39 protein-coding genes and 1 tRNA gene (1 of these 40 only partly in view) are annotated in these 57,671 nt (G+C 40.5%); 21 read left to right on the top strand and 19 right to left on the bottom strand.

All coding sequences use genetic code 11. The features are described 5' to 3' along the window. Positions 1–481 precede the first annotated feature (481 nt). Positions 482–3,010: an AAA-type ATPase lid domain-containing protein gene (locus H6G08_RS13795; protein WP_190543212.1), complete on the bottom strand. Its 2,529-nt coding sequence runs from the start codon at positions 3,008–3,010 to the stop codon at positions 482–484. A gap of 140 nt (positions 3,011–3,150) precedes the next feature. Continuing rightward, on the bottom strand, positions 3,151–4,797 hold the full coding sequence (gene dndC / locus H6G08_RS13790; RefSeq protein ID WP_190543209.1) for a DNA phosphorothioation system sulfurtransferase DndC: 1,647 nt from the start codon (positions 4,795–4,797) through the stop codon (positions 3,151–3,153). A 163-nt stretch (positions 4,798–4,960) separates the two neighbouring features. On the opposite strand from dndC, the gene H6G08_RS13785 reads away from it, so the two are divergent. Beyond that, the gene (locus H6G08_RS13785) at positions 4,961–6,559 is read left to right on the top strand and encodes a DGQHR domain-containing protein (protein ID WP_190543205.1); all 1,599 of its coding nucleotides are present in this window, start codon (positions 4,961–4,963) and stop codon (positions 6,557–6,559) included. Between the two features lie 34 nt (positions 6,560–6,593). Here H6G08_RS13785 and H6G08_RS13780 read toward each other — a convergent pair whose 3' ends face one another. From H6G08_RS13780 to argF, 9 genes are all read right to left on the bottom strand, one after another. Further along, positions 6,594–7,067, bottom strand: coding sequence for a DNA phosphorothioation-associated protein 4 (locus H6G08_RS13780; protein ID WP_190543202.1), 474 nt, complete (start codon positions 7,065–7,067; stop codon positions 6,594–6,596). A 121-nt stretch (positions 7,068–7,188) separates the two neighbouring features. Then, positions 7,189–7,728 carry a Uma2 family endonuclease gene (locus H6G08_RS13775; protein ID WP_190543200.1) on the bottom strand — a complete coding sequence of 180 codons (540 nt, stop codon included), beginning with the start codon at positions 7,726–7,728 and terminating at the stop codon, positions 7,189–7,191. Between the two features lie 113 nt (positions 7,729–7,841). Further along, positions 7,842–9,740, bottom strand: coding sequence for a DUF3370 family protein (locus H6G08_RS13770; RefSeq protein ID WP_190543197.1), 1,899 nt, complete (start codon positions 9,738–9,740; stop codon positions 7,842–7,844). Positions 9,741–9,801: 61 nt separating this feature from the next. After that, entirely contained in the window at positions 9,802–10,611 is an 810-nt protein-coding gene (locus tag H6G08_RS13765; RefSeq protein ID WP_190543194.1) for an Npun_F0296 family exosortase-dependent surface protein, read from the bottom strand. A 266-nt stretch (positions 10,612–10,877) separates the two neighbouring features. After that, positions 10,878–12,962, bottom strand: a complete 2,085-nt coding sequence (locus tag H6G08_RS13760; protein WP_190543191.1) for an AAA family ATPase — start codon at positions 12,960–12,962, stop codon at positions 10,878–10,880. Next, entirely contained in the window at positions 12,959–13,132 is a 174-nt protein-coding gene (locus tag H6G08_RS13755) for a hypothetical protein (RefSeq protein ID WP_190543188.1), read from the bottom strand. The genes H6G08_RS13760 and H6G08_RS13755 overlap by 4 nt, the downstream gene beginning before the upstream one ends. Before the next feature lie 267 nt (positions 13,133–13,399). After that, positions 13,400–14,881 carry a DNA phosphorothioation system restriction enzyme gene (locus tag H6G08_RS13750; protein WP_190543184.1) on the bottom strand — a complete coding sequence of 494 codons (1,482 nt, stop codon included), beginning with the start codon at positions 14,879–14,881 and terminating at the stop codon, positions 13,400–13,402. Between the two features lie 85 nt (positions 14,882–14,966). Then, complete coding sequence (gene lexA, locus H6G08_RS13745; RefSeq protein ID WP_096645157.1) at positions 14,967–15,572, bottom strand: transcriptional repressor LexA; 606 nt, start codon at positions 15,570–15,572, stop codon at positions 14,967–14,969. Positions 15,573–15,940: 368 nt separating this feature from the next. After that, positions 15,941–16,861: an ornithine carbamoyltransferase gene (argF, locus tag H6G08_RS13740; protein WP_190543181.1), complete on the bottom strand. Its 921-nt coding sequence runs from the start codon at positions 16,859–16,861 to the stop codon at positions 15,941–15,943. Between the two features lie 55 nt (positions 16,862–16,916). On the opposite strand from argF, the gene H6G08_RS38180 reads away from it, so the two are divergent. From H6G08_RS38180 to H6G08_RS13720, 5 genes are all read left to right on the top strand, one after another. Next, a complete protein-coding gene (locus H6G08_RS38180) occupies positions 16,917–17,042 on the top strand; it encodes a hypothetical protein (RefSeq protein WP_277877828.1) in 126 nt (41 codons plus the stop codon). A gap of 56 nt (positions 17,043–17,098) precedes the next feature. Next, a tRNA-Thr gene (locus tag H6G08_RS13735) sits at positions 17,099–17,170 on the top strand. Between the two features lie 680 nt (positions 17,171–17,850). Continuing rightward, complete coding sequence (locus tag H6G08_RS13730) at positions 17,851–18,054, top strand: ATP-binding protein (RefSeq protein WP_190543178.1); 204 nt, start codon at positions 17,851–17,853, stop codon at positions 18,052–18,054. Positions 18,055–18,179: 125 nt separating this feature from the next. Next, entirely contained in the window at positions 18,180–20,111 is a 1,932-nt protein-coding gene (locus H6G08_RS13725; protein WP_190543175.1) for a response regulator, read from the top strand. Between the two features lie 268 nt (positions 20,112–20,379). Continuing rightward, positions 20,380–21,111, top strand: coding sequence for a phycocyanobilin:ferredoxin oxidoreductase (locus tag H6G08_RS13720; protein WP_190543171.1), 732 nt, complete (start codon positions 20,380–20,382; stop codon positions 21,109–21,111). Positions 21,112–21,136: 25 nt separating this feature from the next. Here the strand turns inward: H6G08_RS13720 and H6G08_RS13715 are convergent, their stop codons facing one another. Then, positions 21,137–24,682, bottom strand: a complete 3,546-nt coding sequence (locus tag H6G08_RS13715; RefSeq protein WP_242046152.1) for a WD40 domain-containing protein — start codon at positions 24,680–24,682, stop codon at positions 21,137–21,139. Positions 24,683–25,729: 1,047 nt separating this feature from the next. Here H6G08_RS13715 and H6G08_RS13710 point away from each other — a divergent pair. Next, positions 25,730–31,726: a trifunctional serine/threonine-protein kinase/ATP-binding protein/sensor histidine kinase gene (locus H6G08_RS13710; RefSeq protein ID WP_190543165.1), complete on the top strand. Its 5,997-nt coding sequence runs from the start codon at positions 25,730–25,732 to the stop codon at positions 31,724–31,726. A 272-nt stretch (positions 31,727–31,998) separates the two neighbouring features. Beyond that, the gene (locus H6G08_RS13705) at positions 31,999–33,153 is read left to right on the top strand and encodes a CapA family protein (RefSeq protein WP_190543162.1); all 1,155 of its coding nucleotides are present in this window, start codon (positions 31,999–32,001) and stop codon (positions 33,151–33,153) included. A 270-nt stretch (positions 33,154–33,423) separates the two neighbouring features. Here the strand turns inward: H6G08_RS13705 and H6G08_RS13700 are convergent, their stop codons facing one another. Further along, positions 33,424–33,846 (bottom strand): NUDIX hydrolase, encoded by a 423-nt coding sequence (locus H6G08_RS13700; RefSeq protein WP_190543159.1) that lies wholly within the window; start codon positions 33,844–33,846, stop codon positions 33,424–33,426. 563 nt (positions 33,847–34,409) lie between these two features. Between H6G08_RS13700 and H6G08_RS13695 the strand changes: the two genes are divergently transcribed. The 3 genes from H6G08_RS13695 (at position 34,410) to H6G08_RS13685 (ending at position 38,981) form a co-directional block, all read left to right on the top strand. Continuing rightward, positions 34,410–36,266, top strand: a complete 1,857-nt coding sequence (locus H6G08_RS13695; RefSeq protein ID WP_190543156.1) for an aspartate kinase — start codon at positions 34,410–34,412, stop codon at positions 36,264–36,266. A gap of 160 nt (positions 36,267–36,426) precedes the next feature. After that, complete coding sequence (locus H6G08_RS13690) at positions 36,427–36,570, top strand: hypothetical protein (protein ID WP_190543154.1); 144 nt, start codon at positions 36,427–36,429, stop codon at positions 36,568–36,570. Positions 36,571–36,962: 392 nt separating this feature from the next. Next, the gene (locus H6G08_RS13685) at positions 36,963–38,981 is read left to right on the top strand and encodes a tetratricopeptide repeat protein (protein ID WP_190543151.1); all 2,019 of its coding nucleotides are present in this window, start codon (positions 36,963–36,965) and stop codon (positions 38,979–38,981) included. Positions 38,982–39,078: 97 nt separating this feature from the next. Here the strand turns inward: H6G08_RS13685 and H6G08_RS13680 are convergent, their stop codons facing one another. Both H6G08_RS13680 and H6G08_RS13675 read right to left on the bottom strand, forming a co-directional pair. After that, on the bottom strand, positions 39,079–40,569 hold the full coding sequence (locus tag H6G08_RS13680) for a bifunctional metallophosphatase/5'-nucleotidase (RefSeq protein WP_190543148.1): 1,491 nt from the start codon (positions 40,567–40,569) through the stop codon (positions 39,079–39,081). 181 nt (positions 40,570–40,750) lie between these two features. Beyond that, positions 40,751–42,316, bottom strand: a complete 1,566-nt coding sequence (locus H6G08_RS13675) for an HlyD family secretion protein (RefSeq protein WP_190543146.1) — start codon at positions 42,314–42,316, stop codon at positions 40,751–40,753. 250 nt (positions 42,317–42,566) lie between these two features. On the opposite strand from H6G08_RS13675, the gene H6G08_RS13670 reads away from it, so the two are divergent. Next, positions 42,567–42,800, top strand: a complete 234-nt coding sequence (locus H6G08_RS13670; RefSeq protein WP_190543143.1) for a hypothetical protein — start codon at positions 42,567–42,569, stop codon at positions 42,798–42,800. Between the two features lie 274 nt (positions 42,801–43,074). Beyond that, the gene (locus tag H6G08_RS13665) at positions 43,075–45,219 is read left to right on the top strand and encodes a peptidase domain-containing ABC transporter (RefSeq protein ID WP_190543141.1); all 2,145 of its coding nucleotides are present in this window, start codon (positions 43,075–43,077) and stop codon (positions 45,217–45,219) included. Between the two features lie 247 nt (positions 45,220–45,466). Here the strand turns inward: H6G08_RS13665 and H6G08_RS13660 are convergent, their stop codons facing one another. Next, on the bottom strand, positions 45,467–46,996 hold the full coding sequence (locus H6G08_RS13660; protein WP_190543139.1) for a glycoside hydrolase family 10-like protein: 1,530 nt from the start codon (positions 46,994–46,996) through the stop codon (positions 45,467–45,469). 297 nt (positions 46,997–47,293) lie between these two features. Between H6G08_RS13660 and H6G08_RS13655 the strand changes: the two genes are divergently transcribed. Then, positions 47,294–48,439 carry an acyltransferase family protein gene (locus H6G08_RS13655; RefSeq protein ID WP_277877827.1) on the top strand — a complete coding sequence of 382 codons (1,146 nt, stop codon included), beginning with the start codon at positions 47,294–47,296 and terminating at the stop codon, positions 48,437–48,439. Between the two features lie 95 nt (positions 48,440–48,534). On the opposite strand, the gene H6G08_RS13650 is transcribed toward H6G08_RS13655, so the two are convergent. The 3 genes from H6G08_RS13650 to H6G08_RS13640 form a co-directional block, all read right to left on the bottom strand. Beyond that, positions 48,535–48,750 (bottom strand): hypothetical protein, encoded by a 216-nt coding sequence (locus H6G08_RS13650; RefSeq protein WP_190543135.1) that lies wholly within the window; start codon positions 48,748–48,750, stop codon positions 48,535–48,537. A gap of 409 nt (positions 48,751–49,159) precedes the next feature. Beyond that, the gene (locus tag H6G08_RS13645) at positions 49,160–51,436 is read right to left on the bottom strand and encodes a COG1470 family protein (protein WP_190543133.1); all 2,277 of its coding nucleotides are present in this window, start codon (positions 51,434–51,436) and stop codon (positions 49,160–49,162) included. A 17-nt stretch (positions 51,437–51,453) separates the two neighbouring features. Then, positions 51,454–53,691: a WD40 repeat domain-containing protein gene (locus tag H6G08_RS13640; protein ID WP_190543130.1), complete on the bottom strand. Its 2,238-nt coding sequence runs from the start codon at positions 53,689–53,691 to the stop codon at positions 51,454–51,456. 415 nt (positions 53,692–54,106) lie between these two features. Here H6G08_RS13640 and H6G08_RS13635 point away from each other — a divergent pair, with 415 nt between their 5' ends. The 7 genes from H6G08_RS13635 to H6G08_RS13605 all read left to right on the top strand — a co-directional run. Further along, positions 54,107–54,442: a cation:proton antiporter subunit C gene (locus H6G08_RS13635; protein WP_190543127.1), complete on the top strand. Its 336-nt coding sequence runs from the start codon at positions 54,107–54,109 to the stop codon at positions 54,440–54,442. Beyond that, a complete protein-coding gene (locus H6G08_RS13630) occupies positions 54,439–55,878 on the top strand; it encodes a cation:proton antiporter (protein WP_190543124.1) in 1,440 nt (479 codons plus the stop codon). Before H6G08_RS13635 ends, H6G08_RS13630 begins: the two co-directional genes overlap by 4 nt. Beyond that, a complete protein-coding gene (locus tag H6G08_RS13625; RefSeq protein ID WP_190543121.1) occupies positions 55,863–56,288 on the top strand; it encodes a Na+/H+ antiporter subunit E in 426 nt (141 codons plus the stop codon). Before H6G08_RS13630 ends, H6G08_RS13625 begins: the two co-directional genes overlap by 16 nt. Positions 56,289–56,446: 158 nt before the next feature. Then, positions 56,447–56,710, top strand: a complete 264-nt coding sequence (locus H6G08_RS13620; protein WP_190543118.1) for a hypothetical protein — start codon at positions 56,447–56,449, stop codon at positions 56,708–56,710. A 14-nt stretch (positions 56,711–56,724) separates the two neighbouring features. Further along, positions 56,725–57,003: a monovalent cation/H(+) antiporter subunit G gene (locus H6G08_RS13615; RefSeq protein ID WP_190543115.1), complete on the top strand. Its 279-nt coding sequence runs from the start codon at positions 56,725–56,727 to the stop codon at positions 57,001–57,003. Beyond that, positions 56,996–57,607: a DUF4040 domain-containing protein gene (locus H6G08_RS13610; RefSeq protein ID WP_190543244.1), complete on the top strand. Its 612-nt coding sequence runs from the start codon at positions 56,996–56,998 to the stop codon at positions 57,605–57,607. The genes H6G08_RS13615 and H6G08_RS13610 overlap by 8 nt, the downstream gene beginning before the upstream one ends. After that, on the top strand, positions 57,604–57,671 hold the 5' portion of the coding sequence (locus H6G08_RS13605; protein ID WP_190543112.1) for a Na(+)/H(+) antiporter subunit B. It continues 595 nt past the right edge of the window; the window shows 68 of its 663 coding nt (coding positions 1–68); the start codon lies at positions 57,604–57,606; the stop codon falls past the right edge of the window. Before H6G08_RS13610 ends, H6G08_RS13605 begins: the two co-directional genes overlap by 4 nt.

Here is a 57,671-nt window from a genome sequence, read left to right as displayed (position 1 = left end):
CATTAGTCGTTTGTAAGAGACGCGATTCATCGCGTCTGTATAAGCGTCATTGGTCATTTGTTATTGGTTGAGAATTTATTTACCAATGCCCTATGCCCCATGCCCATATTCAATAATTTATAAAATTAACCCTTGGGTTGAATTTTATTTCAATCCAAGGGTTAATTTTGCTTTGTCCTTTACTTAACATTTGTAAGTTTAGGCTATTTATTATTACATATTAGCCAAGCTTACTTATAGCTGGTAAATGCACTTAGCTGATATTCTGTCTCCCCACACATGACACACGCTTTTAATTAGACCACGGGCAACAAGCAAACAACTTTATTGTGATGAAGCTTTTATTTCCATCATGTAGTTTTACATTAGCTGTTATGTGGTGATAATTTATCAATCTTTAGATGTAAAACACGCTTTCTTTTATCAGTCTTTAGATGTAAATACAAAATTCAGGTTATTGCTTAAGGAATTTAGCAACAAACTATGCAACAATAATCACCCACATACTACCTGCTAAGGCAATAGTCGCTAAGTGTTGCCAAATCAAGGTGATTATTGGTTGTCTTGCTATTTTTTGTGTTAGCAGTATCGACAATAACACAGCAAAAATTAGGGTTGTACCTTGTAAAAAGTCAATTACTGCTGGATGGGCTACTAATGTCGGTAATTGCTCGTTATTTAACCCAAAAGTTGCAACAGTGATGGGTAAAATCCGTCCGCCTTCTGCCAAGCCTAAATGGAGATAATGGGCTAGGTTACCTCCTAATACTAATGGTAAATAGCCATAGGCTAACTCAATAAATGTCTTAGGTTTGCGACCAAAATTAAATAGTTTGGTTAAACCATAAGCGGCTAAAGGAATTGTAATAGGAACGAGTAAAGTTATGAGAGATAATTCTGTGTGCTGCCAAAAAACAGTTAAATCAAAGTTTAGCCCTAACCAAGCTTGTATTTCTGGTAAGCGATGCAGATATATACCACCTAATAATAAAAATAACAGTGCAACTTCGTAACTGCGCGGTACATGAGTTGTCCAAAGTTCAATTCCTGGGGGACGTAAGTTAAATTCTACGGAACGATGGGGACAGGCTTTTAAGCAAGTCATGCATAATACGCAATCTCTGTTATCTTCCAATTGGGCGGGGTGAGAGTATAAAGGACAACCATCGGTTTCCATTCCCTCGCCTTTTTGCGGCCCGCCTTTGTAACATTGATAAGTGGTACAAGTTGCCGAACAAATACCTTGTTGCGCTCTAAGTTCTGTCATTGATAGCTTGGCGAATAAACCGTTCATTCCGCCAATAGGACAAAGATAGCGACACCAAAATCGCCGTTCAAATATTGCAGAGCAAATCATTGCACCGGCGGTGATTAAGAGTAGCAAGCAAGCGGAGAGATAAGCGGTGTTTTCTAAATCCCAGAGTTCCTCCCAGAGAAAAATTAAGGTAAATAGCCCAAATAAAAACCATCCACCCCATTTTTCAGCTTGTTCTCGCGGCCAGCGTTTGAGTTGTCTGGGAAACAACCAGAGTGATAGTTTTTGCGTAATTTCACCGTAGATCATGAAGGGACATACGGCACACCAAATCCTTCCTAAAAAGGGAAAGAGGAAGAGAAAGACAGGCCACCACCAAGCCCAAAATAAGATTAAACCGAAATTGCGATCGCGTGTTTGCGGCCCGATAAATAATACACCAACCAAAAAAGCAAACGCCGCAACAGTAAAACCATAGTTAATGCGATCTGGCCACCAATCACTGCGTAAAAACTTGCGCAACCCTGGATACATATTTAACAAGTTGACGCGAAATTGCTTTTTCTTCGGTTCTGCTGACCAAAATATTTCTTCTGTTAATTCTTTCCCTTCGCCAACTTGAACGATCGCTCTTTCGACTAAATTTTTTAATTCTTTGAGATTACCGGGGAAATCGTAAGCTTGCAAGCGGCGTAACGCTTCTGGGGTGACATGGGGTTTAGTTAAACCTCGCGCCCGACTGTAGAGGCTGGTGTAATATTCTACTTGCGCTTTAATATCGGCTTTACGTACCCGCAACGGTGGGACTTTAATGACATGACCTACTTGACGTTCGATGATTGATTGGGCTTTTTCGGAGACAATTAAAATCTTAACTTTACTGGTACGGGGTTCGGCTTTTGGTTCTCCCGGACGACTCACCGGATTATATGTATTTGTTTGCAGTAATTGGGCGACAGCTGGTAATAATTCTGGGGGTAATTCTTGAATATTATTGAGAATTAAACTACCTTCCCCCAACAATTCTAAAAGTCCAGGTTTACCACCAGCACGACCAAATAAATCTACACCACTAGTTTGGAGAATGCTGCAATTAATTTTAATAATCGGTTCGCGGCGTCGGGGTGAACTAAAATGAATTAAGGCGGCGATATTATCTTTTTCTAAACCCGGTTCGCCAAAGATATCTACAGATAAGCGATCGCCCGCAGCAGCGCGAATTTGCTCCCGCAAGCGCACAGCATAACGGCTTGTACCGACAATTCCCCGTTGTGCTTTGGTGACTAAATATGGACGTAATGCGATCGCCCGTTCTTGTTCGTAGCTTAAAGCAGATGTCACTTCCGCTAATTCTTGCACTAATAAGCGCGAAAAAGCTTGATTTATCTCTGGATATTGACTAGCTAAACCGCGAAATTTATCAGCCGGGATTGTCCACAAATGACATTCATTCAGGGTAATAATTGTGAATGGGGCGAATTCGTCTAAGAGTAATTCCTGTAGGTTAATAACTTCACCAGGAAGAAAACCACGGGCTAAAGCTGAGTAATTTTGATTACTAGTTTCACACTCTAAATGTCCGTCTTGCACGATGTAAAGTGCTTCTGGCGGAGTATCTGCGGTGACTAAGGTTTTACCTTCAGGTATAACTTGTAACTCCATCGCTTGTGCGATCGCCTCTAACACCTTAGGTGAGAAAATTCCTAAAGGCGTGCGTTCTTGTAGCCAAATCACTGTATCACCAGATGCAAGCATAGATTCCCCGTGTCGGCTGTATTATTCAAATGATAATGGGGCATTGGGCATTGGGCATTGGGCATGGGGTAGAGAAACAATTTTGAATTTTGAATTTTGAATTTTGAATTGTTTGTCCCCCTCCATCAAGACTTGACTCTTTATTGAGAATCACTATCTGGCGTTGTTTCTTTGTTTTTAAATTTCATATTTCCCCAAGTTTTGGATTTACTAGCGGGTAATTCATTGGTTTCTTCCGCAGTTGCTTTTGCTGATGTAAAATCTCCTAAAGTTAACTGCTTAACCCGTGCCACATCACCTTGATCAACTGCTGTTTTCAAATCCCGTTTTAAATGAGCATTTCTTACTGCTTCTTCTTTAGAACGGGAACTGGTTGTAAAGCATTTTTCTAACGTTTCATATATCCCAACACGCCGCGCCATTTTACGAAACTGGCGTTCTGTATCCAATAATTTTGCCATCAATTCTAAGTGCATACCGTCATCTGCACAAATTTCTTCTAGTACCGCCCATTCATCACTACCCAGTAAACTATTATCAGCCCCAGGACGAGGATCGCGGAAAATTTCACCTGTTTCTTCTTGATAAATACGGGGTAAACTATCATCAAATTCGTGTTTTTCTTCTAGCCAAATGCGGCGAATCTCGCTCATTTCTTCAACAGTAATTAAAGTTATATCGCGCATATTTTCTGGTGCTGTGCGGCGGATTTGAGTTTGCGCTGCTAATAATTTCCTTAGCCAATATTCACGCCAATATTTAGTATATGGGCCAGGTATTGGTTCTACAGAAATGTCCCCATCTTTATTGCGCTCAAATAATTGCACTTCACCCCAAATGCGGCGAAAGTCTCTTTTCTCGCGATCGTCTTTAATATCTAATTCATTGCGAATATCTAATAAAGGCTGCATCCATTCTTTTTCTTCATCATTTTGGATCATCGCCTCCATTGATTTATCCTGATTTACTAAGGTACAAACCCAACAACCAAAGCGAGAATCACCACAACTAGGTGTGGAAGTATCAACTACAAGGGGACATTCGTTATCTGCTGTCGCCCCGCGATACATGCTAAATAATTCTTTATTGCTGTTTCCCCAAGGATTGTCATATTGATTGAGATAAATCCAGACATCATTATTACTCCAGTCTTCAATGGGCGTATAAATTACAGAGTTAGGTAAACTGGCATTGGGGCTGAGGCGATCGCGTATTCTGCCCATTTGATGCTTTTCCATTGTCGCTGCACGTTTTGTGCTTTCGGCTTTGCGAGTACCCAAAACTACGATAGTTTCACCGTTGGCACGCACCATCTCACGGATAAAGTGGTTGGCTGGATTAATTTTCAATCTTTGGGTACACCAACGGAATTGATTACGCGGTGCTGGGTAACCTTTACCAATCAGGTTGACCCAAAATGTGTCTTGAACAACTGGTTGCAGCAAATGCGGTTCTACGGGCATTCCTTGTGCTTGTGCTGCAGACTTTAGCTGTTGTAAACATTTGCGTACCCAAGCAGAGACGATAGGATTTTCTACCTGAGTATCTGTAGTAATTACATGGATTTTTTTAGTTCGTTTTTCTTGGGGAAGAAGAGCGATCGCATTCCAGACTAACTGTAGCGTTGTACTAGAATCTTTCCCCCAAGAGACTCCTAGCACCCAAGGTATTTGATCTGAGCAATATAAATCTTGGATTTCTTTGGTAAGATTCTCTATGTCTTCTACTAAATCTGCAACGGTACGCGATCGCTGGCTTTTATTTTCTGGCTGTTGTGCTGTAGCCATAGCTCCTTTCCTATCTAGACATGGGTTTTAGTCACCCCTGTTATCTGTACTGCAAGAGCAACCCTTGTATTGTAAAGCGTAAAGTTTTTAAAAACTTTTATATATTAACTGAATTTCATAGAAAATTAGTTGGTAGCAAATTCTGCAATTTTTTAAAATTAACATGAAAGACAGTAAATCCGATCCAACTGCTGACATCGCTAGAGAATACCAAGAACGGGAAACCAAGGATAAACAGGTACTTGCTTTACTTTTAGAGAAGTTTTTGGAGAAAAAGGATCGGATTTTAGTACAGAAAACCGAGATGGGTGGAACGGAAGCTTATGTTGGTTCTGTCAGTCTGGAATGGTTCGCAGGTAGGGTTCACTTCGCTTCTGGTTTACCTCTGTTTCAGAATAAGTATAATTCTGAAACTGATAACATCGAAATTGACGCAGATAGTATTGATGAAATTCAGCAACGCCCCTTAGATTGGTCTCGTCAAGCACCTTTGGTACAGTATTTATCAGCAAGAAAAAATCATAAGTTTCCCCCGGTATTGGTGGTAATTAATCAATCTTGGGTGGACGATCCCAAAGCTGCTGAGTGGAATAGTGAGGGAATCGCAACTAAATCAACTACCGATTTTACGCCTTTGGATAAAGACGGTAAAGTAGGTTTACTGAATATTTCTGAAGATGATGTCACTATTTATGCATTAGATGGTCAACATCGATTGATGGGTGTACAAGGTTTAATGGAGTTAATTAAAACAGGAAAACTTCAGCGTTATAAAAAAGATAAAATTGCTGATGATAGTTTCATTAAAATAGATGATTTGATTGAGCAATATCAAGTAGATCCTGCTTATTTACAAAGCTTATCTAAAGAAAAAATTGGGATCGAATTTATTTGTGCGGTTGCGTCTGGAGAAACTCGCACTCAAGCCAGACGCAGAGTGAGATCGATTTTTGTCCATGTTAACCTAATGGCTGCACCTTTAACTAAAGGTCAATTAGTACAGTTAAATGAAGATGATGGTTTTGCAATTGTCGCCCGAAAAATTGCCACAAATCATCCGCTTTTAGCACAACAGCCAGAACGCAAACCTCGTGTTAATTGGAATAGTGCAACAGTTGCAGCAAATTCCACAGTGTTAACAACTTTGCAAGCTATTCAAGATATGTCAGAGAGATATTTAGGGCAAAAATTTCCTCATTGGAAACCTGTAGAAAAAGGTTTAATTCCTATGCGCCCAGAAGATAATGAAATTGAAGAAGGAATTAATGAATTTAGAAAACTATTTGATGCTTTAGCCAGCCTTCCCAGTTATAAAATTCTGGAACATGAAGATACACCGCAATTACGACGCTTCAGTTTTGAAAAAGATGGAGGGGAAGGAAATATGCTTTTCCGCCCTATTGCTCAAGTGGCATTAGCTCAAGCTTTGGGAATCTTGGTTTTTAAAAAAGGTTTTTCCCTGACAGATATTTTTAAGAAATTACGCAAATTCGATCAGCAAGGTGGCTTTAGTGGTATGGAGTATCCACAATCTCTTTGGTATGGCGTTTTATACGATCCCAATAAAAAGCGCATACAAGTTGCAGGGCGAGATTTAGCGGCGAAGTTACTAATTTATATCTTAGGTGGAATTAAGGATCGCATGGAATCTGCTGAACTTCGTAAGGCGCTAGCTGATGCTAGAACTATCGAAAACCAAACTATCAGCTTTGATGGTAAGTTTGTTGAACCTCAAGCAGTAGGACTGCCACCAATTTTATAAGAATTAGCGTTAAAAAAATGTTAGGAATTAAAAATCAAGAGAGGAATTTGCTTAAATCAAATTCTTCTTCTTGTTCCTGTTTATTGATGCGTTCATAACTGAGAAATAATAAAATGCGCTCAGAATAATCTACAGCGCCACGCAATTCATTTTGTAAGATTTCTAGCCCACCATTAGCATACTCTTCAAAAATATGATTGCGTTGAGTTTCATATTCTTCTTCATAAGTAGATAAAATATTAATGTCCTGGGTTTCAGCAATTCCCAGTAACTTAATTACCACATCATTTCCCACCGAAGCAAAAGATTCTAGCCGAATTGGTGAAGGTTCCCTTTTGGAAATCTCCCCCAAAGAAACACGCTTTTTATGCTTAATACCCAAAGCGGCTGCAAACACAATTACATCAGCAAAAGTTTGAAAAGGCCCTGTTTCCCCGTCGGAGGATGTTAAAGCTTTGACTAACTCAGCTTTATCTTTTGCAACCCTGATTCTGCCAGTTTCAGCCATTGATTTGCATATTTACATTGTGGCAATTTTAACCGAAACCAAAGAGCGATTGCACTACTTTATTGCCACATCCAAGCGATCGCTCTTTCTTCCCACCGCACCTGCTACAATTTCAAAAACCCTACGTAGGAATTTGCACGTTCTCATACAGCAAAGCTATGGGAAAGCGAAAATCAACGCTGGTTAACTGAACTTCATCCCCTGCTTCATAAGGATGTAACTCCCAAAGTCCTCTATCATTTAAGCGAAAACAATCTACACCAATTTTTTCAGCATCAATCAGCACATATTCTTGCAAAGTTTCAATTCGGCGATACCGCGTAAATTTAGCACCTCTGTCGTAAGCTTCCGTACTTGGGGAAAGAACTTCCACAATTAAACAAGGATACTGGATAAATTGAATCGCTTGTTTATCTCGTTCATCGCAACTCACTACAACATCAGGATAATGAAAGGTATTCTCTGACACAGCTACTTTTGCAGCAGCCATAAAGGGAATACAGCTACTTCCCCGCAGATGGTTTTTTAACGCTGAAGCCAAGTTTAAAGCAATATCATTATGGGGAAGAGTACCCCCAGTCATGGCGAAAACTTCACCATCAATATATTCGTATTTAATTTCTTGACGTACTTCCCATTCCAGATATTCTTGAGGAGACATATACTTGCAACTTACTCCCTCTCAAAAGCCACCTTTTTTAACTCTAACTAAAAAACCTTTGCGCCTACCCTGCGGGAAGCCACTTCGTGTCTATGCGCCTTTGCGTGAGACATTTACCTCTCCGTCCTCACCGTCACCACCTGCGGCGGCGTAGAATCAGGAGGATACAAAAAATCTACCTGTACTTGTCGCTTCTCTCCCGCTAACATCTTCAACTTCACCAAAGGTTCACCCATTTGTCCCCGACGTTGTACTAAATGTACATAGCGCGTCTTTTCCCCACCATTATCATCGGTGTAACGCACCCTCACCGTACCGCGAAAAAATATCTGTTCCACCCTTGGCTTTAAAAATAGTAGTCTATCGGTTCCCCCTTCATCTTTTAAAGGTGTATGTATTGATACAGTAACTATCTGACTTTGATTACTAGGATTACGTAACGGCAAAGTCAAATTGTACTCAACACCATAGTTACTATGAGCAAAATACGCGGTATCAGGATAGCGTTTCAGCATTGGCGCACTCTGTATTTGTCCGGTGCTAAGAGTGATTAAATGCACAGTGCCCAAAGGATAAGCAAAGGCTTTTCCGGGTTGGGGTATGGTTAACTCGGACACATTAGGATTATCTGTTAGATTAGCTTGCCATTGCGCCCCTTGGGAGACACCAGCGACGCGGCTAAATACTGTCGGTTCTCTGGGTGGGTCGAGAGGGGTGGGGATGGGGTCGCGTTTTCCTGCTAAACTACCTGTATCTAAAAGCCTTTGCCATTCAGCCACAGTGGGAGGTGTAGAGCTATTTTTAGCTAAGTTTGCCAGATAAATTGGGCGATCGCTCGCTAATCGCATCATTGTTGTGCGACCATTAGAAGAGGGAGCCTGTACAGGGATGGGTAAATTCGCTAATATTTGGGTTTTTCCTGGTTCAATTACCAGCTTTTCGGGAAAATTACTCTGTCTAATTCCCCGTAGTACATCGTTCATTGTCCTGCTACCAGGGCCAGCGTAAACTGTACTTTGGGAGTTGTCTACCATATCCGGTAAAGCAATAAACGGTGCTTCTGTAGATAAATAACTGGCGGCTTGTAATACTTGCAATGTCACAGGTTCATTCCCCGGATTGTGGACGATGATTCCTTGGTAAACAGTGCGGTTTTGGGATGGGGTTTCCGCCCTGACTATATGATGGGCAAATACATCAAATCTCCCAGAAAAGGGATAATTCAGGTGTGCTGCTGGAGATTGTTTGTTATCTGGGGGGAAGGTAGAGAGTAAAATTCCTTCAGTAGTTACTAACTCCGGACTATTACTATTAAAAGTAGGGATATTATCGAGTTTTCCCGGTAAAGGGCGGACTTCTTGCGGTTGGACTTCCACACCAGCTATATATTGTGGGGGTACAGTGTAGATATTTAACGCCCGACACATCAAAGCAGCTACTTCGCCTCTGGTAGCGCTTTGCTGGGGTTTTAGCTGTTTGACTTGGGGATAGTTGACGACAATGCTGTTGATTGTAGCGGATGCGATCGCACTTTGGGCATAGTTAGGAATTTGTGCCGCATCCTCAAAATACTGTGGTAATATCTGCGCTGGGTTAGGTAGAGGGCTATAATTTTTCGCCCCAGCAACCACACCGATAATTTGGGCGCGAGGAATTGGCTGGTTTGGTTGGAATACTCCCCCTGGATAACCAGAAAAGAATCCTTTTTGATAAGCAGTAGTAATTGCTTTATTCGCCCAATAATTCTCAGGCACATCTGTAAATTTTATCGCACTGCGCTTGATAGGCGCATCCCCAAAAGCATTCAACAGTAACACAGCTGCTTCGGCGCGTGTTACTGTTGAATTGGGACGAAAACTACCATCCGGGTAGCCTGTAATTAATTTTCGTGCTGCTAACTGTTGAATACAAGCTTCTGCCCAATATTTCTGGGTATCAGAAAAAGCCAGAGTGATGGGATTTGATAAAGTTAACAGCGAGGCGATCGCAACTGCAGTATTTCTCAGAAACATTAATAAGCTTTAGTATAAACTAAAGCTATTAAAATGCATGAGTTTTGATGAATGCAAGATGTTAAGCAACTGAACTTTTCTTCACTCGACGAGTCAAAAATGAACTAGCACCGACAAGCCCAATCGCTAAGACTCCGAATAAAGAAGAAGATTCAGGAACGACTGTAACTATATTACCAGTGAAAGTTTTGTAACCAGTGGCAATTGTGTGATTATCTGATTCAAAACCAGTGCCAGATAAAGTCCCATCTGGCTTGAGATTAGTGAATTCAATCTTATCAAAAGTACCGCCGTCATAGTAAAAGTTGATGAATGCGTAGGGTTCCCCAGTATTCTTACCTGCGAATGCCGAATTAGGATTACCGTAGTAGTCGGATTTATTTGCTAGCTTGGAGATATAATTTTTCACATCAGCAGTAGTCATCGTTTGCACAAGATTGCCGTTGGAATAAAATTTCATGGCGTTGGTACTGTCTCCTGCAGACCACCACAGCCCAAAGTAACTTTGTGCTTGTGTAAATTCTAAAGTGGAAACTGTTTGACCATTCTTCGATCTGCTAGTATCCACATCAAAATATTGTTTTGTACCACCAGCACCGCCATATTGATCGGCATTGAAGATAAGCGTATTTTGATAGGAACCAACATTTGTAGTTCCATTATTCCAGGCAAAACCTGCGGCTTTGTAACCTGTTGTTAAACCATCAAAAGTTTGGACATTAGCATTAACAAGGTTGTTTAAATTTGCTTGTTGTACTTTTGCATCTTCAATTGAGACTACAAAAGAAGCAGCCATCGCTGGACGGTTAATAGCTGCTAAAGATAATACAACGCCAGAAGCGATCGCTGACTTAACTAAAAAACTTTTCATGTATTTATCCTTCTCAGTTTGAAATCTTTCTCTTGAAACGTTGATTCAGGCACGAACACAGCAATCATTGTCTTGATTATGTAATAAGAACACAGTTGAACGTTCGCGAAGGATTACGGATTTTAATAAAAAGTTTGTGTAAACAAGCTAAAATTTTCAATTTAGCTGTACTTTAACTACTTGAGAAGATGAGGCAATAAAAAATAAGGATTTCTAACTACCATGATTGATATCTGACATAAGTAAATTTGCTAAGAATTTTTCAATTATTCTGCGAATTGATACTTTCTCTGTACTTCCATAACTTCTGTATACTCAAATTCATTAGGACTTTGCTTGACTAAAGGGTATCTTTCTCCATCCAATTCAATATAATCTTGTTCGCAATCTGGTTTAGAAGAAAAGTACGTCAGCACGTATTCTCTACCAATTCTATCTGCCATTTCTGCTTCAACTTCACCTCGCCATTGGGTTTTCGTCACCAACACAATTAACTGATTGGCTAATTTAGGAATTGTCTGCGCAATGTGTCGGCGGGAAATTTCATCTAAACTCCCAAAAGGCGAATCCATGACAATGGGAAAGGTGCTACTTTCTGGTAGCATCAGCATTTTTCTTTTTTCGCTCCATTCCCGCACTCTGTCAATAATACTGGCGATAAAAGATAAACTAAGAATTTGATTTTCACCAGTGGAAGCAGCTACAGGTGCTTCCACTCCAGCAGTATTTTCTACAAGTGTTAGTTCATATTTTTCGCTGATTTTGGGAATATAGGGAGTAAAAGAGATTTCGGCAAAGATTTCCTGTACGCGCTGTTCTAATTGCAGGCGAAATTGCTTTTCTTGACGGTTTCTGACTTCTGTTAAGCGTTCAATTGCATCTTGAGTAGCGTTAATTCTGCGCTGTGCTAATGCTTGACGTTCTTCATTGAGTTTTTGCTTGGCGATTTGTTTACCTAATGTTTCAAGTTCTGTATTAAAATAGGCGATTTGCTGTTGATTTGCACCTTGTTCGCGATTTAATTCATCAATCTTATTTTCAATTTCGTCTAACCGTTTTTGTAAACTGCTAATTTCTTCATTCGCATCTTTTCTCAACCTGTCTTGAATATTATCTAATTCGCTTTCAATTTGTGAGATATTTTGTTTTAATTGGTGAATCCTGGCTTGTTCTCTATCTACTTCTTGCCAAAAAGCCGTTGCTTGTTTATCAATTTCATCAACTTGCGCACTCATCCGAAAAGCCATTTCTTCTACTGCTGAAGAACCTGCTTGATTTAACCAGAGAGTCACATTTGTATGGGGATGACTACCGACATTTAAATTTGTACCGCAAATACAACGTTGGGAATTAAGTAATTCGTTGATAAATTCCCGCGAAATTCCCGCCGTTAATTCACCGCGCTGCTTCAAATCATGCATGATTTCCCGAAACTGGGATGTGGTTTCAGCCAGAAGTACTGTATAACCCCGGGCAGAAATAATTTTTTTCAGAGCTTCGCGAGTTTTTTTATATTCTTCTTTATATCCTTGGTTCTGCGTTTCTAAATTTTGACAGCGTTCCTGTAATTCTTTCGCCGCACTTAGTTCGCGTAGGCGGTTACTTGTCTCTTTTTTAAAAGTTTGTTGATATTCTAATTCTTGTTTAATTTCTGTTTGGCGTTGCGCAATAGCTTCAATTTCTCTTTCTATCTTCTGTTGCTGGCGTAAAAGCTGTTTAATTTCCGAATCGCCGATAGCTTTTAAGTCATTCTCTAAACTTTTTTTCGCGTCTCCCAAATGTTTAATCGAACGGTTAATTACCTCCACACCTAAAAATATCTTAGTAGCTTCGGCAATTTCCGCTTTTTTATCAGAACGCACAATTTCTTCTATGCGTTCGCCATCAAAGAAAAAATATTGATGCAAACTCGCAGGTAAAATTTGATTAATAATTTCTTCTGGTTGCTGGGGTGGAAAATACCATTTACCATCATCACCACCTACCCACATGGTTAATTGGGTTTTACCAGCTTCAAAATCACTCTCATTTTTGTAAACTCGACTGGCACGTTTCACACGGTAGCGTTTACCTTCATGTTCCCAGCCAATTTCTACCCAACATTCCACAGCTTGCTTGTTTTTTGCTTCTGCGATCGCTCTTTTATTAACTAGCTGTTCTACCGAGGCAAAGGCAGCACTAAACTTCTCATATAATACCCAGGTAAAGGCATTAAGTAAACTAGTTTTTCCAGAACCATTATTGCCATGAATTATCGTGGTGTTAAGTACTTCTCCCCCAGACAAAATTATCTCTGGTGTTATGCCATAAAAGGAGCGAAAGTTGCAAAGCTTGATGGAAGTTAGCTTCATCGCACCTCTTCTTTAATAATCAGCAAAATCTCTTCGTTAATGTGGCTGTTAATTCTCTTATCTAATCTGCCTTTTTCCAGCTTCCATACCCGCTCAATAATCTGTCTCACTTCCGGCGGGGCGCTGGTAATTGGCTCCTGCACATCATCAATATTTTGCTCTGGTGACATGGGGAATGGTAGATACTTGTTTATTTATTGTACTGCGCTGCGCGTGTCATTTGTCATTTGTCATTTGTTTGATTTTTTAGAGAAAGGGCTTTATTTTTAGGTGATGCATTGCTATAATTAGCCTATATTATAATGGGATGTTTGCGCTTTTAAAAATTTTGCAAACATCCCATTATATTATGGTCAATAAGATTATTCTTTCATAAATTGGCACACATAATTCACTATTACGAAAAATTTTACAAAAATCCATAAAAAAACAGCGGTTCAAATATCTAATAAACCATACCTCTTTTGTAAAGCAAGTAGCTTCATTCTCGCTTCACCGGCATTATCAGCTAAATCGGCAAACTCGACAAAGCGCCGCAATTCTTTCTTTAATAAATTGCGTTCTACTTCTATAGTTTCCCTTTCTAAATCTGGCGGTAAGACAATCATGTCGTAAATAATGGCGCGTTCTTTTCCTGGGTGGGGACGTAAAACGCGCCCGCGACGTTGGATAAACTGACGGGGATTACCAGAACTGGATAAAATTACCGCAGTTTGAATTGCGGGAATATCTACACCTTCGTCTAAACAGCGAATGGCTACTAAACCTTGCAATTCTCCACTTTCAAATTGACGGCGTAAAACCTCCCTTTCTTCTAAAGAAGTATGGGCTGTATAGGTACTAACTTTATACCCCAATTCCACACCAAGAATTTTGGCTACGGCTTTAAGTTGACGCAAGGAAGAACGCTCTCCCGCTTCTTGGGAACCATCGCTGCAATAAAATAAAGTGTGGGTGGTATCTTTGCGAGTCGCCATTAATTCTCGCAAAGCAGTTAACTTGTTTGATGCTGCACCAATTAACCGGGCGCGTTGCATTAATAATGGCTTTAAATCTTCGTTATTTTCAAAATCTCCGACTGTGCCATTTTCCCGTTCTCGGTACAATAAAGATCGCCCAATTCTGCGAGTTAATTTTAAATAGGCAATACTTTCGGCTTCTGTTAATTCCACCAAAATCGGATAATACAGATAATGTACCAAAGCACCTTGAGCGATCGCATCTCTCAAAGTAAATTCAGGCTGTAGCACAGGGCCGAAATAATCAAGCAAACATTGAGTACCATCATCATCAAAATACCTTTCTGGCGTCGCAGATAACGCCAGCCGTAAACCAATGCGACGAGGTAAACTTTCCTCTAACTTGGGTGCGCCTAAATTATGGGCTTCATCGCCAATAATTAGAGTTCTGTCGGGAAAATATTTCACCTGCGACTGAAACCCCTCGCCAATTAATGTCGAGTTGGTGGTAATCACCGTGACAAATTTTTGCGAACCAGAACGCAGATTATAAATTTGGGTAGAGAGTTGACTTTGCCAATTGCGGACATCAAGGAATGCTAAAATCGGCTGCAAGTTAAATTTTTCGCATTCTCTTGCCCATTGAGTGACAAGATGACGATAGGGACATACCACCACCAAGACTTGTAAGTTAATCTGCTGGTATAATTCACAAGCGATCGCTAAAGCTGCGATCGTTTTACCACTACCAGTAGCCATTTTTAGCGTCCCTCTGCCATTGTTAGCAAACCAGCTTGTTATCGCTTGGCGCTGATATCCCCGCAGTTGCAGAGATTGGGGCATTTTTGGGCATCCTGGTAATGGTTTTTGCGTTTGATAATTACCCCGATTTTCCCTTAACAATGGCAATCGTAAGCGAAAACCGGGTAGTGGCTGCACTCGATTTGGCGTCAGGTACATAACAAGTCAAAAGTCAAAAGTCAAAAGTCAATGGTAAGTTGTCTACCTCATCCCTCCCTAGCCCTTAGCCCCTAACCCCTAGCCTCTAGTTATAATCACGCCAAACGGCGACTAAAGAACCTTGTACCTGTACGTGAACAGCTGGAACTTCAATCGGCTGGTATTTTGCATTCGCTGGTTTGAGAGTAACGCGATCGCCACTGCGATAAAAGCGCTTTAATGTAGTACCATGTCCGTCAACTCTTGCAGCTACAATCGTGCCATTTTTAAGTTGATTTGGTTCTGGTACTGGGCGCAAAAATACTAAATCGCCATCAGCAATTAAATCTTCAATCATGCTGTCTCCAGCTACCCGCAAAGCATAACTTTGGGGAGGTAAGGCAAAATTACTAATGTCTAAATGTTCTACAGCATCGGTAAAAGGTTCAATTAAACCTCCAGCAGCAATAGTACCTAAAATAGGTACGCCAGTAGCAACAGGACGCAAAATTCTAATAGTTCGCGCCTTACCTTCAGTCCATTCAATATAGCCTTTAGTCCGTAAATGTTCTAAACGGCTTTGAATTGGTGCAGGTGACTTTAAATTCATCGCTTGCATCATTTGCCGAATTGAAGGCGAATGCTGATGAGTGCGGATGTATTCTCCCAGCCATTCATACAATTCTTGTTGAGCTTCTGTTAAACGTTCCATAATTTTGTTGGGAAGTAATTACAAATGTCCCTAGAACATTAGTACTACATAAAATCCCATATAAGCAAGATGAAAGTGAAAATATATCTGACAATCTTATTTAATTTGAGAGTTGATTGATGAAGATAGGTAATGTGAAAGAAACCAGATAAAGGATGAGTTCGTTTATGAGAAGTTATTTAAGACTACTGTAGCAGTTTTGTTGGGAATGAAAGATATATTGACCTAATTTTGTGGCATCTGTTGGGATCAATACCGATAACTATAAAAAAATAAAAGGCAAAAGCATGATATTTGTACCATGTCTTTTGCCTTTTTAAGTCGTTGACGGTTCCAGTCAACAGTCAACCATCAACAGTCAACATTCTTCATTCTGCGCCTAAAATACTAGCTAACAAAGCCTTTTGGGCGTGCATTCGATTTTCCGCCTGATCCCAAACCCGTGATTGAGAACCTTCGATAACTGCTTCGGTAATTTCTTCACCGCGATGGGCTGGTAGACAGTGTAAAACAATAGCTTCGGGGTCAGCAAGACTTAATAACTGCTCAGAAATTTGGTATGGTTGGAAAATCGGGAAGCGATCGTCTGCTTCTGCTTCTTGTCCCATACTTGCCCACACATCAGTGTAAAGTACAGATGCACCTTTAGCGGCGATTTCTGGGTCATGGGTGAGCAGAACTTCAGTTTGATGATTAGCGATCGCTCTGGCTTGTTCTACAATGGCGCTATCGGGTTCATAGCCAACAGGCGTCGCGATTCTCACATTCATTCCCGCCAAAGCACAACCCAACATTAAAGAATTGGCGACATTATTCCCATCACCCACATAAGTTAAAGTTAACCCTTTGGCGCTACCAAAACACTCTTGAATCGTCATTAAATCTGCCAATACCTGACAAGGATGTTCCGCATCAGTCAGCGCATTAATTACCGGAATCTTGGCATAGTCAGCAAAAGTTTCTAACTCTTGTTGCGCAAAAGTGCGAATTGCTAATACATCCAGATATCGATCCAACACCCTAGCTGTATCTTGTACTGGTTCTCCACGGCTCACTTGGGTAACATTAGGGTTGAGATCGATTACCTGTCCACCCAATTGATACATCGCTACTGTAAAACTCACTCGCGTGCGAGTTGAAGCTTTAGAAAACAACAATCCCAAAACCTTATGACAATGCAACTTGAGCTTTTGAGATTTGAGTTGAGATGCTAATTGCAGAAGTTCCTGAAGTTCTGTAGAACTCAGATCCGCCAGACTTAATAAATCTCGTCCGTTCAACGCTACCATGCTTTATGAATCTGTAAAGAACCAGTGATCTTTTTCTATGCCTTGAGCCAGCTCTATGAAAAATTATCGCCTTAAAACTCTACCAGATATTCTGGTGTCGGGGGGAGATGGTCATTGGTCAACAGTCAACCGTCAACAGTCAACCGTCAAAAAAATTTTCTCGCCTGTTGCTAGACAATAAACTTGTTTATGCTATAATTCAAAATCGGTGAGTGCATTAAGCGCTTCGCAAAAAACGCCAGCATAGCACAGTGGTAGTGCATCCGACTTGTAATCGGAAGGTCGTCGGTTCAAATCCGACTGCTGGCTTTATGTTGTAGATTCGCAAATTGTATGTCGCGATTTGCAAATCAATGTCGCTTTGACTGTTTTTTAGACTGAATTTAATTATAGTGAGTTTTCGCAAATTAATGTCGTTTTATTCATAGTTGGATGTCGTCATATTATTTAGATTTAAGTTTAAGACTAAAATGGTACTTTAAAAATTTAATAACTACGTTTGTTGCTTGGTCGGCGTTTTGGTATTAATGTTCTCACTTTCCAATCTCAACTTCTTTAATTCACATTAAGCGTAATTTCTATTTCTCTTTCTAGGCTTGTAGAATCTCATAGGCTTACAAGTCGGATGCACCTTTCAACCCTCTCCCCTCTGAAAAAATGGGTGTGAAGCAAAGACAAATAAAAGAAAAATACTAGGACTTACGCATTGACAAAATTGTCAACAAGTGCAGTAAGCGCAAACAAAGAACTTTTCAGGCGATCGCTAATTAACACAGGACACAGTCAAGAGCGATAATTTCCGCTTGTACGCGCTTGGCAGAAATTTTAGAAGGAATGTCTGATCATAGGTTTTTACCTGAGTTTTTATAGCAAAAATGTTAATTTTTCCAACATTAACTTCATAAGATTTAAACTTTCGCTAAGTTAAGTAAAGAATGGAAAATTCCCCCTGAAATATTGATTTAGTCGTCAAAACGTTCTTTTGAGCAATGTTCCCAATCCGGCGCAAAAACCGATTTTCACCAGTAGATTCGTCAGATGACCCCAAACAAGTTAGCACTGGTTTAGCACTCACCATTTGTGAGCAACCGATTGAGCAGCACAGCGACAGAACTTGGACAGAAAGTCATCTGATGTGTGGAAGTAAATTTGCGCTGACATTGTTTAACCTTGAGTCAGCCAATCTTCAATGAGGGGAATTTATGGCGACAAAGTTTCAGTTTTCTGTTTTGGGAGTGAGTAATGGAATTAGCAAAGATTTTAACTTGCTAGATCTGGCAGAGCAAATTATGATAATTCTCCATTGGTAGCTGCATCCATGAAAATCTTGCTTGTAGAAGATGATGATTTATTAATTAAAGTTCTCAGCAGAAATCTGACAACCCATAACTATGTTGTAGATGTGGTCAAAGATGGAGAAATGGGTTGGACTTATGGCTCTACCTTTGAGTATGACCTGATCGTACTAGATATCATGCTGCCAAAGTTAGATGGTATCAGCTTATGCAAGCGCTTCCGCACCAATGGATACAGTTTCCCAATTTTACTACTTACAGCACAAGATAATATTACCGCGAAAGTTCAGGGCTTGGATGCTGGTGCAGATGACTACATGGTTAAGCCTTTCGACCCTGTAGAATTAATCGCCAGGATTCGCGCTTTGCTGAGGCGTGGTAGTAACAATCCTTTTCCTTTACTGACTTGGGGCGATTTGCTGCTTAACCCCAGTACTTGTGAAGTGACTTATAATGGTCGCCCCCTCAATTTAACGGCGATGGAGTACGATTTGCTAGAATTATTGCTGCGAGATTGTCAGCATGTGTTCAGCACGGAAGAACTTCTTGATCGCTTATGGTCTTCGGAAGAATTTCCTTCGGAAGCTACAGTCCGTTCCCATATCCGTCGGGTGAGACACAAGTTAGTTGCAGCAGGCGCGCCCCACGATTTTATTGCTACTATGCATGGAAGGGGCTATTACTTAAAAGCCATCAATACAGAAGAATCTTCTACACAATTAGCTACAAATAATAATAGTAATTATACGGATGAGGAATCAATAGCGTTATCTCCACAAAAGTTGAGCGATGGGGAAAATTATCGCCCTGCGACTGATTACCAGCAACAATATCTCGCTTTTCTCAACGACACGTGGAAGTCTAGCAAAGCCAAAACCCTAGACCAGATTGGAGTATTATTACAAACCGTCAGGGACTTACAAGCAAATCAACTCAAAACTCAACAACAAGCACAGGCGCAACAAGTAGCCCATAAACTAGCGGGTACTCTGGGAATTTTTGGGTTAACAAAAACAATTCACATCGCCAGACAGTTAGAGTATTGGTTAGGTGGTCGAGAACCGCTACAACCAAAACACGCACCATTGATGAAAACTTTGGTGATGGCTCTGCAGCAAGACATTGAGCAGACTACACTGATTCAGATGTCGCAAATTCCCAATGGGCAATCACCCCTATTACTAATTGTCAGTTCAGACAGCGAGTTTAACCAATCTTTAGCGGATGTAGCAGCAACTAAGGGAATTCGGATTGAGATTGCGCCGTTGCTGGATATGGCTAAAACCTTACTAACAACCGAGTCAATTTTTGATGCTGTCGGTCAAAATCCTGATGTTGTGCTGTTGCGCTTACCGACTAGTTTATCAGATTCAGACAATAATATTTGGGAAATATTGCAGATATTAGCACAACGTTACTCGGAATTACCGATTGTGGTGATGAGCGATCGCAATGAATTAAGCGATCGCTTAGAAGTCATGCGCCGGGGTGGAAAATTGTTTTTAGCCGCACCGATTTCTGCTGAACAAGTGATTGACACTGCAGTCAATTTGTTACGCGGTACGGAAGCAGCCAAGAAAGTGATGATTCTTGACGACGATCAAGAATGGTTACGCACTCTCCCTACTCTCCTTAAACCTTGGGGATTTAAAGTCACAACCCTAGCCGATCCGCAACAATTTTGGGCAGTACTGCAAGCAGTCACTCCCGATGCTTTAGTATTAGATGTGAATATGCCACAAATTAACGGCTTTGAACTGTGCCAAATTCTCCGCAGCGATCCTCATTGGCAACGGTTACCTGTATTATTTCTGAGCGTACTCACAGATGCCGCCAGCCAAAATCAAGCTTTTACTGCAGGTGCTGATGACTATTTGTGTAAGCCAGTCAAAGGAGTCGAACTCGCTAACCGGATTCTGCGGCGGTTACAAAGAGTTAAAGCTTGGGCGAGTTAATTATGGGGCATGGGGCATTGGGCATTGGGCATTGGGCATTGGGCATTGATTATTCCCCCTTTTCCCTTCCCTGCACCCTGCACCCTGCTCCTCTGCTTCCCATTGCCGATGGAAGCATGAATAGTTGTGAGCGAAACCAACGCATGGGAAAATACTGTTGGTCGCTGAACTGCCTCATTGACTATGAAACCTGTTGAGGTAATTGCCAGAGATCGGAGTAGGGGACTGTGAGCTAATACCTATTGACCTATTATCATTCCTGATTATTATGCAAACATCGATCAGAAGCCATCAGCATTCTCTCATCCACAAATTGGCGGATGCCATTGAAGAAATTTGGCATCAGTACTTGGATCTCTCCCCTTACTCTATCCCTGAAGGTTTAGGTTATGTTGAGGGACATCTGGAAGGTGAACGGCTGATCGTGGAAAATCATTGTTACCAGACGCCACAATTTCGCAAACTACATTTGGAATTGGCGCGAGTCGGTAATGGATTGGATATTCTTCATTGTGTCATGTTTCCCAATCCTGAATATGATATTCCCATTTTTGGTACGGATTTGGTAGGCGGACGAGGCGGCGCAATTAGTGCAGCGATCGCGGATTTGTCTCCTGTAAGTAGCGATCGCACTCTCCCCCCACGTTATTATCAACAGTTGTCGGTTTTATCTCCTGTGGAGTTTTCCCAACCACGGGCTTTACCAGAGTGGGGTGATATCTTTTCAGATTTTTGTCTGTTTGTACGTCCCGAAAACCCCCAAGAAGAAGATAAGTTTTTCCACCGCGTGCGAGAATTTTTAACCATTCATTGTCAGATTGCGAGTACAGAAACTCCCCTGACATCAAATCTTGACATCTCCAGAGTGCTAGCAGGTCAACGCTATTACTGTACAAAGCAACAACAGAATGATAAAACCCGCCGAGTTCTCGAAAAATCCTTTGGGACAGAGTGGACAGATCGCTACATAAACACGATGCTGTTTGACTATGTAGCTTGAAGTATTTGTCAAAAGCGCACAGCAATCAATCCCTAGCGCCGAGAATTTTTAAAGTGGCTTTCTGGGCTGGAGTTAAACCTGTCACGCCTTGAATGTTCATCCCTTGATAGGGACGAGGCGATCGCAAAATTTGTAAGCATTCGCCTGTAGCGATATCCCAGAGTCTAACTGTCTCATCTTGGGAACCACTAGCGAGGATTTGTCCTTGGGGATGAAATGCGATCGCCCAAATCCAATTACTATGTCCTTGCAGGGTTTGCAAGTATTCCCCGGTTTGACTGTGCCAAATTTTGATGGTTTTGTCGTGACTCCCACTAGCAACGCGATCGCCATTGGGGCTAAACTTGACATCAGTGACGGTGGTTTTATGTGACTCTATTGTTTGCCAACTATTACCTGTGTGAATATCCCAAAACTGAATTTTATATTCTTGATTATCCCCAGTTGCTAACAGTTGACCATTAGGATGAAAGGCTACTGCACCAATTAAACAATATTGTCCTGGTAATACTTGTAAATTTTCCCCGGTGATAGCATCCCATAAATGAATGCTATTTTCCCCCATACTCGCTAAAAATCTCCCATCTAGACTCCAGACTACAGAAAATACCCAGCCTGTATGACCGGTTAAAGTGCGCAAACATTGCCCTGTGGCGACATCCCAAATTTTGATTGTCTTATCTGCACTCCCGCTAGCTAACCTATGCCCATTAGGACTATAGTTAAGTGCAAAGATAAAGCTACTATGTTCTTGGAGAATTTTGTCATATTCTCCGCTACTGAGATTCCACAAGCGAATTGAGCCATCTAAACTACCACTAGCTAAAGTGTTTCCATCAGTATTGTAGGCTAATGCCATAACATCGCGGCTATGTCCTGGTAAGTTTTTGACTAAATTACCCGTTGCTAAATCCCATAATCTAACTGTGTGCCCCGTGCTACTCGCTAGCGATTCACCATCAGGACTAAAAGCAACTGCACCAGTAAAAATGGGGTAACCGTGAAAAGTTTTAATACATCTGCCCGTATTCACTTCCCATAATCTAATACTTTGGTCTTCTGCACCACTGGCGAGAATGTGCCCATCGGGACTAAAAGCAATTGACCAAACACGGGTAGTGTGACCGGATAGGGTTTTGATACATTTACCTGTATTCAGATCCCAAATACTAATTGTTGCTGCTTCGCCGGCGATCGCTAAAGTTTTGCCATCGGGACTAAAAGCGATCGCCCAAACTAAATCTATCTGCGATCCTTGTAAGGTTTGCCAACACCTACCTGTACTCACATCCCAAAGTTTGACTGTTTTATCTTCGCTACCAGTGGCGAGAATTTGCCCGTCAGGACTAAAGCTAACAGACCAAATTGCTTGATGGTGTTCGTCTAATGTCTGCAAACATTCCCCTGTATTCACATCCCAGAGGCTGACTGTTTGATAATCGTTACCACTGGCGAGAATTTGCCCATCCGGACTGAAAGCCACCGGGCCGATTTTATGAGTATCTTCTGAGAAAGTTTTGATACATTCTCCCCTGTGGATATCCCAGAATTTAATAGTCTGTTCTCGGCTAGTACTGGCTAAAATTTTATTATCTGGGCTAAAGCTAGATAACCAACTGCGAATGCTTTCTTGATGATAGCTGTGCAAACATTGCCCTGTATTCACATCCCAGAGTTTAATTATGCCATTTTCACAACAACTGGCGAGAGTTTGCCCATCTTGGCTAAAGTTAGCTTGCCAAACCCAGCCTGTATGTCCTTCTAGATGTTGTAGTTGTTGTCCATCTGCAATATTCCACAACCTGACACTACCATTAGCATCGCCTGTGACCAAAACTTGACCATCAGGACTGAATTGGACGGTGAGAATATTCACCAAAGCCTGATGAAAATTAGATTTTCTCAGATCGCTATTGCGAAAGTTTACCTGATACAAGTTGATGTTTTGCAAACAAGCTTGCCAAATGGTTAAACCGGAAAAATCCCAGCCAGTGAAATCAACATTGAGTTGACGCAGGAGGTTAATTGTATTTCCTGCTGCATATCCTGGTATGGCGGCAAATTTACTGCGCAGTAGAGAAATAATTTCTTGCAATCTTCTGGTAATAGTGGCGGGATTGTTCCAGATAATATTGAGACTGTTTAATATCGGTGCTAAAATCACCCGTTTTTGACTCTCACTCACATAATCCTTCGCTGTTGCTTCCATTAAAGCGTAGGTATTATAGAGGTTAATTTCACCGCTGATAATTTCTTGACAAACTTGTTTAATTAATTTATCGGTCATGTATTCCATGACTACAGGTTGTTGCGTATAACTACCCGATTGCTGTTCAATAAGCGATCGCCCCTGCAAAGATAAGAGTGCTTCTAATAATTCTCGCTTGGATATTTGAGGGATAATGTCTGCTTCTAATTCGGGGATGGTTACCCATTCCCGTTTAATTGCTAACCAGTACATCAGTTGCTGTTCGTTCACCGCCAAGCGACTAAATTGTTGGTCTAAAATTTGCCAGATATCCCCAAAAACAATAGTTCCTTGGGCTAAAAATGCCTGAATATTGCCACCAAATAGTCGCTGGATTGTAGTAGCGACGATTTTTAAGGCGAGAGGATTACCTGTATAGCGCTGAATTAAATTATCAAATTCATCTGGGGAATTTAGCAGTCCTTTGGTGAGGAGGATTTGCCTAGCTTCGGCTTCGGGTAAACCTGTTAATTGGAGCGATCGCACTGGTAAATTATCTCCTTCTCTGGCGGTAAAGCCAATGGGTTTTTCCCGACTGGTAATCAGCAAGCAACTTTGATGGCGTTCATCTCCCAGCCGGCGCAAAAGTTGTCCGTATCCTTCATATCCCAAACGATAGCGTCCGGATCTGGTTCCAGTCGCTAACACCGACTCCACATTATCCAGGACGATTAAACAGCGTTGAGCCGCCAGATAATTCATTAAGCCGGAAATTTGCGCTTCTACAGTTTCTGGGAGATTGACAGCTTCTCCTTCAGAAACAAAAGCAATGATGTCTTTGAGCAATTCCACAATTGGTGGCGCATTCCGCAAACTACGCCAAATCACGTAATCAAAATTATCTTGCAGTTGTTGTGCTAACTTGACAGACAAAGCTGTTTTCCCAATTCCACCCATTCCTAATAAAGCCAGCAACCGACATCGATCGTTGACAATCCATTGTTGCAGTTTGCTTTGTTCTGTCATGCGTCCATAAAACACAGACACATCTATTGCTTCGCCCCAATCTTGTTGCAGTGAGGTTTTTGGCTGTTTTTCTCCCACGGGATTCTCTATGAGAGTCGGAACTGATACTTCTGCTGGTTGCAGATTTACATAACGTCTTCTTAAGACAGATTTAATATTACTTTTATTGACATTTTCCCCTAATGCCCTTGAGAGTGTCTGCCATAATCTATATCCTACATCGCGGATATAATCATCATCATAACCAGATCTTTCGGCAATCTGTGCATAAGTATATCCTTCCCAAGATTGACGAAGTACTAGCTCTTGAATATTACTTAAATGCTTCTGCTGTAATACTAGATCTAATACCAGCATTGCTTGCTCAAACGTCAATTCTGTAGCTCCTACAAGCTCTAGGAAATAAAGAAGATTATCTCAAAATTAACCAGTAAATTAGCATAATAAAGCTGATTTTAAATCCTTTTTAGTTAATTAAATTGTTTTTTTGTTTAAACCAGATTTTTTATGATTTTTTATGATTTTTTTTTGCCATACCAATTTACAGATGAGTTCGCTAAAGCAGATTGTATTCTTTAGCTACAATATATAGCTGCCAGTTTGGCTAAATTTTGTAAATTTTATTACAGGTACTAGAAACAAAGAGAAATTTGATTTTTGATTACTAAATATCAAGCATGATAAATACATAATTAAATATTTTTTATCTCCTTTATCTCATTTATCGCTATATAGATATGCCTCTAAGAAGCGAGGAAGGAATTAATTGAGAAATTCTCTATAGCAATCCTATTTCAGTTGTGAGAAATATCGGTGTTGGCTGTTGACTGGTGACTGTTGACTGTCAACGGTTAACAGTTAACAGTTAACAATCATTTATGTAATCTTTCACAAATTATTTAGAATTGCTATAGTATGATGTCATCATAATTAAGAGAATTGGAAATAAATCTGTTATCTTCACCTCTAAATAAATTCGACTGTTATAATTAGCAAAAAATTTTGTAATCAATTAAGAAAACAGCCTATTAATAGAGTTAAGCTATTCTGCTTTTAAGTTGCACAATCCATCGTGAGATCTGTTGACAGTTGACCGCGCCAATTTTAGATTTTAGATTTTAGATTATTTCGGTTCATGCACAGCCGTGGGTGGAACAAATCCAAAATCGTCAATTTAAAATCCCCAAGCTGCATCCCGGAATCGGTGCAGTCAATCCAAAATCGTAAATCCAAAATCCAAAATTGATTGACCGTTAACAGTAGGGGCTGGTTTATTGAGATCTTGTTAAGCTGCTCAACTGATGTATTACTGGCTTCTCAAGTTAGAAAAAGCTAACTCATGGGCATACTAATATTATTAAAACCATTAAGCAAAAGTAATTTTGCAGATGAGGTAAGTACAATATGAGATTGGGGCTGGATTTCGGATGCAAGATTTTAGGATATCAAGTTGTCGAAGAATTGCACGTTAGTTCGACAACTATTGTCTATCGTGGTATTCGAGAGACAGACCAACAACCTGTAATTATCAAATGTCTCAAATCTGATTATCCAACTTTTGGGGAAATGTTGCAGTTTTGCAACCAGTACAAAATTGCCAAAACCCTTGATTTTCCGGGAGTCGTTCGCCATTACAGTTTAGAAGCATACGACCATAGCTATGCATTAGTGATGGAAGACTTTGGCGGAATTTCCCTGCGGGAATATACGAAAATCCAGCCTTTAGAACTCAGTGAATTTTTAGCGATCGCTGTGCAAATCACCGAGATTCTCCAACAAATTCACCAAAAGCGGATAATTCACAAAGATATTAAACCAGATAATATTCTCATCAATCCCCAAACCAAAGAAGTTAAACTCATAGACTTTAGTATCGCTTCTTTACTACCCAGAGAAAGTCAAAAGATTAAAAACCCGAACCTGCTGGAAGGAACCCTGACTTACATTTCTCCAGAACAAACAGGAAGGATGAACCGGGGAATTGACTATCGCAGTGATTTTTATTCCTTGGGAATTACTTTTTTTGAACTGCTGACAGGCCAACCTCCTTTTATAACAGCCGATCCCATGGAGTTGATTCACTGTCATTTAGCCAAACAACCCGCACCTTTAGAACAATTTAAAATTCGCTGGGAAAAGGTAAATTCAGCGATAAATCCGCCACAAGATTGGCCTAACTGTGCCCCCGATTCCCAGTATAAAATTGAAGCCATTCCCCAACCAGTAGCAGATATTATCTGGAAATTGCTGGCGAAAAATGCTGAAGACCGCTATCAGACTGCATTAGGATTAAAACAAGACCTGCAAATTTGTTTAACGCAATGGCAACAGACAGGAAACATTGCCCCATTTGCCATTGGTAAACTCGATGTGAGCGATCGCTTTTCGATACCAGAAAAACTCTATGGTCGTCACGCTGAAGTCCAAACTTTACTAGATGCATTCGATCGCGTATTTCATAGTAACCATCCGCACAGCGAATTAATTTTGATTGCGGGGATGTCGGGAATCGGTAAAACAGCCGTTGTCCATGAAATCCACAAGCCCATTGTCAGACAAAGGGGTTACTTCATCCAAGGTAAATTTGAGCAATTTCATCGTAACATTCCCTTTTCGGCATTTGTCCAAGCATTACGCGACTTAATGCGACAACTGCTAGCAGAATCAGATCTGCGTCTAGAACAGTGGAAGCGGAAAATTACCGAGGCTGTGGGCGATCGCGGCCAAGTAATCATCGAGGTAATTCCCGAACTAGAATTGATTATTGGTCAACAACCCCCAGTACCAGAACTATCGGGAACCGCAGCGCAAAATCGATTTTATCTTCTATTACAAAAATTTATTCAAGTTTTTACTCATCCCCAGCATCCTTTAGTTATTTTCTTAGATGATTTGCAATGGGCGGATTCAGCTTCGCTGCGATTGATGCAACTATTAATCAGCGCAGCAGATACAGGTTATCTTTTACTCATCGGGGCTTACCGCGATAACGAAGTCTCTTCCATTCATTCGCTGATGTTAATGCTGGATAAAATTAATAAAACCACAGCGATCGTCCAGACTATCAGCCTTAATCCCCTGAAACTCAGCGATATTAATCAGCTAATTGCAGACACCCTCAGCTGTCCCCCAGAAAAAGCCGCACCCTTAGCCGAATTAGTCTATCAAAAAACCAACGGCAATCCGTTTTTTACCCAGCAATTTCTTCAGTTATTATACGCAGAAGAATGTATTAGTTTTAATAAAAATACTGGTTACTGGCAAGGCAATTTACCACAAATTCGCGCCCTCGCCCTCACAGATAATGTGGTGGAATTTATGGTGCAGCAAATTCAGAAATTACCCATCCCTACCCAAAGAGTTTTGCAACTCGCAGCTAGTATGGGTCACGTTTTTGATATTGCCACCTTGGCGATTGTTTACGAAAAATCTCAGCTAGAGACAGTCTCTGACTTATGGAAAGCCATACAAGCCGGATTAATTCTCGCTGTTAACGAAGTTTGCAAATTTTTTGTCGATCCCGACTGTGAAAATACTATTTGTCAATTACCCCTGATACCTCACCCCTTACCTCAGTACAAATTTTTACACGATCGCGTCCAACAGGCGGCATATGCTTTAATTCCAGAGACAGAAAGACCGGCTACTCACCTGAAAATTGGACAACTACTGCTAGATCGCACTCACATAACCGAAGCCAGGGAAAAACTCTTCCCAATTGTCAATCAATTAAATATCGGTAAAAATTTAATTTGCGAGCCTAGCCAAAAACATCAACTAGCGCGACTCAATCTTCAAGCCGGATATCAGGCCAAAAGCGCCACAGCCCACACCGCCGCCTTAGAATATTTCACCACAGGGATTAATTTACTACCAGAAGATAGCTGGCAAACCCAATATCAACTTACCCTAGAAATGTACGCAGCTGCCCACGAAGCCGCTTATTTAAGTGGTAATTTAGAGCAAATGGCGAACTTGGCCGTAGTGATTGGAGAAAATGCTCGTAGCCACTTAGATACAGTCAAAATTACCGAAATTCAAATTCAAGCAGCACAAGCACAGCACCAACCAATTAAAGCAGTGGAGATGGCGCTGAAGTTCCTCCAACCCTTAGGGATCGCTTTTCCCGAACAGCCTGGTGAATCAGATATTGTTCAAAAATTTGCCCAAACTTCATCGATTTTAGCCCAGAGGCAACCGCTAGATTTAGTTAATTTAGCGCCAATGACCAACCCGGAAAAATTAGCCGCCATGCGCATTCTGGCGGCTGTCTCATCTTCTGCTTATGTTGCAGTACCGGCATTATTTCCCTTAATTATTTTGGCGCAAGTTAACTTATCTGTGGAATATGGCAATACTCCCACCTCTAGCTATGGCTATGGCTGCTACGGACAGTTGTTATGTGGGTTACAAGGAGATATTCATTCTGGCTACCAATTTGGCCAGTTAGCGCTGAAACTCCTAGAAAAGTTTCCCGCCGCCGAACAAATCGCCAAAACCTATGGAGAAGTGAGTCTAGGAACCTTGCATTGGCAAGAACCGGTGAGAAACAGCTTATCTTTGTTAACAGAAGGCTACCAAAGCGGACTAGACACAGGAGATTTACTTTGGGCGGGTATTTGTGCGATCGCTTATGTGATGCATTCCTGGTTAGCTGGAGAAAATTTAACCGATCTCCATCAAGAAACTGGGACTTTTATCGCTCAGTTAAATCTCAGCAAGCAAGCCGCACTGGTAAATCAAATTGCCATTTTTCAACAAGGAATCGTAAATTTATTAGAGCAGACAGCAGCACCTTGGCAGTTACTGGGTAAAGCCTTTAATCAAGAACAAATGCTACCCATTCTCCAACTAGGCAAAGATAAAACAGCTTTGTGCTATTTTCATAGCAACCAACTGTTTCTCAGTTATTTATTTGGAGAGTTTGATTTAGCCATTAGCGCCGCGATCGCTACAGCAGATTACTTAGAAGCCGCCACTGGATTATTTATCGTTCCTAGCTTTTACACCTATGATTCTTTAGCCCATCTGGCAATTTATCCACAAGTTAATCCAGATGAGCAACAACAGATTTTACAGCGAGTTACTAGCAACCAACAACAGCTAAGGAATTGGGGAGAACATGCCCCAGCTAATCATCTACATAGATTTTATTTAGTAGAAGCAGAACGATATCGCTTACTGAATAATAAAGCTGCCGCCTTGGAATTTTATGATTTGGCAATTACCACAGCCAAAGTTAATCAATACCCCCATGAAGAAGGTTTAGCTAACGAATTAGCCGCAAAATTTGCTTTAGATTGGGGAAAAAATAGCCTAGTTCAAGACTATATGATTAACGCCTACTATTGCTATGCCCGTTGGGGAGCAAAGGCAAAAATTCAACAATTAGAACAATGCTATGCTGCTTATTTAAAGCCGATATTACAATCAGAAACGCTGAATTTTTCCTCAGAATTAACTATCCCAGTTGTGGATAATCTGATAACTGAGCATGATAGCCCTAGTCAAAATTCTCAATCTAGCAGTAATAGTCTATGTGCAGCCTTAGATTTAGCTACTGTACTGCAATCTTTTCAAATGATATCTAGCGAAATTCATCTTGATAAATTATTAGCTACCCTGCTGCAAGTAGTTCTAGAAAATGCCGGCGCAGATAAATGTGCTTTACTCTTACAAAAAGAAGATAGGTTAGTCATAGAGGCAACTATTACTATAGGAGAAAAACCTCTAGTCTTACAATCCCTGCCTTTAGAAAGAAGTCAAGAACTGCCGATTTTATTAATTAATTCAGTAAAAAGAACCCTACAACCTTTAGTATTAATTGATGCTACTGATAATTTTGGGCTAACAGCCGATCCCTATATTTTGCATCAGCAACCTAAGAGTATTTTATGTACCCCAATTATGCATCAAGGTAAACTATTGGGGATTTTGTATCTAGAAAATAATTTAATTACGGGAGCATTTACGAGCGATCGCGTCGAAATCTTGAATCTCCTCTGTACCCAAGCCGCGATTTCCTTAGAAAATGCTCGCCTTTACCAGCGATCGCAAATTTACAGCCGACAATTAGAGTTATATTTAGAGGAATTACAAGCCAGCGATACCCGGTTTCAGAATTTAGCTAATAACATTCCTGGGATGATTTACCAATTCCGGTTATCTCCTGACGGTACAAACTCTACACCCTATGTCAGTTGTGGTTGCGCGGAACTTTATGAACTACCACCCGATGAAGTCATAGCCGGGAAGTATAATCTTTACTCCTGTAATCATCCTGAGGATATGACACAAGTGGGAGAGTTAATTAGCCAATCTGCCGCAAATTTAACTCAATTTAAACATGAATGGCGAATTATCACCCCTTCAGGAAAGCTCAAATGGATTCAATCTGTAGCGCAACCGCAACCGCAAAAAGATGGCTCGATTATTTGGGATGGAATTGTTATTGATATTAGCCATCGCCAATTTGCAGAAGCTCAAGCCCAACAAAAAGCCCAAGAGTTAGAAGCAGCTATGCAAGACTTGCAACAAACCCAATTACAATTAATTCAGAATGAAAAAATGTCTGCTTTAGGTAATCTGGTTGCTGGTGTCGCCCATGAAATTAATAATCCTGTGGGGTTCTTAGTCGGTAACTTACAACCTGCAAAAAATTATATTCAAGATTTGTTAGGCTTACTAGATTTATATCAGCAACAGTTTCCCGATCCCGGTCAAGAAATTCTCGATGAAGCTGAAGCCATCGACTTAGAATATATCCGTGAAGATTTACCCAAACTCATAGACTCGATGAAACTGGGTATCGATCGCATTCGCAGTATTAGTAACAGTCTGCGCACCTTTTCCCGCGCCGACCAAGATTATAAAATTCCCTTTAATATTCACGAAGGCATTAACAGCACCATCTTAATTCTTAAACATCGCCTCAAAGCTAACGAACACCGTCCCGCCATTGATGCGATGAGAAACTTTGGCAATTTACCTGCGGTGGAATGTTTCCCCGGACAACTCAATCAAGTGTTTATGAATATTTTGGCTAATGCTATTGATAGTATAGAGGAATTGAATCAACAACGCAGACAAGGTAAGTTTCGTCCCCATTTCCCGCAAATTATCATTAACACAGAACTCGTACCAGCTGGAGACACTTTTTCTACCCCCCATGCGATCATTCGCATTAAAGATAACGGTATTGGGATGAGTGAAGCAGTCAAAAACCGGATCTTTGAGCATCTATTTACTACCAAAACCGTAGGTAAAGGTACGGGTTTAGGATTAGCGATCGCTTGGCAAATTATAGTTCAAAGACATCAGGGAACTATCTCTGTAGAATCAACCCCGGAACAAGGGGCAGAATTTATCATTTCTCTGCCAGTCAAAGCTGATAATACATAAACAAACCCGACATAAGCTAATGCAAATCTAAATTGCAAGGACTGTCAACAGTCAACCGTCAACAGTCAACAGTCAACCGTCAACAGTCAATAGCCTTCACAATGGATTGTGCAACTTAAAAGCAGATTAGCTTATCTAGAAACTTGACCCCAAAAATAGCTGTGAGTGTTAAGTTAATTTTTGCTGTGAAATTTCCCGAAAAATGGGTGAGAAACTATACCAGAAATCTAAATTATTAGGATAAACTGTTGCCATTATGTGAGGAGTAAACAATGGTTAATCATAAGCTGGGACGCTTATTCTCAGTCGGGTTTATCAGTTTTTGTTTTTGTTTAGGTATGAGTATCGGAATTATCATCCGGTTTGGGCAGATACAACGCTCGAATGCTGCTACCACACCTGCGGAAAATTTACCATTTCCCTTTGCTATTCCTGAAAATCAAGAAGTACCTGGAGATACCATCACGATTAAAGCTGTCGGAGATGTAATTCCGGGTACAAATTTTCCTAACTACAGATTGCCAAAATTTCGCGATGAATTAATTCCCAAATCTGTAAGAGGTTATCTACAAGGCGCTGACATTTTATTTGGGAATTTTGAAAGTAGTTTAACTACCTATCCCTATAGTTCTAAAGATATGAGCCAAGGACAAATTTTTGCCTTTCGCTCTCCACCTAGTTATGCACAGTTATTTGCAGATGTTGGCTTTGATGTTTTCAATTTAGCTAACAATCATGCAATGGATTTTGGCCCTTTAGGCTTTCGCGATACGGTGAAAAATCTCAACGCTGTAGGAATTGAAACTTTAGGACATAAAAATCAAATTCTCTATTCACAAGCTAATAATATCCCGGTAGCAATGATCGGATTTACTACATATAATATGTACAATTCCGTTCACGATTTAGCAGCAGCTAAAGCTCTGGTATTAGAAGCAAAAAATAATGCCAATATTGTGATTGTCTCTATGCAAGCAGGTGCTGAAGGTACAGGTGCGTTACATATCAAAGATGAAACCGAGTTTTTCTATGGCGAAAATCGCGGTAATTCGATGCAGTTTGCTAGGACAATGATTGATACAGGCGCAGATTTAGTTATCGGACACGGGCCTCACGTTCCTAGAGCTATAGAAATTTATAAAGGAAAACTCATCGCCTATTCTTTGGGTAACTTTTTAGGCTACAAAACTTTGTCTACAGCAGCTGAAACTGGTTACTCGATGATTTTAGAAGCGAAACTCAATTCCCAAGGAGATTTAGTCGGCGGTAAAATTATTCCCGTGCATTTAGATCGTCAAGGTATACCGAGAATCGATCAGCGTTTTCGGACTGTCGGATTGCTGCGTTATTTAAATAAAAAAGCTTTTCCCGAAAATCAAGTGAAGATTAATAAAAAAGGGGAAATTGTGGTGATGAATACAAAGTAATACTAATTTAAAATTCAACATTAACAAAGCACATTAACGCCCTCACCCTCAAGGGTGGGGCTATAATTACAAAGCCTGCAAAAGCAGGCTCGATTATATGCGTCTTCATCTTGAATTGGTATTATTAGGTTAGGGTGAACTATGCCCACCCTAACTACATTGAACCTAAATTGAATTTGACAGTGTAAAATCATTTATTCAAACGTAAAAATCTGAATTTATCGGGCAATCAAAATCTACATACCTTAAATCTTTCAATATTTCTCTAGATCAACAGATTAATTCATTAGCAGGAAATTCCTTGAGAATCCGTTTCAGAGAAGTAATTTTAATCCAGTTCATCGCATGAGATATATCTACCCATTGCCGTTGTCTGTGCCCTGCTTCTGGGTAATCTTCACACAATATTTCTACTGGTAATAAATACATATTAACGCGGTAATTTTTACCACGTTTACGATATTTATAGGTACCAATTTTGCGATCGCTAACCGTCCCAATAACGCCAGCCTCTTCCCAAGCTTCTTTAGCGGCGGAATCTGGCGGACTCATCCCATTGGGAATATCGCCTTTTGGCATTACCCATTTACGGCGATCGCGGCTGGTAATTAACAGTACCTCAATTTTGCCATCTTGCACTCTATAGGGAATTACCCCAGACTGTTTTGATACTTTGTTGATTTTTGAACTCATGTGGTTTGCATCCTATGGTTTCATGTAGCTGTACTTATTGGTAACGGCTGTTAGCCAAAGAATCGGGACGAATGAGGGAAAAATTAGTGCCATTTAGCCCTTAAGGCTCATATTAACTATTTTTTCTCCACTAAATTGCTATATGAGTACTAACTATTTCACCTTTTCACTTTTGTGTTGTCAATTAGTGATTTAAGGGATACGTAATTAAGTAAAGATGAAATTGTCAGTATGCGCTAAGTACCGGAGGGTAGATAATGGTTTTGGGAGGGTATGGGGCATTGGGTATGGAATATTTCTTGATAAGCTTCGGTTAGCGAGGATTGCCAAAGCCTTACTCCTTATTTCCCAGCATCGAGAACGACCTCCACCAACCAGGGAATATTAAAATACCATATATAAATCACGACAAGGGTTTGTGATGTGAAAAATCGCTAACATATATCCTAGACTCTGTCAAAGTGCGCACAAGATTCTGTAAACTAAATAACTGGAAATGCTTTACAGGCTTCCCATATCGGCGGCGGCTTTGAAGAAAGCAGCAAATTGATTAAGAAAAATTTATGTCGCTCATAGTTCAAAAATACGGTGGTACTTCTGTTGGTTCGGTAGAACGCATTCAATCTGTAGCCCAAAGGGTTTATCAGACTGTTACAGCCGGAAACTCTTTGGTAGTGGTAGTTTCCGCAATGGGTAAAACCACTGATGGGTTGGTGAAGTTGGCTAATGCTATCTCTGCTAATCCTAGCCGCCGCGAGATGGATATGCTGCTTTCAACTGGGGAACAGGTAACCATTGCTTTGTTAAGTATGGCGTTGCAGGAAATTGGACAGCCAGCAATTTCCATGACTGGAGCGCAGGTAGGCATTGTTACCGAAGCTGAACACACCCGCGCCCGGATTTTACACATTCAAACCGATCGCCTGGAGCGTTGTCTCAATCAAGGTAAAGTCGTTGTGGTAGCTGGGTTTCAAGGTATCAGCAGCAGCGAAGAATTAGAAATTACGACTTTGGGTAGAGGTGGTTCGGATACCTCAGCAGTAGCCTTAGCTGCGGCATTAGGGGCAGATTTTTGTGAAATTTATACAGATGTGCCGGGGATTTTAACTACAGATCCGCGTTTGGTTCCCGAAGCTCAATTGATGGCGGAAATCACCAGCGATGAAATGCTAGAACTGGCGAGTTTGGGCGCTAAAGTTCTCCATCCCCGTGCGGTGGAAATTGCCCGGAATTATGGCGTTCCCCTCGTAGTTAGATCGAGCTGGACTGACGATCCGGGGACTTGGGTAACATCACCTAAACCTCAAGGGCGATCGCTCGTCAATTTAGAAATCGCTAAAGCTGTAGATGGTGTAGAATTTGATACTAATCAAGCGCGAGTAGCTTTGTTGCGCGTACCCGATAAACCAGGGGTTGCTGCTAGGTTATTTGGAGAAATCGCTCGTCAAAATGTAGATGTAGATTTAATTATCCAATCGATTCATGAAGGTAATAGTAATGACATTGCCTTTACAGTGACAACACCAATATTAAAGCGGGCAGAAGCAGTAGCGGCGGCGATCGCTCCTGCACTGCGCAGTCACCCCCACGCGCCAGCAGAAGAAGCGGAAGTGATGGTAGAGCAAAATATCGCCAAAGTCAGCATTTCTGGCGCAGGAATGATTGGGCGTCCCGGTGTAGCGGCGCAGATGTTCGCTACCTTAGCCGAAGCTGGGGTGAACATTCACATGATTTCCACCAGCGAAGTCAAAGTGAGTTGCGTTGTGGGGGCAGAAGAATGCGATCGCGCTGTGGCAGCGTTGCGCAGTACTTTTGAAATAGCAGAGAATGAGGGGATTGGGGGACAAGGGGGACAAGGGGGACAAGGGGGACAAGGAGGACAAGGGGGACGGATAGGAGAAACTTCTCCCTCTCCTGCGGTTCGTGGCGTGGCTTTGGATATGAACCAAGTTAGGCTGGCGATTCGGCAAATACCCGATCGCCCTGGAATGGCGGCGAAAATATTTGGCTTATTGGCGCAGCACAACATTAGTGTGGATATGATTATTCAATCCCAACGCTGTCGGATAGTTGATGGGATTCCCCGGCGCGATATTGCTTTTACTGTGGCGCGGATGGATGGGGAAAATGCCCAAAAAATGCTAGCGCAAGCGGGTACAGAGTTAGGCTGGGGTGAAGTTGTACTCGATAGTGCGATCGCCAAAGTCAGTATCGTCGGTTCTGGAATGATAGGACATCCTGGCGTGGCGGCGAAAATGTTTGAGGCGCTATCGCAACATCAAATTAACATTCAAATGATCGCTACCTCGGAAATCAAAATTAGCTGTGTTGTCGCGCAAGAACAAGGTAGTAAGGCTCTGCAAGTGATTCATGAAGCTTTTGGGCTGGCTGGTAGCGAGAAATTTGTCGTTCCCGCTTAGATTTATTGCAGAATGCAGGTAACGCCAGGGCTGTACATCGATGCTGTACGCCCTTTTTACAGCAGTTTTCATGCATTTGAACCACAATCGTAGTAGGGGCACGGCATCTACAATCTTCTCGTATATACAATAATCTTACTGGTGCCGTGCCCCTACAGTGTTGTCTATTTACCTAAAAATTGCTGTAATTCAATCAGGGTTAGATTTTTATCGATGGAAAATGCGATCGCTAACGCAGATATCTATACAAGAATTTGTAGGGATGAGAAATTCGCCCTTACATCTGTTTTTCTATCATCTATAATTTCAGGTAAACGAGGTACGCGCTTCGGGGCATGGCAGTGCCAATGCCCCTACATTCAACAATTATCTGTACCTCACCAACTTGCAATTCGCTGTAAATGGTATTAGTTGTTTTGTTCTCAGTATTTAGAGCTAATTGATATTAATTCTCTATAATCTCAATATTAATTTATTCACTATCTTTGAGAAAATTCATATTACATTTCGTAACACGCTATCGGTGAGTTTGGTTGGCTGAATTACACTTGAATTTTTTGAGAATCTCTTGTATAAATCAACTAATACTAGGGTATTTTATGTTTTTATCTATACAAATAATTTTGCATAATTTTAGCCAGTATTTATACACAAGCTATAATCAGATAATTCTGGATACAACTATGATTTGTTTTCATGAATAGTTACCTTCTAGATACACGATACCGAATTGTAGCAGTGCTGAGTGCGGAGGAATTGACTCAAACCTATTTGGTTGAAGATAGTAATCTTCCCGAAAGTCAATTTATCTTAAAGCAACTACGCCCTGCTAATAATAATCCTCAAGAGTTAAATATATTGCGGCGCTTATTTATAGGTGAAGCAGAAACTTTAGAAAAACTGACTCACGCACATAATCAACTGCAAAAAGTAGCGACTTATTTTGAAGAAAAGGAAGAATTCTATTTAGTGCAAGAATTCATTCCTGGTAATCCTTTAACTGAGGAAATTTTGCTAGGAATACCTTTAGAGGAAGAGCAAGTTATTAACTTATTATTAGAATTATTAGAAATTTTAGCCTTTATTCATAGTTATGAGGTAATTCACCAAGATATTCAACCGTCAAATATTATTCGGCGGGATGCAGATAATAAATTAGTGTTAATTGACTTTAGTTCTCCTAGAGAAATTGTGACTACAACTATGGGTAACCTTGAATATATACCCATAGAACAATTACAAGGTAATCCACAATATAATAGCGATATATATGCTTTAGGAATCATGGCGATCGCTGCATTACAGGGATTGACAGAAGATGAATTAACTATATTGATCGGCAACAAAAATGTACTCACTGGTGAAATTATTTGGCGTAATAACATGCCGCAAATTAATCAAGAACTCGCAAAAATTATTGATAAAATGATACGTTTTGATTATCGCAAACGTTATCAATCAGCTAATGAGGTGATAGATGACCTCAAACAGATAAATGATGCTCAAGAAGCTCAAGAAGAACCCAAACAAGAAAAACAGAAACTGCAAAAACCTTGGTTATTACTCACAGGAATTGCTGGTTTTCTCGCTCTGGGTACAGCAGCCTGGTTTTTTTTCACGCCAAAACCGGTAGGCGATGCTAAGTTATTATATTTGCAGGGAGTAGAAAAGTATGACACAAATGACTATCAAGGAGCAATAAAAGACTTTACACAAGCACTGGAAATTAATCCTAAAGATGCTAAAACTTATAATGCGCGCAGTGATGCTTTTTATCAATTAAAAGATTATCAAAAAGCCCAATTAGATGCGAGTAAAGCAATTCAGCTTAATCCAAAAGATGATAATGCTTATTATGACCGAGGGTTTTCCTATTATCAATTAGGTAAATATAAAGAAGCGATCGCCGATTATAGCAAAGCAATTCAACTCAAGCCTAAAAACCCCTATACTTATTATGGACGGGGTCTAGCTTATGTAGAGCTAAAAGATCCGCGAAAAGCAATGGTAGATTTTAATAAAGCGATCGCCTTACAACCCAACTATAGCGGCGCTTATTTACAACGGGGTATTTTACGCCGTCGTTTAGGACAAACGCAAGTAGCAATTCAAGATTTTGATACCACAATTGAGATGAATCCCCATGATGCTCAAGCTTTTTTTCAAAGGGGTTTAACACATTTTGCGAATAACGATAGAGAGTTAGCGCTGAAAGATTACAACAGTGCAATTGAGCTAAATCCCAAATATATAGAAGCTTATCTGAATCGGGGAGATATTTATAGTGAATTGGGGAAGAATCTCGAAGCAACTGAAGATTTCAATAAGGCACTAGAATTAGATCCTAAATCGTCTCTAGCTTATTTACATCGAGGAATGCACCGCTTTTCTCTCGGCAATTATCAAGGTGCCATTGCCGATTATAATGAAGCAATTAAGCTGAATCCAAAAAATGGCACAGCTTATAATAACCGGGGAAATGCACATTTAGAAAGCGGCAATAAAAAAGCAGCAATTGCAGATTACACTAAAGCGATCGCAGTTAGACCGAATTATGCTTTAGCTTACTACAATCGCGGTTTGGTGCGGGTTAAAAACGGCGATAAAAAAGGCGCGATCGCTGATTTTCAACAAGCAGCCAAAATCTTTAAACAGCGAGGACAAACAAGTAGTTATCAAGATGCTCAAAAAGAAATAAAAAATTTACAAAAATAGCCTGTTTAATGAGATATAGTCCCGATGTTGATGCAATACCCTATAAGGGTATTGCTATAATAACAAAGCCTGCAAAGGCAGGCTTGATTACGAATTATTAGTTATTAGCTTGGCTTTTTAATTGCTCAATTACTGTAAACCGAATATCGCGTTTTTCTGCAATTAACTTTATTCCTGGTTGTTGTAAATTTAAAAAATCTAATCCTTTTTCTTTACCACTAATTAAAAATTCTGTAGTCGCGACTTTGTAAGTTTTGTTAGCATCTAGAATTTGACCATTAATTAACCAATTTCCAGAGTTTGAGTCTTGAGTAACTTTGGCTGTCTGTAAATAGCCACCATTACCTTTATTAGCTTTTCCCTGCTCTAATACTCTTTGTAATAGGGCACCATTTATCTCTATTGTCACAACTTTACCACCAAAAGGTAAAATACGAATGACATCATATTGGGTAATTACGCCAGGGGGAATAATATCATCAATGCGAATTGAACCACCATTAAATATAGCTAAATCTGCTTCTGGAACTTCCTTTAACATCGCCGCAGCAATTAAATCTGTTAACTTAGTAGATTTATTGCGAACGCTAGATTCTAACCCATCTAAAGCAAATGATAATCTAGCGATTTCTTGATTAGGTTCAAAACCATTAGCGCGAAATGCTTTATAACCTTTTTCTACCCAATTCTTAACTACTGTAGCTGTTTTCGGTTCTTCGGTAATTTTTTCGGTAATAGGTATAAGTTGAGAATTAATTTGCAGATTTTTTTTAATAGTATCGTAACTTAATTGATGTAGGTAAACTGTACGCGCATTCGCATCAGCTTTAAAAATTGGCGTAAAATCTCTACCTCGCCATTGCTGAATATTTTCATGCTCATGACCGCCAAGAATAATATCAATTTCTGGTACAGTTTCTGCTAATAGGCGATCGCTTTCTATAGAAAGATGAGTAAGCGCCACGATAATATCAACTTTTCCCTTCAGCGCTTTAACTTGCTGCTTCGCTGTCTCAATCGGATCGGTATAACTGACGTAATTAGCCGGGTTACTATTGATAGTCAAACCGATTAACCCTACCGTGACGATAGCACCGCGATCGCCTTTGACATTAAATATTATTGAGCGAGATACACCTTTAAACGGTTGCCCTTGACTATTTGATACATTACTAGAAACCCAACGAAAGCGCGATTCTTGCAAACGTTGGTAAAACAGCTTTTCTGGTAAATCAAATTCATGATTACCAAAAGTCACATAGTCAAAGCCAACAGCATTCATCACCCCTACCATTTGCTGACCGGCTAGCGGTGTACCATTAATTTTAGCAGTTCCTAAAGCTGAAGGGCTAAGAAAATCACCAGCTAACACCGTATATGTACGCGGGTTACTTTGATAAAGTTGTTGTCTTAGGGTAGCCACCCGCGCCAAACCCCCACGAGTTCCCCCTTCTACAGGCGTAATTTCGTAAATATCATTGAGTTGTAGCAGATTAATCTTGACAATTTCTGCCATTACAGGTGTAGCTAAAGCTACTGTTGTTAACACCTGCACAACAATCCAGCAACCCTTGGCGATAAGTTTCATATTTAGCTGGTAATTACTTATACAGCATAGATTTTAAAACTTTTTCAGGTTTGGGAGCGATCGCTCTTAAATAAATTCCCTCCACTTCCCTACTTATTTCTTGGCGCACTTGGCGTTCTTGGCGGTTAAATCATCTTTTTTAGACTGTATTACCCAGCCTATATATTTAACTCGCGTATACTTACAAATCCGCCATCAATCTTGCTTTTTTGAGCATAAACTTCAACACTGTTTCCTCAGCAGAAATAATATCTGCTCTACCTTCCATCCCTGATTGGACAGTACATTTTTTCATCCCCGCAGCCAACACCATAGTTTCTGGTTGTATGGTGACTTCATAAGTACCAGTTTTACCAGAAATTCCAGCTTCCTGTGGATTGTAGCTCATCGCATCAGGTGAAATAGCGCTAACCTTGCCTTTGAGAGTGCCGTAATCTGTGTAAGCACAACCAGAAACCCGCAATTGCACCTCTTGACCCTTTTGCACTTTAGGAACATCTGCTGATGTCACCCATGCTTTAATAATCAAAGGGGATTCGCTAGGGGAAATTTGCGCCACCACATCACCAGAACGCAGTACTTGAGAGGTGTTACGTAAATTCAGTTCTTGAATTGTCCCAGATGCAGAAGCACGAATCACCGTATCAGCAATTTCTTTATTTACCTGCTGCAGTTCTTGTAAATTACTGCTGAATTGCTTTTGCATCTCCAGTTTTTGCTGAATTAATTGTTCTCGTTCTCGTTTTAAACTAGCGAAGCTGACTTTACCTGTGGCGATTTGCGCTGCAATTTTCTCCTGAGAAATGATGATATTGGCATCATTAGGATTGAGTTGTGTTGATATAGCTTGCTGTCTAGCTTTGGCAGCTGCTATAGCTTGTTGTTGTTGCTCAATAGCTTGTTGGTATTCTTCCACAGTAGCTTGCTGTGAGGCTAGTAGCTGTTCTTGTTGCTCAACTGCTAACTGTGCTTCTTGAAATTGATCTTGAGATATAGAACCAGTTTGCGCTAAGGGTTGATAGCGATCGCGTTTTGCTTTAGCTGACTTAAAAGCAGCTTCACTAGACTTGAGAGTTGCTAAAGCCGATTTTAACTTTAACTGGCTTTTTTGTAGCTCCTTTTGCACTTGCTGTAAATTGGCTTCCGCTTCCTTAGCTTGAGCGGTGGAATTAATTTGCCTATCTTGGAAATCTCGTTGACTGCGGCTAAGTTCAGCTTTAGCAGAAGTAATATCGCGGTAAGTGCGATCGCTTTCTGCTGCTATCTGAACATCCAAGGCGCGAATTTGTGCATCAATTTGCGATATTTGCAGTCTAACTTGTTGGATATTGGTTAATAATTGCTGGTGTCGAGTTTGCAAGCGGGAATCATCAAGTTTAGCGATGATATCCCCTTTTTTTACTACTTGATTAGGCTGTACTGGAATACTTTTAATACTACCTTCCGTTGCTGCTTGCACTAAGCGTAATTCTCCCGTAGGGCGTACAATAGCAGGAGCTTTAATAATGACTTTGTATTGCAAAATACTTGAGAGGGTAATAGTAGCAGTAAAAATTCCTAAAAGTGCCAATCCGCCATAAGTATTCCAACTACTAATAGGTGGTAAAAAATCGTTTGGTAAAGCAGGGCGAAGAAGTTTGTAATTAATCCCCGATTCAATTTTTTGTTGAGTGATAAAATCAAAATCTCTTTCAGGCACAGTTAATATACAGTTATTAGCTTTATAATCCAACTTTTTAACAATCATTTTTATCACAAATTAGAAATAATTTATATAGAAAAAATTACTTATTTAGTAAATGTATTACATTACATAAAAATTTTATAATTTGTAGACAGATAACAAAGTGACACATTAGTAAAAATCCCATTATTTTTTTGCCATATTCTGCTATAGAAAGCATAAAATTAGAGAAAACATATAAAAATCGCTTAATACTGCTATTTTATTTGTTTGACTCTATATTGCCTATCTCTGCGGATCTGAGGTTAAGAAAATGTCCAATCAACAAATAGCAAAGCAACTATTTCTGAATACAGAAGCCTGGGAAGAACTGACTGATATTCAAGGCGAAGCAATTAGTGGTGGAAATCCTCCAACTCCAGAGCAAATAATAGCCAAAGCTACATCTATCATCGAGAATATTGAAGACAAAACAGATGATAAATACGATCCAGCAAGGACTGCTTTTATATTAAGCAAAATTGGTAATCCTTTTTTACCTTTTTAATCATAGCGTATAACAATTTTGCTAATTTTTATATACCCAGTATTACTCAGTATTACTTGGGTTATAGCTAAGTTTTATCTAGTAAATTTTTACTAGGTAATTTTAAACATAGCCAGTAACTTATTAATTCAATAATAAGTTCTGGCTTTGATTACTTTGTTTTATTAATTTAATATATGATTACTAATTAATTTTTAAATGTAAATACTGAAATTTGTCCAATAATCAAACCGGATTCTTATATATAAAGTCTCAAATATTTAAACAGCAATAGATGAAATATCAAATTGTTCTGCAACATAGTGAAGAAGACTGTGGCGCTGCTTGTATTGCAACCATTGCTAAACATTATGGACGTACCTTTGCAATTACCCATGTGCGAGAAGCTGTAGGTACAGGACAATTAGGTACTACACTTTTAGGCTTAAAACGCGGTGCAGAAAATTTGGGTTTTAACGCCCGTCAAGTTAGAGCTACGCCAGAATTAATTGATAAGCTTCATCAAGTACCACTCCCCGCGATAATTCACTGGAAAGGCTATCATTGGGTAGTTTTATACGGACAGAAAGGTAAAAAATACATTATTGCAGATCCTGGTGTTGGCCTTCGCTACCTCAACCGAGAAGAATTAATTGCAGGTTGGGCAAACCGGATTATGTTGCTATTAATCCCCGATGAAATTCGTTTCTATCAGCAAAATTCTGATAAAGTTGGCGATTTTGGAAGTTTTTTAGCTCGTGTTTTACCTTATCGCTTAATTTTAACTGAGGCGATTGTCATTAACTTAGTAATGGGAATCCTCGCCCTAGCTTCTCCATTTTTAATTCAAATTCTTACAGATGATGTCTTAGTTCGCGGAGACACCTCTCTACTGAACACAGTATGTATTGGTGTCGTCGCTATGAATATATTTACCAGTACTTTAAAATTAGTCCAGTCCAATCTCATTGCCCATTTTGCCCAACGCTTAGAATTAGGATTAATTCTCGATTTTTGTAGACAAATATTATGCCTACCCCTAACTTATTACGAATCACGCCGTAGCGGTGAGATTGTCAGCCGTTTACGAGATATTCAAGCAATAAATCAGCTAATTTCTCAAGTGGTGCTGCGCTTACCCAGCCAAACTTTTATTGCTGTGGTTTCCTTGGGTTTTATGCTGTTATACAGTTATAAGCTACTAATTATTGCTGTTTTAGTTGCTTTATTAATGAGTGTTTCGACGGTAATATTTCTCCCATCCCTACGGCGAAAAATAAATAATGTTCTCATCAAAGAAGCAGAAAACCAAGGCGTTTTAGTCGAAACATTTAAAGGCGCACTAACTTTAAAAACTGCCAATGCTGCACCCCAAGCTTGGGAAGAAATTCAAAGCCGTTTTGGCAGTCTAGCGAATCTTACATTTAGCACTATTCAAATTACAATTATTAATAATGTATTTTCTGGTTTAGTTTCCGGTTTAGGTAACCTAGCGATTTTATGGTTTGGTAGTAGTTTAGTTATTGGTAAGGAATTGAGCATTGGTCAACTGTTAGCATTTAATGCGATGAATGTTAATTTTATCGCCTTAATTACTACAGTAATTGATTTTATCGATAAACTTGCTCACATACAGACTGCAACTCAAAGGATTACAGAAGTTATTGACAGTACCCCAGAAGATGAACATGAACAAAGTAAACCTGGGGCGATAATTCTTGGTGATGCTAATATTACCTGCAATAATTTAAATTTTCATCATCTGGGGAGAACAGATTTATTAAAAGATTTTTCTATAACTATTCCCGGCGGTCAAGTTACAGCATTAATTGGTAAATCTGGCTGTGGTAAAAGTACTTTGGCAAAATTAATTGCAGGTTTATATCCTTTAAATTCAGGTAGTATTCGTTTTGGTATTTATAATCAAAAAGACTTATCTTTAGCTAGTATCCGCCAACAAGTAATCTTAGTTCCCCAAGAACCACACTTTTGGAGTCGTTCGATTTTAGATAATTTCAGTTTTAGCCATCCTTACGCTTCTTTTGAACAAATTGTTAAGGCTTGCCAAATTGCGGGCGCTGATGAATTTATTAATGAGTTACCAGATAATTACCAAACTGTTTTAGGTGAATTTGGAGTGAATATTTCTGGGGGACAAAAGCAGAGATTAGCTTTAGCTAGAGCGATTGTTACCGACCCACCAATATTAATTTTAGATGAATCTACTAGCGCTCTTGACCCAATATTAGAAGCACAAGTTTTAGATAAACTCCTATATTATCGGCAAGGTAAAACGACGATTATAATTAGTCATCGTCCAAGAGTAATTATGCGTGCCGATTTTATTATTATGTTGGATAAAGGTGAATTGAAAACAAAAGGTATACCAACAGATTTACAAGCTCAGGCGGGGGAGCATTTAGATTTTTTAATTCCTTAAATGTAGCTTACCCAACAGATCGCCCACAGGCTGTAAGCCTGGGGCTAACATTACAAAGCCCACCTGCGTGGGCTAAATTTTCTTAGCCCACGCAGGTGGGCTTTGTTCAATTAGCCGCACCCTTCCAGGGTGACGGCGGTTTATTGGGTAAGCAAGGGGTTGGGGATGAGGACAAAACCTTGTTAACCATCAGGGTTTCACATTAAGATAGGTAATACAAATTTGAGAACAGAATACGGCAGATTGATTAATTCCCTATAGCAGGTTGTCCTTGGGTACTGTAACGATTGACTGCAGAAACTGCTACAGTATCAATCGGTAAAGGAGAATTCTGACTATTAAATAAGTAGGAAGTTTGCGATCGCGGCAAAATCTGTGTAGTCCATCGATTACCGCTTTTGGTTTGCATTACCCACAACCATACCTTATCAGGTTCTGGAGATTGCCAGGTAAGTTTGCGAATTTTACCTGTAGCTGTATCCCGTTCGATTTGGATTGTGGGTTGCGTTGGTAGTGTCTTGTCTAACCAAGGAGAAGCGGGAATTAATGCTTGAGTTGGGTAAGCATCCTTTTCTAAGATATCGACAATGCGATCGCGGTTTTGCATTAACGGCTTCATGCTGTAGTGAATGTTACCTGTAGCCCCGGAAAATCCTCTAGTTGTTTTAATTTGGTAAAGAATTTCATTGGCTGGCCAAGCTGCGGAAGTGCGATCGCCTACGCGACTGGTAAAATTACCAGGCCAAATATGTCTTCCTAATGGGTTCTGTTTTAACCACCAATTCAGCAACACAGGATAACTTTGTTGGCTTTTCTCAATTTTCCAATACAACTGCGGGGCAAAATAATCTATCCATCCCTTAACTAACCATTGGCGCGAATCAGCATATATTTCTTGGTATGGATCAAATCCCCCATTTTTACTAATTTGTGCAGGATAACCAGGTCGCCAAACACCAAAAGGACTAATACCAAATTTCACCCAAGGTTTTTCTTGTTTAATTTCTTGATATAGTCGTTGCACTAATGTATTAATATTTTCCCGTCGCCAGTCATCACGGTTCAGTTTTCCGCCTGATTGCTGGTATTTTTGCCAACTTGCTGTATCAGGAAAATCGATAACCCGTCTTCCACTGCGTTCGGGATAGGGATAAAAATAATCGTCAAGATGAACCGCATCTATGTCGTAGCGTTTGACGACATCCATAATCACTTTAACTGTATAATCTTGAACTTCCGCTTCCCCTGGATCTAGCCAAAGATACTTACCATATTTTTTCACCCATTGGGGATGCAGTTTGCTGACATGGTTTGCCGCAACTGGCGATTTTCCTTGAGGATGGCGGGCGCGGAAAGGATTAAACCAAGCGTGTAATTCTATACCGCGTTTGTGGGCTTCTTCCACAGCAAAAGCTAAGGGGTCATAATCCGGTGTTGGCGCTTTACCCATCTCTCCAGTTAAAAATTCTGACCAAGGTTCATAACTAGAGGCGTAAAGCGCATCAGCAGCCGGGCGTACCTGTAAAATAACTGCATTGAGCTTTAATGCAGCAGCCCGATCCAACATGGCGATTAGTTCCGCTTGCTGTTGGGTGGTTGTCAACCCAGGACGAGAAGGCCAATCAATATTAGCTACAGAAGCAATCCAGACACCGCGAAACTCCCTTGCTGGTGCAGGAGGGAGAGATTGGGGCTGGGGAATTTCTGTAGAGTGAACAGAGGGTGTAACTAACAGTAGTAATCCGCTAAGAAAGGTTGCTTTTAAGTATGTGGACATTATATACAGTAAAGTTTGAATAAAAATCAACGTTGGGGGCTAAGGCAGGAGGCAGATGGCAGGAGGTGAGCCACTGCGGTGGACGGGTTCCCCGGCATAAAGCAAGTGGCGAACCCGAAGGGCAGAAGGATAATCTCTGATTTAGAGGAGAAATTTGCATTAGGAAATATCGTCTCTTGTGCTAAAGATATAGCAAATAAGTTTTAAATTTTTTTGTCACAAAAAGCGCTTCCTTTTTCTCACTTCTGCCATCTGCCATCTGCCCTCTGCCTTTTTTTATCAACTTTGGAGAAGCAATTGACTGTACCTCAACGTCTTAAATCTTTAGATGTGTTTCGCGGAATTGCGATCGCCTCAATGATTCTAGTCAATAATCCCGGTAGTTGGGATTATCTTTACCCGCCTCTAGAACATGCTAAATGGCATGGTTGTACCCCTACAGATTTAATTTTTCCGTTCTTTTTGTTCATTGTCGGTGCAGCCATGCCTTTTTCCCTCTCCAAATATACAAAAGAAAATCGCCCTACCAGGGAAGTTTACTGGCGAATTGGGCGGAGGGCATTAATTTTATTTGGGCTGGGGTTATTCTTAGCTTTGTTTTCTTTAACTCTGGATGTCTTCTTAAATGGTGCGCCAGCTGCTAAATTCGCCACTATTCGCATTATGGGTGTTTTGCAACGCATTAGTCTTGCTTATTTAATTAGCGCGATCGCAGTTTTACATCTCCAACGCCGTAATTTATGGCTATTCGCCGCTATCTTACTAATTGGTTACTGGCTAGCCATGCAATTCATCCCTGTTCCTGGCTATGGTGCTGGTAACTTGACAGTCGAAGGTAATTTGGTAGGCTACATCGATCGCTTAATTTTAGGACAGCAACATTTATTAGGCGGGAAAAAATTCGATCCAGAAGGTTTATTTAGTACTTTACCTGCTGTGGTGACAGTACTTGCAGGTTACTTTACTGGCGAATGGCTAAAATCTCAACCCCGTCAAAGTCGCACTAGCATTAATTTAGCAATTGTCGGCATCTGTTGCGTATTAATTGGGAATTTATGGGGGTTTATCTTCCCGATTAATAAACAATTATGGACAAGTTCTTATGTAGTATTGACTGCTGGTTTTGCCTTGATATTATTAGCAGCTTGTTATGAATTAATTGAAGTACGCAGTTTTCAAAGATTAAGCTTTCCCCTAGAAGTGATGGGATTAAATGCTATCTTCGCCTTTGTCGGTTCTGGTTTAGTCGCCCGAATTTTAATTAAAACTCGCGTTGGTACTGGTAGCGATGCACCAACTACATATACTTGGATTTACCAGCATTTATTTCAACCTTGGGCTGGTGCGTTAAACGGTTCCTTGTTATTTGCGATCGCCACCCTATGTTTTTGGTGGCTAATTCTTTATTTTATGTATCGCCGTAACTGGTATTTTAAAATTTAAAATCACATTACCTTCTTCAGAACGGTAAACACACCTGAAACCCTGACAAATGACCAATGACCAATGACAAATGACCAATGACCAATGACAAATAACTAAGGCGTTTGTTTTGGTGAATTTAAACGCCACATTCTTTCTAAATCTGCAATTCGGCGGCGGAGAGTTCGCGCTTTAGACTTGCGATAGGTGGTAATTGTGAGTAGGAACATTAGCGGTAGTAAAATGATCATACTTCCTGTTAGAGGATTTGTTCCTACATCATTTCGTTTGTGAGGGTGAACTTGAGCTTGTACAGCTAGTGATACATACATGATTCTTAGAATTTCAAATTTCGACAACTCCTATAAACACATACAGACATCACACACTTAATTACGTAAAGAAAGTGTAAAAAAAACCTGATATTTTGATAAAACCCTGGTTTTAAGCTAAAAACCCTCATTCGGCTGAGGCGATCGCCATCGTGAAAGGGACAAGGAGGAACCCCTAGGGCGTGTTTTCAAACCCCAAACGCCTTCAGGAACCAATGCCTGAGGCTACAGGAACAAAGCCCACCTGCGTGGGCTAAAAAGCCTTATTTTTCGTAGTCCGCGCAGGCGGTGAGTCCAGCGCTGCGGGAGGGTTTCCCTCCGCAGGCGACTGGCGAACCCGAAGGGACTTTGTTGATATAGCCGCACCCTTATAGGGTGACGGCGACTTTGCAAACACGCCCTAGCCCCTCTAAAACCCCTGTCTAAACGGAGAAGCTGGCGTAGGTGAAGGCACTGGGGGGATAATTGGTGGGAGAGTAGGTACAGGTTTTTTGATGACTGCGATCGCAAATCCTCTTTGCTGGGGTTGTTGTTTACCAGATTTATCAACAACTTGTATAGCAATTTGGGGGGGAAATTCGGCTATTACTGGTAGCTTCAACGAACCAACAGGTGCAACATCATTACCATAAGGTAATAGTTTCACCTGAATATCTTCGCCCTCTACTCTCCAAGATAAAACCGCAGTTTCGCCTTCTTTGAGCGATTGATTTGGTTGTTCGCTACCATTGATTGTGAAAGCTACTATTTTAAATGGTTTTGGTAAAACCTCAATTTTTCCTTCTGTCTTTTTCCCACTGACTTTTTCACTACCATTATTCGGTACAGCTTTTAACTCAAAAGCATACTTCCCAGCTTTCAAGGGGGGAATGGGAATATTTGTACATTGCAGTTGGCGATTAACTTCTTTACAAGCCTTGTTGAGTTTAGGATTATCAATAATACCTTGATTAAATTTATAAATTATCGGATTACCCGTTGCTGTACCCTCTTCTGTACTGCCAATAATTTGCGTTTCTGCTAGTAATTCTGGGTTAGCAATTGTCCAATTGACTAGAATATTCTCACCGGATTGATACTGTGGTTTACTAACCTTAAAATCAACAATTTCCGCTATTGGTTTTTCATTAATTACTACTTGAATTGCTGGGCTATCGATTTTCGCTGTCTCGGAAAATAAGACGTTACCTTTACGATACAAACCTTGTAAACCAAAGGTGTAGTTACCCTTAGTTGATATCCCAGTTTTTACATTTTTGCAACTTAAATCTACTTGTCGCTGGACTAGACAATTGTTATTGTTTAATTCTTCCGGAATTTTATTGCGAAAATCATAGATAGTTGGCTTGATTGCTTGCGGCCCTTTTACGAGAACAATCAAATTTTCTAATTTTTTATAATTGCGAATCTCCCAATTTAAAGTGACTTCATCTTCGCCTTCGATAAGTTGAGTACTATTCACACTAAAATTTTCTATTTTCAATTGTGGTGGATTTAAAATTCGCCAAATAATAAAACTTAGACCGCCAAGTAATCCTAAAATTAATAATATTAATAAAATTAATTGCCACAAAGGACGGGGTTTCCAAAGTAAAGTCCCTTGTGGTAAAATATCTGGTAATGGTAAATTTTCTTGGTCTGCAATATTGACTTGGAAATTGATTGTTTGTCCGCCACCAAACCAAGGTCTACGCCACCAAGGTTTAGGTTTTACCAACAAATTCGTCTCGGCGCTTTTATTGGGTAATAATCTGATTTCTGCGGGGTCAAATGTATAACTAAAAAGCGTTTCTTCATCCCGACTTTCTACCCCAAATATTAATTCCCGCACCATATTACCCCGATTGCTGAGGAATAATTCATATTTCCCCGGACTCCGGCTAACTTGTCCTAAAATAGTTTTTAACTCTACATTTAAATCATAGCTGGTGGGAATTTGCAGATAGACCAAATCTAACAGCACTAAATCGGGAAATTTTTCCGAAAATAAGCGCAGTGTTGGGGTATAGCTTCCCGCTAAAGTATCAACTGGAGGATGAAATTTTAAGGATATTTTACCGGAATCACCAGGATTGAGTCCAAGTCCATTAATATCAGATATTAATCCAGCCCCTTCTACTCCTGTTTCTGGATAAGTAATTGTAAACCAATCATCATCTAAATCAAGACAACTTAGGCGGAATCTATCTACAATCTTGGAGCGATTTTCTACAGTTACTTCTAATAGTAAAGGTTCGTGAAGTTTGCAAATTAAGGGTTTAGCTGGGTTACTGCTAGGCTTAATTGAAAAAGTCGAATCATTTAAACCAATAGAAGTATGTTCTTTGGGGACAATCTTTAGTTGACGGGTTAAGGGAATCGGCGTTTCTTGGGGATAATGTTGTGGCGCATCGACAACTAAAGTATAGTCGTAAGTTCCGGGGATAGCGTCGAGAGATATTTCAAAGGTAAATTTAATTTCATCGCTGCTTTGTTGGGGTGCGATCGCACAACTTTCTCGCGGTACAGTAGATAAACCGGTGATGTTTCTAAATTGTTCGTCACAATTTAAATATAAATCAATAATGGCATGTTGTTCGCCAACATTAGTGACCACTACATGCAGTTCAATTGTATCTCCTGGGTTCGCATCTTGAACGCCAGCAGGGGTGATAAATACTTGTAAAGGACTGGGTTTAGCTTGCATTTGACTAACTCCCTGATTTATTTAATCTTGTGTGGATGTAGTCGTACCTGAGAATCTTCACTACCACTAACAATGGCACTGGTTTGATTAATTGTTTTTACAGCAATAGTATTGATTTTCTGGGTACTTTGATAAATTATTTCACCTGTAGCGGCTTTAATTTTATCGAGCTTGTGTTCTGGAGTTAAATACCACATCATTACTCTGCCATCATCACCAGCGCTGACTAATAGGCGACCAGTTTCATTAAATGCTAAACTGCGTACAGATAATTTTGATGCTGACCAACGGTCTAAGATGGGACAATTTAATTCACTGATTTGATTTTGGGGATTTGCTTGGTTTTGGCATTTATCTAAATTCCAAATCGTAATATATCCCGCCGAATCAGAAGTAGCGAGGATTTTCTCAGAAGAATTAGGGACAAAAGCTAGCCCCCAAATATAATCTTCTCTCCCAATTCTTTGGTCTAACTTTTCTAATTTTTGCACCGATAAATTGGGTATTTTATTCTTAGTAGGTGGTTGATTCCATTGCCATAATAAGAACCGTTTATAGTTTCCTGACATTACCAATGTTTGATCGTCTGAGGACAGAGCTAAACCCCGCACTTGAAACCCTGATAACTGCTGTTGCGTTTGCAGATCAATTACTTTTGGTTCTGGCTGAAAATTATCGTTGATAGATGCTCTTGTCCATTGTCTGACTTTACCACTACCATAACCGCTAAATAAATCTAAGGAATCTTTTTTGGTAAAGGCTAAATCAAAGACGCGATCGCCTTTTGCTTTCGGGTCTTTTTGGTCTTGCAGTTCGTTGCGTTTTTTCCCTGTAGGCACATCTCTGAGTTCAATCACCCCATTATCTAAACCCACCGCCACGCGATCGTTTTCTAGGGGGATAAAACGGGCGACTTCTACCGCATCATCGGTAATTGCTAACAACCCTTTAGGCTTGTGCTGTCTCTCACAAGCCACAGAAAGTCCATCATAATTAATACTAGCAGGTTCTAAGCGATCGCCATTAATATTCCACAATCTTAAAGTGCAATCATCTGCACCACTCACCACAGATAAACTAGTACCGCTAAACCCGACAGATTTCACAGAGCGAGTATGCATAATTGGCTCTGGTCGGAATAATAATGCTAGTAATGCCAATAGTAAAAGTAAAATCGCCAACTGTAACCATAAAGGTAAAATTGGCAATACTCGTAACTCTAAATTCTGGGTAGCTGGGTCTGTACTTCCCAAACGTTGGTCGGATAATTCTGGTTTCGCTTCCAAGAATAGAGTTTTTCTTATTCCTAACCAATGGCGTTTAGTTTGAACATCCAAAATTAATTTAGTTGTTTCTCCTAAATTAAGATTAGCCGTTGTTGGTAAAGTCTTAAAAGTGCATTTTCGCCAATCTCGCCCTTGCAGTTTTAGATTAATTTCTTGAAAAAGATTACTAGCATTTCTAAATACTAATTCAAAGGTAGTGTTATCAGCTTTCCAGTTAGGTAACCATCCACCTTGCTGAGGTATTGTCTGTGAGTTTTGCGGTACAGAAAACTCCACAAAACCCACAGGTAAAACTTCTAAATTTCCTTCCGCGCTAGCTGGATAACCGCTAATACTAGTAGCTTCAATTGTAAAAGGATAAATATCGCTAGGTGCTTGCACTACAGATAAAGGTTGACATTGAAATACCGCTTCTGTTTGTCCTCCCGGATCTAAAGCAAACCGTCGTTCCGCACTGCTAACTAGCCAAGAAACATCCACCCCGGCAAATCGCAAGGTTACATTAACAGTTTGTTGACTCAAATTGCGGACTCTAACGGGGATATCTACCGTATTGCGCGGATATACTTGGAACTCCCTGACAGGTAATTCCACACTCAACATCGTTGGTTGATTATCCGGTTCAATTTTTAACCGCAGCACCAGTCTGCGTTGTTGCCCTAACTGGGGTGAGAAAATTGTCACAGTCAGGTTCACTGTACCCACAAACCCAGGAATCGGACTATTCAACACAAAGACTTGAAAAATCGTACTACTACCGGGAGGTTTAGCTGCTGCTACCTCAGGTTCCAGCTTATACCAGCGATAGTCAGGATTGCGAATTTCTCCTGCGGCGGTAATTTCTATTTGAAAATTGGCACGTTGATCGCTGTCATTGTTGACAATTACCTCAAATATAGCTGGAGTTCCACCAGGACGAAATGTTAAATTTTGAGTAGATACGCTAGCATTTATACCGTGATTTTGCATAGAAATTTAATATTAATTAATGCTGCGGAGTCAGCATTATTAGAAAGTAATAAATAACACAATTTTTGACAATAGCACCTGGAGATTTCTCAGCAAAAGTTTATTACTGAATATATTGTCTATGAAAATGGGCATGGGGCATAGGACATGGGGCATTGGGCATGGGGCATGGGGCATGGGGCATGGTCAACAGTCAACCGTTAACCGTCAACATTGAAATGCATAACAGGTTATAATTGAATATTGCTAGGTATATTACCACTTTGCCATAGACTCGCATCAATGATTTGCATTAGAAATGCAATGGGAAGTGGTAAAAAATCAATCCCTAAATAAGCGAAAATACTTGTTGAGAGTGACAATCAATCTCAGATTAACATCTGAGCCGCCAACCTTTAATTAACAACCTATTCCCGTGTTAGAAGCGTACATATTTGCAACAGTACTGTGCGGATTTTTCGGCATCATTCTGAAAAAAAACCTGGTCATGAAGATCATTTCTATGGATGTCATGAGTACGGGGGTTATTGCCTATTATGTGCTAGTTGCATCGCGAAATGGTCTAGTCACGCCGATTATTGGTAATGTCCAAAATAGCGAATATGCCGATCCGGTTCCCCAAGCGGTAATCTTGACGGCGATTGTGATCGGACTGTCAATTCAGGCTGTGATGTTGGTTGGCGTGATGAAACTAGCACGGGATAATCCGACCTTGGAAAGTAACGAGATCGAAAAAAATAATACCCCATGACTAACATTACGATCGCCTGGATTGTCTTACCGTTTTTTCTGGGGTTTGTAATTTATTTACTCCCCAAGCTTGACAAATATTTAGCTTTATGCGTTAGTTTAGCGACCGCAGGCTATGCGGCGCTGGTATTTGTTGAGCGATCGCCTCTGGAACTGCAATTATTAGATCATTTCGGTGTTAATTTAACAATCGATCAACTCAGTGGCTATTTTATTTTAACCAATGCCATAGTTACGGCGGCAGTCATTCTCTACTGTTGGTACAGCGATAAAACAGCTTTTTTTTACGCCCAGACAATCATTTTACATGGCAGTATAAATGCCGCCTTTGCTTGTTCCGATTTAATCAGCTTGTACGTAGCCTTAGAGGTGAGCGGGATTGCGGCTTTTCTGTTAATAGCCTATCCCCGGACTGACAGATCAATTTGGGTAGCCTTACGCTATCTATTTGTGAGCAACGTCGCCATGCTGTTTTATTTGGTGGGTGCGGTGCTGGTATATCAAGCCCATCATTCCTTTAGTTTTGCTGGTCTGCGTGTCGCTCCACCAGAGGCTTTGGCACTGATTTTCCTCGGCTTAGTCACCAAAGGCGGTATTTTCGTCTCTGGTTTATGGTTACCTTTGACACATTCCGAATCAGAAACCCCGGTTTCCGCCATGCTTTCCGGGATTGTAGTCAAAGCCGGTGTCTATCCCTTAGTGCGGTGCGCTTTGATGGTGGAAGAAGTAGATACCATCGTGAGAATTTTTGGCGTTGGTACGGCGTTGCTAGGGGTATTTTATGCCGTGTTTGAAAAGGATACCAAGCGAATGCTGGCCTTTCACACCGTTTCCCAGTTAGGCTTTATCCTGGCTGCACCGGTTGTTGCTGGTTTTTATGCCCTGACACATGGTTTGGTGAAATCGGCATTGTTTTTAATTGCTGGGGCTTTACCGAGTCGTAACTTCAAGGAACTCCAACATCAACCTTTAAGTAACTCGATTTGGATTGCCTTGGTAATTGCCAGCTTCTCAATTTCCGGTTTTCCCATGTTATCTGGTTTTGGAGCAAAGGTATTAACATCAAAGAATTTATTACCTTGGCAAGTAATTGTGATGAATATTGCTGCTTTAGGTACTGCAATCTCCTTTGCCAAATTTATCTTTCTCCCACGAGGGGGGACAGGAAAAGTCAAGCCGGGATTTTGGCCTGCAGTCAGCTTATTAATAGTTGGGTTGATTGTCGCCAATGTGGTGTATTACGAAGCCTATAGCCTGACAAATATCATTAAACCCCTCGCCACCATTGGTATCGGCTGGTTAGCTTACTTGTTGATTTTTAAACATACAGTAGTCAAATTACCTCGGGTTTTAGAGGAATTTGATCATCTGATTGGTGTCATGAGTCTCATTTTAATCTTGCTGTTCTGGAAGGGATTTGCATGGTTGGGCATTTAAATTTGATATTGCGATTAGTTATCTGGTTTTTGCTGACGGCTGATTTAAGTCCAGCCAATATCATGATTGGTATCAGCATTGCTTTTCTCTTACCAGGTAGACAGAAAGCGAAGGAAGCATTACAAGATTGGCTGCGCGTACTGGGTGAAGTCTTAGTAGCCATTCCCCAAGCTTATATGGAGGCTTTGGAAATTATCTTTCGTCCCCACAACTACGAAGAGATAACGATAGAACAAGTCAAACCCAACCGCACGCCAGCTTTGATATTTCTCGATATATTTTTGATTACCTTTACACCCAAAACAATCGTCGTTAAATACACAGAGGATGGTTTGTACGAAGTACACCGAGTACGACGACGCAAACCCCAGAGTTTGTCCTCAGGCAGTACTGATGTTTCATCGCCATGAAGAGAGGGAGAAGGGGGAAAAGGGAGACAAGGGAGACAAGGAGGACAAATGAGGATTTGTACAGACAAGGGTTCATCGCGTCTCTGACAACTGACAAATGACGATTGTACAGACGCGATGAATCGCGTCTCTGACAACTGACAACTAACCAATAAAACATGAATCTAAATTTAATTGCGATCGCGATGATTTTGGCGATGCTGATACCGATGTATGAAGCATGGCGAGATGAGGATGTTTGGCAGAAATTACTAGCATTTGCGAGTATCGCCACTAAAGCATCAATTCTCATCTTGGTGGTATCGGTATTACGTGATGATTGGATGATCGGTGTGGTTGGGGTAATTATTCTCAGTGTGGGAAATGCGGCGTTGATGCTGTTAGCCCATGTACTCAAACGTTTGAGCGATGTATCAAATTAATCTAAATTAATCCTATGATCGATATCTTGAGTTATAGCTGCATTGGCGTTGGCATCTTTTTTTCCTTTTGGGGAACTTCTCATCTGTTGGGAAAGCGATCGCTCTTATTCAAGCTCCATAGTCTCTCGGTAGCAGATACTCTCGGCTCCATGAGTATCATGTTCGGGCTGTTATTAAAGATACCCAGCAAATGGCCGCTGCTCCTCCTCGCCATTATTTCCTTAGCCATTTGGAATACTATGTTGGGCTACGTGTTGGCATACTGTTCCCCCAATGATGAAAGTTATGAATGATACCTATATTTATGCCATCACAGCCTTGCTACCCTTAGCTGCGTCGATGGTAGTCACCCAAGCTAATCCCTACCACGCCTTAGTAATTCGTGGCATTTTAGGAGCCGTCGCCGCCATGTTATATGCCCTTTTAGGAGCTGCTGATGTGGCTTTAACCGAAGCATTAGTAGGCACAATGTTGGCAATTACCCTCTATGCGGTAGCGGTGCGTTCATCCTTGGTGATGCGTCTGGGTGTACTCACACAGGAATTATCGCCAACAGATAAAGATACCCTCGCTAAAGTCGCAGCCGACCCTGATTTGGGGCAATTAATCGCCGATTTACGCAAAATTTTTCGTAAATGGCACATGCGCGTCGAATTAGTTCCCTATCCTAATACCCAAGCCTTAGAACGGGCGCTGATGGAAAAAGAGGTTCACGCCACTTGTATACCAGCAAAACAGATAGATTCAGAGGATATGAGCAGTGTTGATACCAGTCAGTTGTGTCACACCACCGTCAGACTCAAACGCATCTATGAAATTATCCAAACCGAACTTACATCACCAGCGATCAAACTAACTTATGTAAATGTCACAGATTCAGGGGAGGTACAGCAGTGAAATGGATCTACATCGCCGCAGGCATAGCTTTATATGTTAAAATGCTATTTTTTCCCAATGCAGC

The sequence above is a fragment of the Calothrix anomala FACHB-343 genome (genome assembly GCF_014696435.1).
In the GTDB taxonomy this organism is placed as follows: domain Bacteria; phylum Cyanobacteriota; class Cyanobacteriia; order Cyanobacteriales; family Nostocaceae; genus Aulosira; species Aulosira anomala_A.
The sequence above is the reverse complement of the archived record's forward strand: the minus strand, read 5'-3'. Positions and strand labels throughout refer to the sequence as shown.

Bases quoted from the DNA above. Each gene is read 5' to 3' on its own strand.
- H6G08_RS13795 (WP_190543212.1), bottom strand. From the start codon at position 3,010: ATGCTTGCATCTGGTGATACAGTGATTTGGCTACAAGAACGCACGCCT.
- dndC (WP_190543209.1), bottom strand. From the start codon at position 4,797: ATGGCTACAGCACAACAGCCAGAAAATAAAAGCCAGCGATCGCGTACC.
- H6G08_RS13785 (WP_190543205.1), top strand. From the start codon at position 4,961: ATGAAAGACAGTAAATCCGATCCAACTGCTGACATCGCTAGAGAATAC.
- H6G08_RS13780 (WP_190543202.1), bottom strand. From the start codon at position 7,067: ATGGCTGAAACTGGCAGAATCAGGGTTGCAAAAGATAAAGCTGAGTTA.
- H6G08_RS13775 (WP_190543200.1), bottom strand. From the start codon at position 7,728: ATGTCTCCTCAAGAATATCTGGAATGGGAAGTACGTCAAGAAATTAAA.
- H6G08_RS13770 (WP_190543197.1), bottom strand. From the start codon at position 9,740: ATGTTTCTGAGAAATACTGCAGTTGCGATCGCCTCGCTGTTAACTTTA.
- H6G08_RS13765 (WP_190543194.1), bottom strand. From the start codon at position 10,611: ATGAAAAGTTTTTTAGTTAAGTCAGCGATCGCTTCTGGCGTTGTATTA.
- H6G08_RS13760 (WP_190543191.1), bottom strand. From the start codon at position 12,962: ATGAAGCTAACTTCCATCAAGCTTTGCAACTTTCGCTCCTTTTATGGC.
- H6G08_RS13755 (WP_190543188.1), bottom strand. From the start codon at position 13,132: ATGTCACCAGAGCAAAATATTGATGATGTGCAGGAGCCAATTACCAGC.
- H6G08_RS13750 (WP_190543184.1), bottom strand. From the start codon at position 14,881: ATGTACCTGACGCCAAATCGAGTGCAGCCACTACCCGGTTTTCGCTTA.
- lexA (WP_096645157.1), bottom strand. From the start codon at position 15,572: ATGGAACGTTTAACAGAAGCTCAACAAGAATTGTATGAATGGCTGGGA.
- argF (WP_190543181.1), bottom strand. From the start codon at position 16,861: ATGGTAGCGTTGAACGGACGAGATTTATTAAGTCTGGCGGATCTGAGT.
- H6G08_RS38180 (WP_277877828.1), top strand. From the start codon at position 16,917: ATGAAAAATTATCGCCTTAAAACTCTACCAGATATTCTGGTGTCGGGG.
- H6G08_RS13730 (WP_190543178.1), top strand. From the start codon at position 17,851: ATGTTCCCAATCCGGCGCAAAAACCGATTTTCACCAGTAGATTCGTCA.
- H6G08_RS13725 (WP_190543175.1), top strand. From the start codon at position 18,180: ATGAAAATCTTGCTTGTAGAAGATGATGATTTATTAATTAAAGTTCTC.
- H6G08_RS13720 (WP_190543171.1), top strand. From the start codon at position 20,380: ATGCAAACATCGATCAGAAGCCATCAGCATTCTCTCATCCACAAATTG.
- H6G08_RS13715 (WP_242046152.1), bottom strand. From the start codon at position 24,682: ATGCTGGTATTAGATCTAGTATTACAGCAGAAGCATTTAAGTAATATT.
- H6G08_RS13710 (WP_190543165.1), top strand. From the start codon at position 25,730: ATGAGATTGGGGCTGGATTTCGGATGCAAGATTTTAGGATATCAAGTT.
- H6G08_RS13705 (WP_190543162.1), top strand. From the start codon at position 31,999: ATGGTTAATCATAAGCTGGGACGCTTATTCTCAGTCGGGTTTATCAGT.
- H6G08_RS13700 (WP_190543159.1), bottom strand. From the start codon at position 33,846: ATGAGTTCAAAAATCAACAAAGTATCAAAACAGTCTGGGGTAATTCCC.
- H6G08_RS13695 (WP_190543156.1), top strand. From the start codon at position 34,410: ATGTCGCTCATAGTTCAAAAATACGGTGGTACTTCTGTTGGTTCGGTA.
- H6G08_RS13685 (WP_190543151.1), top strand. From the start codon at position 36,963: ATGAATAGTTACCTTCTAGATACACGATACCGAATTGTAGCAGTGCTG.
- H6G08_RS13680 (WP_190543148.1), bottom strand. From the start codon at position 40,569: ATGAAACTTATCGCCAAGGGTTGCTGGATTGTTGTGCAGGTGTTAACA.
- H6G08_RS13675 (WP_190543146.1), bottom strand. From the start codon at position 42,316: ATGATTGTTAAAAAGTTGGATTATAAAGCTAATAACTGTATATTAACT.
- H6G08_RS13670 (WP_190543143.1), top strand. From the start codon at position 42,567: ATGTCCAATCAACAAATAGCAAAGCAACTATTTCTGAATACAGAAGCC.
- H6G08_RS13665 (WP_190543141.1), top strand. From the start codon at position 43,075: ATGAAATATCAAATTGTTCTGCAACATAGTGAAGAAGACTGTGGCGCT.
- H6G08_RS13660 (WP_190543139.1), bottom strand. From the start codon at position 46,996: ATGTCCACATACTTAAAAGCAACCTTTCTTAGCGGATTACTACTGTTA.
- H6G08_RS13650 (WP_190543135.1), bottom strand. From the start codon at position 48,750: ATGTATGTATCACTAGCTGTACAAGCTCAAGTTCACCCTCACAAACGA.
- H6G08_RS13645 (WP_190543133.1), bottom strand. From the start codon at position 51,436: ATGCAAGCTAAACCCAGTCCTTTACAAGTATTTATCACCCCTGCTGGC.
- H6G08_RS13640 (WP_190543130.1), bottom strand. From the start codon at position 53,691: ATGCAAAATCACGGTATAAATGCTAGCGTATCTACTCAAAATTTAACA.
- H6G08_RS13630 (WP_190543124.1), top strand. From the start codon at position 54,439: ATGACTAACATTACGATCGCCTGGATTGTCTTACCGTTTTTTCTGGGG.
- H6G08_RS13625 (WP_190543121.1), top strand. From the start codon at position 55,863: ATGGTTGGGCATTTAAATTTGATATTGCGATTAGTTATCTGGTTTTTG.
- H6G08_RS13620 (WP_190543118.1), top strand. From the start codon at position 56,447: ATGAATCTAAATTTAATTGCGATCGCGATGATTTTGGCGATGCTGATA.
- H6G08_RS13615 (WP_190543115.1), top strand. From the start codon at position 56,725: ATGATCGATATCTTGAGTTATAGCTGCATTGGCGTTGGCATCTTTTTT.
- H6G08_RS13610 (WP_190543244.1), top strand. From the start codon at position 56,996: ATGAATGATACCTATATTTATGCCATCACAGCCTTGCTACCCTTAGCT.